The 57,671-nt window shown below is 66.6% G+C and carries 36 protein-coding genes and 1 tRNA gene (1 of these 37 running past the window's edge); 19 read left to right on the forward strand and 18 right to left on the reverse strand.

The genetic code is table 11. From position 1 onward, the window contains the following. Positions 1-313 precede the first annotated feature (313 nt). The 9 genes from ABFD52_04370 to ABFD52_04410 all read right to left on the reverse strand — a co-directional run bounded on the left by ABFD52_04370 (position 314) and on the right by ABFD52_04410 (position 11,251). A tRNA-Arg gene (locus ABFD52_04370) sits at positions 314-387 on the reverse strand. A 162-nt stretch (positions 388-549) separates the two neighbouring features. After that, positions 550-2,886: a prolyl oligopeptidase family serine peptidase gene (locus tag ABFD52_04375; GenBank protein MEN6559992.1), complete on the reverse strand. Its 2,337-nt coding sequence runs from the start codon at positions 2,884-2,886 to the stop codon at positions 550-552. 39 nt (positions 2,887-2,925) lie between these two features. Beyond that, positions 2,926-4,257 carry an aldo/keto reductase gene (locus ABFD52_04380; GenBank protein ID MEN6559993.1) on the reverse strand — a complete coding sequence of 444 codons (1,332 nt, stop codon included), beginning with the start codon at positions 4,255-4,257 and terminating at the stop codon, positions 2,926-2,928. 142 nt (positions 4,258-4,399) lie between these two features. Then, on the reverse strand, positions 4,400-4,768 hold the full coding sequence (locus ABFD52_04385; GenBank protein MEN6559994.1) for a hypothetical protein: 369 nt from the start codon (positions 4,766-4,768) through the stop codon (positions 4,400-4,402). Between the two features lie 102 nt (positions 4,769-4,870). Further along, positions 4,871-6,073, reverse strand: a complete 1,203-nt coding sequence (locus ABFD52_04390) for a dipeptidase (protein ID MEN6559995.1) — start codon at positions 6,071-6,073, stop codon at positions 4,871-4,873. A 35-nt stretch (positions 6,074-6,108) separates the two neighbouring features. Next, entirely contained in the window at positions 6,109-7,647 is a 1,539-nt protein-coding gene (locus ABFD52_04395) for a hypothetical protein (protein MEN6559996.1), read from the reverse strand. A 63-nt stretch (positions 7,648-7,710) separates the two neighbouring features. Beyond that, on the reverse strand, positions 7,711-8,670 hold the full coding sequence (locus tag ABFD52_04400; GenBank protein MEN6559997.1) for a substrate-binding domain-containing protein: 960 nt from the start codon (positions 8,668-8,670) through the stop codon (positions 7,711-7,713). Positions 8,671-8,696: 26 nt separating this feature from the next. Continuing rightward, entirely contained in the window at positions 8,697-9,704 is a 1,008-nt protein-coding gene (locus ABFD52_04405) for an ABC transporter permease (protein MEN6559998.1), read from the reverse strand. After that, positions 9,701-11,251 (reverse strand): sugar ABC transporter ATP-binding protein, encoded by a 1,551-nt coding sequence (locus tag ABFD52_04410; protein MEN6559999.1) that lies wholly within the window; start codon positions 11,249-11,251, stop codon positions 9,701-9,703. Before ABFD52_04410 ends, ABFD52_04405 begins: the two co-directional genes overlap by 4 nt. Positions 11,252-11,385: 134 nt before the next feature. Between ABFD52_04410 and ABFD52_04415 the strand changes: the two genes are divergently transcribed. From ABFD52_04415 to ABFD52_04425, 3 genes are read left to right on the forward strand one after another with little or no spacing between them, the layout of a single operon-like run. Next, positions 11,386-12,381: a LacI family DNA-binding transcriptional regulator gene (locus tag ABFD52_04415; protein MEN6560000.1), complete on the forward strand. Its 996-nt coding sequence runs from the start codon at positions 11,386-11,388 to the stop codon at positions 12,379-12,381. An 11-nt stretch (positions 12,382-12,392) separates the two neighbouring features. Further along, positions 12,393-12,989, forward strand: coding sequence for a hypothetical protein (locus tag ABFD52_04420; protein ID MEN6560001.1), 597 nt, complete (start codon positions 12,393-12,395; stop codon positions 12,987-12,989). 13 nt (positions 12,990-13,002) lie between these two features. Then, the gene (locus tag ABFD52_04425; protein ID MEN6560002.1) at positions 13,003-14,379 is read left to right on the forward strand and encodes a hypothetical protein; all 1,377 of its coding nucleotides are present in this window, start codon (positions 13,003-13,005) and stop codon (positions 14,377-14,379) included. Here the strand turns inward: ABFD52_04425 and ABFD52_04430 are convergent. Beyond that, positions 14,376-16,061, reverse strand: a complete 1,686-nt coding sequence (locus ABFD52_04430; protein MEN6560003.1) for a glycoside hydrolase family 172 protein — start codon at positions 16,059-16,061, stop codon at positions 14,376-14,378. The genes ABFD52_04425 and ABFD52_04430 overlap by 4 nt on opposite strands. Before the next feature lie 144 nt (positions 16,062-16,205). On the opposite strand from ABFD52_04430, the gene ABFD52_04435 reads away from it, so the two are divergent. The 9 genes from ABFD52_04435 to ABFD52_04475 all read left to right on the forward strand — a co-directional run bounded on the left by ABFD52_04435 (position 16,206) and on the right by ABFD52_04475 (position 33,500). After that, positions 16,206-17,555 carry a M24 family metallopeptidase gene (locus ABFD52_04435; GenBank protein ID MEN6560004.1) on the forward strand — a complete coding sequence of 450 codons (1,350 nt, stop codon included), beginning with the start codon at positions 16,206-16,208 and terminating at the stop codon, positions 17,553-17,555. Positions 17,556-17,596: 41 nt separating this feature from the next. Continuing rightward, positions 17,597-19,969: a transglutaminase family protein gene (locus tag ABFD52_04440; GenBank protein MEN6560005.1), complete on the forward strand. Its 2,373-nt coding sequence runs from the start codon at positions 17,597-17,599 to the stop codon at positions 19,967-19,969. Between the two features lie 320 nt (positions 19,970-20,289). Continuing rightward, positions 20,290-23,190: a TonB-dependent receptor gene (locus tag ABFD52_04445; GenBank protein MEN6560006.1), complete on the forward strand. Its 2,901-nt coding sequence runs from the start codon at positions 20,290-20,292 to the stop codon at positions 23,188-23,190. Between the two features lie 157 nt (positions 23,191-23,347). Next, positions 23,348-25,135, forward strand: a complete 1,788-nt coding sequence (locus ABFD52_04450) for a glycoside hydrolase family 3 N-terminal domain-containing protein (GenBank protein MEN6560007.1) — start codon at positions 23,348-23,350, stop codon at positions 25,133-25,135. A 52-nt stretch (positions 25,136-25,187) separates the two neighbouring features. Beyond that, complete coding sequence (locus ABFD52_04455; protein MEN6560008.1) at positions 25,188-26,885, forward strand: DUF2961 domain-containing protein; 1,698 nt, start codon at positions 25,188-25,190, stop codon at positions 26,883-26,885. Positions 26,886-26,901: 16 nt separating this feature from the next. Continuing rightward, on the forward strand, positions 26,902-27,996 hold the full coding sequence (locus tag ABFD52_04460; GenBank protein MEN6560009.1) for a N(4)-(beta-N-acetylglucosaminyl)-L-asparaginase: 1,095 nt from the start codon (positions 26,902-26,904) through the stop codon (positions 27,994-27,996). Between the two features lie 46 nt (positions 27,997-28,042). Beyond that, positions 28,043-29,695, forward strand: a complete 1,653-nt coding sequence (locus tag ABFD52_04465) for a glycoside hydrolase family 172 protein (GenBank protein ID MEN6560010.1) — start codon at positions 28,043-28,045, stop codon at positions 29,693-29,695. A 25-nt stretch (positions 29,696-29,720) separates the two neighbouring features. Then, a complete protein-coding gene (locus tag ABFD52_04470; protein MEN6560011.1) occupies positions 29,721-31,373 on the forward strand; it encodes a glycoside hydrolase family 172 protein in 1,653 nt (550 codons plus the stop codon). A 42-nt stretch (positions 31,374-31,415) separates the two neighbouring features. Beyond that, on the forward strand, positions 31,416-33,500 hold the full coding sequence (locus ABFD52_04475) for a GWxTD domain-containing protein (protein MEN6560012.1): 2,085 nt from the start codon (positions 31,416-31,418) through the stop codon (positions 33,498-33,500). 4 nt (positions 33,501-33,504) lie between these two features. Here ABFD52_04475 and ABFD52_04480 read toward each other — a convergent pair whose 3' ends face one another. Beyond that, the gene (locus ABFD52_04480) at positions 33,505-34,470 is read right to left on the reverse strand and encodes a M28 family peptidase (protein MEN6560013.1); all 966 of its coding nucleotides are present in this window, start codon (positions 34,468-34,470) and stop codon (positions 33,505-33,507) included. A gap of 152 nt (positions 34,471-34,622) precedes the next feature. Here ABFD52_04480 and ABFD52_04485 point away from each other — a divergent pair, with 152 nt between their 5' ends. Further along, positions 34,623-37,754: a hypothetical protein gene (locus ABFD52_04485; GenBank protein MEN6560014.1), complete on the forward strand. Its 3,132-nt coding sequence runs from the start codon at positions 34,623-34,625 to the stop codon at positions 37,752-37,754. 71 nt (positions 37,755-37,825) lie between these two features. Here the strand turns inward: ABFD52_04485 and ABFD52_04490 are convergent, their stop codons facing one another. From ABFD52_04490 to ABFD52_04510, 5 genes are all read right to left on the reverse strand, one after another. Then, positions 37,826-40,999 carry a hypothetical protein gene (locus tag ABFD52_04490; GenBank protein ID MEN6560015.1) on the reverse strand — a complete coding sequence of 1,058 codons (3,174 nt, stop codon included), beginning with the start codon at positions 40,997-40,999 and terminating at the stop codon, positions 37,826-37,828. Between the two features lie 336 nt (positions 41,000-41,335). Then, positions 41,336-43,183 (reverse strand): hypothetical protein, encoded by a 1,848-nt coding sequence (locus ABFD52_04495; GenBank protein MEN6560016.1) that lies wholly within the window; start codon positions 43,181-43,183, stop codon positions 41,336-41,338. A 36-nt stretch (positions 43,184-43,219) separates the two neighbouring features. Beyond that, positions 43,220-43,672 carry a hypothetical protein gene (locus ABFD52_04500; GenBank protein MEN6560017.1) on the reverse strand — a complete coding sequence of 151 codons (453 nt, stop codon included), beginning with the start codon at positions 43,670-43,672 and terminating at the stop codon, positions 43,220-43,222. A 129-nt stretch (positions 43,673-43,801) separates the two neighbouring features. Further along, a complete protein-coding gene (locus ABFD52_04505; GenBank protein MEN6560018.1) occupies positions 43,802-44,944 on the reverse strand; it encodes a mechanosensitive ion channel family protein in 1,143 nt (380 codons plus the stop codon). Beyond that, positions 44,941-47,025, reverse strand: a complete 2,085-nt coding sequence (locus ABFD52_04510; GenBank protein ID MEN6560019.1) for an adenosylcobalamin-dependent ribonucleoside-diphosphate reductase — start codon at positions 47,023-47,025, stop codon at positions 44,941-44,943. Before ABFD52_04510 ends, ABFD52_04505 begins: the two co-directional genes overlap by 4 nt. Before the next feature lie 238 nt (positions 47,026-47,263). Here ABFD52_04510 and ABFD52_04515 point away from each other — a divergent pair, with 238 nt between their 5' ends. Further along, positions 47,264-47,797, forward strand: coding sequence for a gamma carbonic anhydrase family protein (locus tag ABFD52_04515; protein ID MEN6560020.1), 534 nt, complete (start codon positions 47,264-47,266; stop codon positions 47,795-47,797). A 56-nt stretch (positions 47,798-47,853) separates the two neighbouring features. Further along, positions 47,854-48,516, forward strand: coding sequence for an HAD-IA family hydrolase (locus ABFD52_04520; GenBank protein ID MEN6560021.1), 663 nt, complete (start codon positions 47,854-47,856; stop codon positions 48,514-48,516). A 57-nt stretch (positions 48,517-48,573) separates the two neighbouring features. On the opposite strand, the gene ABFD52_04525 is transcribed toward ABFD52_04520, so the two are convergent. Then, on the reverse strand, positions 48,574-49,620 hold the full coding sequence (locus ABFD52_04525; protein MEN6560022.1) for a hypothetical protein: 1,047 nt from the start codon (positions 49,618-49,620) through the stop codon (positions 48,574-48,576). Between the two features lie 317 nt (positions 49,621-49,937). Between ABFD52_04525 and ABFD52_04530 the strand changes: the two genes are divergently transcribed. The 3 genes from ABFD52_04530 to ABFD52_04540 all read left to right on the forward strand — a co-directional run bounded on the left by ABFD52_04530 (position 49,938) and on the right by ABFD52_04540 (position 52,706). Then, positions 49,938-50,666, forward strand: coding sequence for a C39 family peptidase (locus ABFD52_04530; protein ID MEN6560023.1), 729 nt, complete (start codon positions 49,938-49,940; stop codon positions 50,664-50,666). A gap of 281 nt (positions 50,667-50,947) precedes the next feature. Continuing rightward, positions 50,948-51,316, forward strand: coding sequence for a PilZ domain-containing protein (locus ABFD52_04535; GenBank protein ID MEN6560024.1), 369 nt, complete (start codon positions 50,948-50,950; stop codon positions 51,314-51,316). A gap of 10 nt (positions 51,317-51,326) precedes the next feature. Further along, positions 51,327-52,706 carry a hypothetical protein gene (locus ABFD52_04540; protein MEN6560025.1) on the forward strand — a complete coding sequence of 460 codons (1,380 nt, stop codon included), beginning with the start codon at positions 51,327-51,329 and terminating at the stop codon, positions 52,704-52,706. A 252-nt stretch (positions 52,707-52,958) separates the two neighbouring features. Here ABFD52_04540 and ABFD52_04545 read toward each other — a convergent pair whose 3' ends face one another. Then, positions 52,959-54,134, reverse strand: a complete 1,176-nt coding sequence (locus ABFD52_04545) for a glycoside hydrolase family 172 protein (protein MEN6560026.1) — start codon at positions 54,132-54,134, stop codon at positions 52,959-52,961. Between the two features lie 959 nt (positions 54,135-55,093). Here ABFD52_04545 and ABFD52_04550 point away from each other — a divergent pair. Beyond that, positions 55,094-57,671 carry the start of an alpha-2-macroglobulin family protein gene (locus tag ABFD52_04550; protein ID MEN6560027.1) on the forward strand. It continues 3,548 nt past the right edge of the window, so only the first 2,578 of its 6,126 coding nucleotides appear in the window; its start codon is at positions 55,094-55,096; the stop codon falls past the right edge of the window.

A 57,671-nucleotide genomic window follows, 5' to 3' on the forward strand; every position in this document is an offset into this window, starting at 1 on the left:
CTCGTCAGGAGCGTCGAGCGGTTAAAGGAGTCGACCGACGAAAGCTCGCACGAAGCCAACCGCCTTTCCGCGAGGATAAAGAACCTTACCTGGGCCCTCGTCGTGATCGGGTTTGTTTCGGTCGCGCTGGCCCTCTATGCTCTTTTCTGCTAAGGGGGGGTGTCGGCTTTTTTTGTCGGCTTTCGTGACGGGTCTGGCCCTAAAAAGGACTTACTTCCCCTGAATCCCGCTTACTTGGTTTCCGTGCCTTCCTGTGCGTGGAAGTCGTTGACCTGTGAGAGTTTTCTCGGGGGAACAGGGAGAATAAGAAGAGCGCGCCCGGCCAGATTCGAACTGGCGACCTGCGGATTCGAAGTCCGACGCTCTATCCAGCTGAGCTACAGGCGCGCAGCAGCCTCATTCTAACACAATCTCTCGTCGGGGACGGACGGCGAAGGCCGGGGCCAAAGGCCCCTCCCCTTCTCGTGGCCCGCAAGACGGGCGCGAAGGATCCCCAGCCCAATGCGAAACGACCGCGCGGTCCCGCTCCGCACCGGCGGTCCGGTCCGTCTAGCGCGTCGTCGCGGCGGCCTCCCCGCTCTTCGCCGCCGCCGGCATGGCGTTCCAATCGGGAGGGTTCTGGCCGAGAAGGTTCCGGACGAAGAAATCGTACATCTTCCGCTCGCCGTAAGGCCCGCCCAGGCCATGCCCCGCGCCGGGGACGACCAGGAGATCGAACGTCTTGCCGGCCTTGATCAGCGCGTTGACCACCTGCATGGTCGAGGCCGGGTCGACGTTGGTGTCCATCTCGCCGACGACGAGCAGGAGCCGGCCCCGGAGCCGGTAGGCGTTGTCGACGTTCGACGACGCGGCGTACTCCGGCCCGATCGGCCAGCCCATCCACTGCTCGTTCCACCAGATCTTGTCCATGCGGTTGTCGTGGCAGCCGCAGCCCGCCACGCCGGCCTTGTAGAACTCGGGGTGGAACAGGAGCCCGCCCAGCGCGTTCTGGCCGCCCGCGGAAACGCCGTAGATGCCGACCCGGCGGATATCGTAGGACGGGTACCTGGCGGCCGCGGCCTTGTGCCAGAGGATCCGGTCCGGGAAGCCGGCGTCGGCCAGGTTCTTCCAGCAGACGTCGTGGAAGGCCTTGGAGCGGTTGCTCGTCCCCATGCCGTCGCACTGGCTGACGATGAAGCCGAGCTCGGCCAGCGCCCGCATCGAGCTGTAGGCCTGGAAGGACTTGGGCACGAATGAATCGTGCGGCCCGGCGTAGATGTACTCGACGACCGGGTACTTTTTCTTCGGGTCGAAGTGCGGCGGCCGGACGATGATGCCCCAGATGTCGGTCTGGCCGTCCCGGCCCTTGGCCGTGAAGACCTCGGGGGCCTGCCATCCGGCCTCGAGGAGGCCGCCGATGTCGCCCTTCTCGACCGTCGTCACGACGGAGCCGTCCGCGGCGCTCCGGATCTCCGTCGTCGGCGCCAGGTCGACCCGGGACGACGTGTCGACGAACCAGGCCATATCCGGCGAGTAGTCGATGGCGTGGTTGACCCCGCCCGTCGTTAGCCGGACGAGCCCCGTGCCGTCGAGGTTGATGCGGTAGGCGTCGACGAGGTAGGGGTCCTGGCCGGGGATGACGCCGCTGGCCCGAAAATAGACCTGGCGCTTGTCCTCGTCGACCTTGTCCGCCGAACGGACGGCCCACTCCCCTTTCGTGATCTGGTTCTTGACCGCGCCCGTCGCGCCGTCGTAGAGGTAGAGGTGGTTCCAGCCGTCGCGCTCCGACATCCAGACGACCTCCCGGCCGTCGGCGATGTCGCAGCGGTACTTCTTGCCGCCCCATTCGCTGTAGGTGAAGAACGTCCTGGCCTGCTCGTCGACGACGGCCCGGGCCGCGCCGGTCGCGCCGTCGACCTCGACGACCCGGAAGACCTGGTGGCCGCGCTGGTTGTACTCGAAGGTGAAGGCCCGGCTGTCCTTGCGCCAGGCGAGGTCGGAAAGCTCGTAGGGATTGGCGAACAGCGCGTCGTCGATCCCGATCACGGCCTTGGCGTCGACCAGGAAGAGGACCGGCCGTTCGACGTCCAGGGCGTCGCCGGGCTTGGCGTATTCCATCGAGTAATACTTGGGCTGAAGCTGGTCGGCCGGCGAGGATTCGACGTACTGGATGACCCGATGATAGCCGCGGAGCAGCCGCTTGGCCGCAAACCGCTTCGAATCGGGCGCCCAGGAGATCGAGGCGAAGGTGTAGTAGTTCCCTTCCGAACCGTCCCGGCTGAGGAAGATCTCCTCCTTCTTGCCTTTCTCCCGCAGGGCGACGTTGTAGTTGCGGATAAGGGCCTCCCACTTGCCGTCGGGCGAGGCCTTGGCCTCGGGCGAGGCGGCCTGCGGCGCGGGTCCGCGCTCCCATATGGTCATGTCGTAGCCGCGCGGCCCAGCCCCGGCCCCGGGTCCGCCTTCCGCTTCGAGCTTCTTTATGGCGTAGGAGGCCAGATCGCAGGACCAGCGGGCCCCGTAGGCGGCGAACTCGAGGGTCTTGCCGTCGTCGCTGAACTTGAGGTCGAAGAGCGGCAGGGCCAGGGCCGCGGCCTTCTCGCCCGAGACGGCGGAGAGCGCGGCGGCCAGCCTGGCGTGGTCGAAGGCGACGGCCTTGGTCCGGCTCGATGCGTCGACGATCCAGAACTCGTTGCCGCCGGCGACGGACTTCCGGTACCAGTAGCGGGGAGTCTTGCCGATCCACCCTCCCCGGTCGACGATGTTCAGGGCCAGGGAGGTGTATCGTGCCCGCAGCCCCGTCGCCCGGTCGTAATCGGCCTTGGTGACCTGGGCCGAGACCACGGCCGGAAGGACGAAAGCGGCGATCAGGATCGCCAGCATAAGTGACCTGGCATGACGGTCGTTCATGGGCGCCTCCTGGAATCAGTAGATCCGCGGAAATATCCTCTATCCCTCAGCCAGCGTCAGCTGGCTGTGGGCAAGGCACAGGAGCGTCCGGACAGAGACCCCGTAAGGGCAGGCCTGCTCGCAGAACCCCTGGCACGTCCGGCAAGCGTCGGCCCGGGCCGTCTCCAGGGCGGCATACTCGCCCATGGCGTACTTCTCGCTGCCCTGGGCCTCAAAATAATGGTTGAAGCGCATGATCGTGTTGACCGGGACTCCGCTCGGACAGTCGGCCTCGCAAAGCCCACAGGCATGCCGACAGTAAAGCGAGCCGAAATCGCGTTCGTAGGCGGAGAGCAAGCCCTGCTCACTCCGGCTCAGTCGAGAGCCCGAGAGCGCCAGGAGGTTCTGCACGTCGTCGAAGGTGTTGAAAGCCAGGTTGAGGGTGTTGACGCGCGGGTCGGCCAGGACGAACTTGAGGGCGGCCGCCTTGATCTCGGCCGGCGTCTTCAGCCCGTGCTTCCGGATGAAGGGCTCGGCCTGCCTGGCCTGCTCCTCCATCTGGGCCATCGCCTCCCGCATGCGCTCGTCGATCGGCTGGCCGTCCTTTTTCATCTGGTCCATGCGGCCCTTCATGTCGTAATAGCGCCCCAGGGGATTCGATTTCATGATGGTCGTGCCGATGTGCCTGTTCTCGGCGGCCGCGAGGATCTTCTCCCCCGCTTCGAGCTGGAGGAAATTATAGACGAAGAGCAGGACGTCGAAGCGGCCGTCGTCGATCGCCGCCAGCATGATGTTCTCCATCGGATCGCCCTGGCCGGGCGTCCGCGGCCCGTGACTGGCCACGCCGGCGAAAATGACCTTGCCCGTTTTCTTGAAATCGGTCATCGCCTGGTGGTAGAGCTCGTTCTTGACCCCGGCCGCGGTCGAAGGCCCGAGCATGAGGCAATCGACATAGCCGGTCTGAAGGCGATCGAGCGATTGGTCCAGCTTGGCCGCGACGGAAGCCACGTCGGTCAGGCCGTCGAACCGGATCTTGGTCGTGATGAATAGGGACTTGCGGTCCCGGCCCTTGATGGCTTCGCCGATGCTCCGCTCAGCCTGGCCGCGGCCGTAGCCGTCCCCCGTGTCGAAGTAGTTGACCCCGGCGTCAAGCGCGGCCTTGAGGACCTCGACCGGGAAGGTCTGGGAGGTCCCGATGCCGATGTCGGATACCCTGAAGCCCGTCCGGCCAAGCGTCCGATAGCTTTTGATCCTGGCGGCGGGCGGCGTTGTTCCGGGCGCCTGCGCCACCGCCTCGGCCGGCCCGGCCGACAGGGCGGCGCCGACGCCGGCCAGTCCCGCGGCCGAGGCCCTGAGGAAATGCCTGCGATCCATGCCCTTGCGTCTTCTCATGGTCTGCCTCCTGACTGATCGGTCCGATCATACCACCGGCGCCGGCCGGTGGGCAAAAAAAAGGGGGCACGGGCCTGCGGCCCATGTCCCCTTCCTCGACTTTCCTCCTGCCGCGGGGCAGGCGTCGCCCATGGGATCGACGTTATTTCTTCTTCGCCGTCCACTCGATCTCGCGGTCCATCATCTTGAAGGTGCCCTTCATCGTGGCACCTTCGACCGTGCCCTTGTATTCCATCTTCATCTCGCCCCGGGGGGTCTGGCGGACGATCGTCCACTGGATGGCGTTGCCCTCGATCGTGCCTTCGCCGACCATGGGCTCGCCTTCGGGCCGGAAGGAGGGCATCGTGACCTTGATCTTGTTGCCTTCCTGGACGATGGTGACGTCCTGGGTCATCATCTGGCCGTCACGGCCGGGCCGGCTGAATTCCCAGGTCCCGGCGACGTCGGCCGCCCAGGCGGCCAGGGTGAGGATGGCCGCGATGGCCAGCACTGCGAGTGAGGCTTTCTTCATGATCGAGACTCCTTTCTCCTCGGATTGCCTACACGGGATTAGACTGGCGGAGCGTCGATTTCTTCCCTCCGCCGGGACGGCCCTCTCGGCGCGACGCCGGGGTCAGCCCGTAACGCGCTTCCAGATCCGGAGGAAGTTCCCGCCCATTATCTTGCGGACATCCTCGTCGGAATATCCGCGCCGCTTCAGCCCGGCGGTGATATTCGGATAATCCTGGGCCCCTCGTATGCCCACCAGCGTTGGCGTCCGCGGGTACATATCGGCGCCGAGACCGACATGGTCCACCCCGGCGATCTTGACGGCGTGATCGATGTGGTCGAGGAGCACCTCGATCGAGGGCAGGCCCTCGAGAGGCCAGTCCCGGCCGGCGTCGAAGTGTTCGACGGCCACGCGCAGGTCGGGATCCTGGATGACCGGGACCTTCATCAGGGTCGGCCGGGCGATGGCCTTCAGCTCGTCCCGGGCCTTGCCGTAGGCGGTCGAGATGAATCCCGGCTCGAAGATGATGCCGATGACGCCGCCGTTCGCGGCCAGGGCCCGCAGCATCTCGTCCGTGACGTTCCGGCGGTGGGGACTGATGGCCCAGCAACCCGAATGGGAGAGGATGACCGGATCGCGGGTCACCTCGAGAGCATCGTAGAACGTCTCGTTCGAGGCATGCGACAGGTCGATGACCATGCCGAGGCGGTTCATCTCGGCGACCACGGACCGGCCGAGATCGTTCAGGCCGCCCCAGCGGGGCTTGCCCGCGCTCGAATCGGCCCAGCCGTGGCTGAGGTTGTGGGTCAGGGTCATCGACGAAACGCCCATCTCGTGGAACCGGCGCAGGAGGGCCAGATCGTCCTGGATGGCATGACCGCCCTCGATAGCCAACGGCATGGCGATCTTGCCGGCGGCGGTGATGCGCTCGATGTCGCTCCCCGTCCGGGCCAGCTCGACATCGGCCGCGTTGTCGGCGATCGCCTTGAGCATGGCCTCGAGCAGGGCGAAGCACTGGCGGGCGGCCTTGTCCGGATAGAGGTAGTTCTGGATGAAGAGAGCGACCACCTGGACGTCCACGCCGCCCTCGCGCAAGCGCGGGATGTCGACCTGGCCGGCGGGAAGGCGGGCGCCGATGTTCAATCCCTCGTAGAGAACGCGGTAGGAAAGATCGTTGTGGCAGTCCCAGACCAGGGCGCTCTGATGGAGCCGGGCCGTCCGTTTATCCCGGTCGGCCCGGCCGGCGGCGCCGGCGGGCCGCGTTGTTCCCGAGGCCGCGACCAGGACCAGGAGGGATGCCGCGAGGATCTTCGACCTCATCGTCATGTCGTCCGCCTTTCCCGGGCCGGGCCCGGCGCGATCTATCGGGCAGGCCCGAGCCTGCGTCCGGCCGCGAGGTCGGCCGGCGTGAGTTCATCGTAGCATTCGAAGGGGACTCCGAGCATCGCGGCCAGGGCCTTGAGCTTGCCGAGATGGTCGCCCAGCACCGTCATCGGATGGTTGCTGTTGAGGCGCCACTCGATCCGGCCGCAGAGCCGGATGTACCAGTGCGGCCATTGGGGGTCGCAGCGCTCGGACCGCTCCCTGGCCGCGTCCTCGCCGGGGACGTCGGTGATCCCGCGGCCGGCCGCGAGATAGAGCCGGTGATCGCGGTAGGAAAACCGGGCCCAGGTGACCGTGCCGGGGACGCGGACGACGACGGAGCTCGTCCCCCCTCCCTGCTGGAAGTACATGTAGCTCTGGCGCTCCGACCACGACCCCTCGAGGGAGTCGTGGCGGCCCTGGGCGAAGAACGGGGCCAGGGCGCCCGAGTTGACGAACCAGTACAGGCCCCGGTCCGCGTCCCAATAGCGGAAATCGTTGAAGCCGACCGGCTCTCCGCCGGCCAGGAGCTTGAGCGCCTGCATCGTGACGGCCGCCCCGTCGTCGGCCTCGGTGGCGGCCACGACCGTCTCGCCATCGGTCTCCGGCCGCATCCTGTTATTAAGCAGCCCAAGGGCCAGATCGGTCGCCGGGCAATGCTCGACCCAGTCGAGCTGGTCCTGGACGCCCAGGAACCCGAGGCCGAACCGGGCCTTGAGCTCAAGCAGGGCGAAATAGACCTTCATCTGGAACAGGACCATATCTTTCGTCAAGGACGCCTTTGGGTCAGCGCCGAACCGAATGCGCATGCCCTTGTCGACCAGGAACCGGAGAGCCTTTTCTGCCCTCTCTTCGGAGACGGCCTCGGCCATCTTCAGGAGCCGGAGGCCGTCGAATCCCTCCCGGGCCGCGCCGAACGTGCTCAGGAAATCGGCTTCCGAGATCTTGTTCCACATCTGCATGGACCGGGGGCCGACGGCTCCATAAATGGACCCGCGAAGCGCGGCAGCGGCAGCCCGGGCCGCCTGCTCGTCCCCGTCCGTCACCGGCACGTCGATCGCAGGCGGCAGGACCGGCGCATAGGACCCGGTCCCGAGGAAGGTCTCGATCGCCCCGGCGTAGGACTCGTGATCGGCGAAATCCTCGACGAATAGCCGCGAGGTCCCGATGCCGACATGGGCCGTGCCCGCCAGCGCCGCCAGCAGGCCGACGGCGCCGGGGAAGTCCCGGATCGCGCTGCCGAGCATCAGCTTGGGGACCTCGGGCGTGAGCAGCCACATGGGGCTGACCGAGAAATCGGGATAGGCCCAGCCGGTCATGAAGTTGATGAAGCGGTCGCCGCGGGCGCGCCGGATGACAGCCAGGCCTTCGGCGACGCTCGAGATGAACGCGTCGGGATTGAGCACGTTCGGCCGGCCGCCGCAGCGGCGGATGACCTTGATCAGTTCGTCCAGCTGGCGCACGGCCACGGGCCGGACCGCGGCGTTTGGGCCCGGACGGCTGTCCAGAGGCATATAGATGTCAACGGTGGGATTCATGTTCGTCCTTGTATCCTTTGTCGAGATGTCGAACGGGGATTCCTCGCCGCGGGACGGCCCCGCTCAGTTTCCCTTCAGCCATTCCCCGCCGGCGGCGATGTTCTCGGGCGTGAACACCCGCGAGGACAGCGTTATCTCCTTGGGGACGGTTTCGCCGGCGAGGATCTTCAGGGCGGTCTCGATGGCTTCGCGTCCGCCCGTCGGGTACTCGAAACTGGCCGCCAGGATCCCCTGCTTGACGTAAACCTGGCCTTCGTGGGCGAGGCCGTCGATCCCGACGAAGAGGATGTCTTTCTCCCGGCCGGCCGCCTGGGCGGCCAGGTAGGCCCCATGGGCCCCCGGGTCGTTGTGGGCATAGACGAGGTCGATCTTCGGGAACCGGGCCAGCGCCGATTCCATCTCGCCGCGCGCGTCGGGCTCGAGCCATTTCATGTCGGCCTCGAAGATGATCTCGAGATCGCTGTTCTTGATCCCCTTGCGGAACCCCGAATGCCTGTCCTGGCCGGGCGTCGAAGTCATCAGGCCCTCGAGTTCGACGATCCGGCCCGATCCGCCAAGACGCTTGACGATCCATTCGCCGGCGGCCTTCCCGATCCGGACGTTGTCGGCGCCGATGAAGCAGGTGTACTCGTCACCCAGGACGCGGCGGTCCAGCACGATCACGGGGATGCCCTTCCGGCAGGCGGCGGCGACCGGGGCCGTGAGCGGGGCGGCCTCTTTGGGAGAAACGATGATCAGATCGACGCCCGCGCTGACATATTCCTCGATCTGGGACGTCTGCCGGAGCGAGTCGTTCTGCGAATCCTTGTAGATCAGCTTGAGCTCGGGACGGGCCGCCGCCGCGTTGCGGATGTCCTGGTTCATCTGGACGCGCCAGGGCTCGCCGAGGTTGCACTGGCTGACGCCGATCGTCCACTTGGCGGCCGCGGCCGGCGACGGGCCCTTGCCCCGGCCGCAAGCCGTGAAGGCCCCGGTCAGGATGAGCAGGCCGAGCGCCGGTCCGAGGATGGTCTTTGCCTTCATGAGAGCTCCTTTGTTCGTCATGATCTTCACGATTTCCGGTGTCGCTGAAAGAGCACCGCGCCGACAATGATCAGGCCCGTCAGCATCAGCCGGGTCGCCTCGCCGACGGCGTTGATGCTCAGGATCTTTTCCAGGTAGCCGATGGTCATCGCGCCGATCAGGGTCAGGCCCATGCCGCCCTTGCCGCCGTTCATGCTGGTGCCGCCGATGACGACGATGGCAATGGCCGTGAGTTCGTAGCCCGATCCCGCCTCGGGATCCCCCTGCTGTTCCTGGATCGCGTGGCAGATGCCGGCCGCCGCGGACAGAAGACCGCACAGCCCGTAGGCCAGCAGCTTGGTCCGGGCCACAGGCACGCCGGATAGCCGGGCCGCCTCCTCGTTGCCGCCGACGGCGTAGAGATGGCGGCCCCAGCGGAGCTTGGACAGGAGGACGTAACAGGCAAGAACGCAGGCCAGGAAAATGAGGGTGACCACCGCGATGTTCTCGGCGAACAGCTTGGAGCCGATCGCCCGGAAGACGGGCGGGACCTCGCGGTACTCGAAACGGCCGTCGGCCAGCTGGACGGCCGTCGAGATCTTCCGTCCGCCCGAGAGCCACTTGGCCAGGCCCCGGGCAAAGACCATCATGGCCAGCGTGGCGATGAACGGTTGGAGCCTGAACCGGGCGATGAGGCCGCCGGACGCCAGGCCGCAGGCCGCCCCGGCCATGAGGCAGACGGGAATGGCCAGCCAGGCGGACCAGCCGAACTGCAGGGAGAAGAGCGAGAACAGGACGGCGGAAAGCCCCAGGACGCTGCCCACGGCCAGGTCGATCCCCGACGTGATGATGACCAGCGTCATGCCGCAGGCCAGGATGCCGAAGACCGAGATGTGGCGAAGCATGTCCCGATGCGTGTGCCAGCGGAAGAACGCGCCGTCCGCGTTGAAGATCGCCCCGATCAGGACGACCAGGGCCAGCGCCGCCAGGGCCCGGACCGAAGGCGAGCGGAGAAGCCGCGACGCCCGGGAATCGCGCGGGGTGCTCAAAGTCATGCGTGGTCCTCCTTGCCCATGGCCGCCTTGATGATGCGCTCCTGCGTCGCCTCGCGGCGGTCGAACTCTCCCATGAACCGGCCCCGGTGCAGGACCAGAATGCGGTCCGACAGGGCCAGCAGCTCCGGAAGCTCCGAGGTGATCAGGAGTATGCCCTTGCCCTCGGATGTCCAGGCGTTGAGAAGCCGGTAGACCTCGTTCTTGGCCCCGACGTCGATGCCGGCCGTCGGCTCGTCGAGCAGGAGCGTTTTCGGGCCGGTCTCGATCCAGCGGGCCAGCAGGACTTTCTGCTGGTTCCCGCCGGACAGGGTCGAGACCTCCTGCTCGGCCGAGGCGACCTTGATGCCCAGGGCGGCGATGTACCTGAGGGCCGAGTCCTCTTCCCGCCTGGTCTCGATCCAGCCTCGCGGCGAGAACCGCCCGAGAGAGGCCAGCGATATGTTCCGGCCCACGCTCATGGTCGGGACGAGCCCCGAGGCCTTCCGGTCGTTGGTCAGCAGCGCCAGGCCCCGGCGGATGGCGTCGCCCGGCGACCGGGGGACATAGTCCGCCCCGGCCAGCCGGATCCGGCCGCGGATTCTCTTGCCGAAAGCTCCGTAGAGCCCATGGACGAGCTCGCTCGCGCCCGAGCCGCGGAGGCCGGCCAGGCCGAGGATCTCGCCCTCGCGGAGCTCGAAGCTCAGTTGCTCGACGGCCCAGGACCGAGCGCCAGCCGGGTCGGGAACGGAGACGCCCTCGGCCCGCAGCAGGAGGCCTCCCGGCAACGCTTGCCTCGGGGGGAAAAGGCGGTCGATCGCCCGGCCGACCATGAGTTCGACCAGCCGGTCGGGACCGAGATCGGCCGCGGGGAACGTGCCGACGGACCGGCCGTCCCTCAAAACCGTGATCCGCTCCCCGATCCGGTAGATCTCCTCGAGCCGGTGGGAGATGAAGACGATGGCCCGGCCCTGGCTCTTCAGCTCGCCCACGATCTCGAACAGCCGGCCCGCCTCGGCCTTGTTGAGGGCGCTAGTCGGCTCGTCCATGACGATGACCCGGGCGTCATGGACGAGGGCCTTGGCGATCTCGACCATCTGCCGGACGGAGACGGGGAAATCCTCCAGCGGCCGGGACGAATCGAGGTCGAGCCCGAGACGGTCGAGGATCGTCCGGGCCCTGTCCCGTTCCCGGCGGAAGCGGACCCAGCCGCGCCGGACGATCTCGCGGCCGAGGAAGATGTTGTCGCGGATGCTGAGCGAAGGGACCACGGCGATGTCCTGATGGATGGCCGCGATGCCGCAGCCGGCGGCGTCGCAGGGATGCCTGAACCGTACCCGCTCCCCCGCGAGACGGATTTCGCCTTCGTAATCTGCATGCACGCCGGACAGGATCTTGACGAGGGTCGTCTTTCCCGCCCCGTTTTCTCCGGCGAGCACGTGGACTTCGCCGGCCCGAAGGGTCCAATCGACATCCTTAAGAACTGGGACTCCCGCGAAACCTTTGCTGATCCCGGTCATGCAAAGGACCGGGGCGGAAACGCCGGAGCCCGTCTGTTGTTCGCTCGTCATCAAGCTTCTCTTCCCGGCTTCTTGATTAACGACCTTGACAAGAGGCCGGTGAATCGGTTAAGTATGAGTATAGCATAGACGAAATGATTGCGCCAAACGATTGTTCGCCAACGTACAAAAAAGAGGACTAGTCCATGAGCATCAAAAGAATCCAGGAAGCAACGGGCTTTTCCTATTCGACGATATCGCGCGTGCTCAACGGCAAGGCCAAGGAATTCCGCATCTCCGATCCGACCCGGGACGCCATCATGGCCGCAGCGAAAGCGATAAACTATCGGCCGAACCTGCTGGCGCAAAGCCTGCGGATGAGGAAGACCTATACGATCGGGCTCATCGTACCGGATATCCAGAATCCCTTTTTCGGCGAGTTGGCTTGGCGGATGGAACGCAAGCTCCGCGGCCGCGGCTACAGCACCATCCTGTGCAATACCGACGAAGTCTCGGAGAACGAGGAGTTCTATCTTCAGGTCCTCGTCGACCGGCGGGTCGACGGCATCATCATCGCGCCTGTTCATACCCAGGAATGGTCACGCCTGGAGGACATCCGCCGGAGGCGGTCCGTCGTCCTCATCGACCGGACTTTTTTTGAAACGGACATACCCTGGGTCGCGAGTTCCAACGAACAGGCCGCTGACGAGATGGCTTCGGCCCTGCTCCGGCTCGGCTATACGCGCATCGCCTTCCTTGGCGGCGTGCCGGGGACCTACGTGAACACCGTGCGCTTCTGGGGATTCCGAAAGGCCTTCGAGCGGCAGGGGCTCCCCATTGATAACGACCTGGTCTTCAACGAAGGCTACTCCCCGGCAGCCGGGGAAAAGATGATGGCCGACCTCGTCGCCAAGTGCCCGGACATCGGGGCCGTATTCTGCGTCAACAACCTCGTCTTCCTGGGCGCCATGAAGATCGTCCAGACCCACGAGCTCAAGACCGGTCATCGGATCCTGATGTCCGCTTTCGACATCTCGCAGTACTGCGGCATGTTCAAGAGACCCCTCGTTTGCGCCCGCCAGGACCGGGAAAGGCTGGCCGATACGGCGGTATCCCTGCTCATCAAGGGCATCGAAGACCCTCTCGGCACGCACGATCACGTGATGCTCCCGATCGAGATCAGCCTGCACCGGATCCCCTGAAAGATCCCTCGATGGCCACAGGGGCGCGGCGGCTTTCCTTCATGGGCTGCGCCCTCCTGCTGCTTGTCTCCTCCCACGTTCCGGCCGCGCCGCCCGGGGGCGCGGCCCCGGAAGGCAGGCCGACCCCGAAACAGCCCTGGGAACGCTGCCGGGCGGCCTTCAACGCCGCGGCTATGGACCCGGCCCGCATAGCCGGGGTCGTCTACATGGGCATGGAATCGACCTTCGCCGGATATGAAGGCAAGTTCTGGGACGTCATCTCGCCCGTCCACAGCCAGAAAGCTGTGACCTGTCCGGTCCTCTACCTCGGGGCCACCAACGAGGACGGCTACCAGATGTTCAATATCGCCCGCCTCCAGGCCAAGATGAAGCGCCCCTGGACGATCGAACTCATCCCCAACTACCGCCACGCGACGTCCTCGGAGGTCCAGATCCTCGATTGGCAGCTGTGGATCGCTCACTTGTTCGAGGCCCGCCCCCTGACCCGCATCGGCGAGCTCGCCCGGACCGAGACGCCGGAGGGCTCGGAGTTCCGGGCCCGGATCGAGTCGCCGAACAAGATCGTCCTGGCCAAGGTCTGGGCTGCGGTCAAGAACCAGGGACCCTGATCAGGAGGCCGGCATGATGCCGAAAGGACTATGGTGCACTTCGGCCATCGCGCTAATCGTCGGAGCGGGCCCGGCGTCCGCGCCCGTCATTCCCCTCCCCGCCGAGACCTCCCCCCGGCAGATCTGGGAGCGCATTCGCCCGACCCTGCCGCCGCTCGAGGCGCGGATCGAGAGCGACACCGTGGTGACCTCGGATACCGACCCTCGCCTGATGTTGCGCCGCCTCGAGGTCAAGTTCTATTCCCAGGAGATCGACGGCAAGAAGTGGGGCCACCCGTGCGTCGTCTTCCTGCCGGCAGGCAAGAAAGCGCAGTCGGACGCGCGGCGGGGCGAGGTCGTCATCGTCGGTCAGAGGAGCTGGGACGACCTGGCCACCGGGCCGTGGCGGAACGCGTTCCTCGGCAACTACGGCGAGCCCATCGCGGCGCGGACGGGGCGTCCGACGATGATCTGCCCAGTGCCCGGCGAGTACGACGGCTCGGGCGGGCAGGAGATCTCGATCGGCTTCCTGGGCGACCGTCGCCGGGCGACCGGCGATCCCGCCGACCACAACTATTTCCGGCTGGCCATCCCCTACCTCCGGGCCCTCGACGTCATGGCCTGGATCCTGAAGGTCCCGCCGGCCGAGATCCGGGCCGTCATCGGCGGACACAGCAAGCGGGCGACGTCCGCATTCACCGCGGCCGCGGCCGACCCGGAGAGGATCGTCGGCGTTGTCTACATGGGCAACGAATCGACGTTCGAGAGCATGGACAAGGACCCGCTGCGGGCCGTCTCCCCGGCGTATTCCCGGGAATACGTCAAGGCCCGGGTCCTCTACATCGGGGGGACGAACGAAGACGGTTATCGCATGTACGCCATCAACCGGATCCAGGACATGATGAAGGGGATGTGGACGATCGAGATGATCCCCAACTACCGGCACGCCTCGATGTCCGAGAAGCACTTCCTCGACTGGCAGATGTGGGTGGCCCACATCTTCGACGGCCGGCCGCTCGCGCGCATCGACAGCCTGAGCTGGCGGCCCGTCGAGGCCGGATTCGTCTGGGGCGGCTATCCGGTCGAGGGCGGCACCCTCTTCCGGGCCCGGGTCTCGTCCACGAACAAGATCATCCAAGTCAAGGTCTGGTACGTTTACAACGACGACGAGCCCTTCTGGCGGGACCTCGTCTGGTATCCCGAGTTCATGGTCCGGACCGACGGCGATTTCTACGAAGGCTATGTCAGCGGCAGGCGCCCCGACGCCTGGCTGGTCGAGATCAAGGACACGGCCCAGGGGTTCCCGTCCTACTTGTCCAGCCTGCCGCAGGACATCACCGGGAAGAAGGCCGAGACGCGCGTATCGCGCGGCTCCAGGTCCCGCCAGTGGGAACCCCTGAAAAAGGATTAGTGGTGTTCTTCGGCCTTCTCCAGGACGATGGCGTCGAGGCCCAAGCGGAAGCCTTTCGATTCGGGGTTCTTGGCCTTGACGATGAACTCGAAACGGTTCGTTCCGGCCGCCAGCGGCACACCGGCAAGGGCGAATTCCCGCGGAGGCAGGATCGGCCGGGTCAGTCCCTCGGTCCTCAGGTAGGCATCGATGGGGTCGCCGGCCGGCCGGCCGTTGACCAGGCATTCAACGATCCCATAGTCCTCGGCCCGCAAGAGATGCAGGCGGACGGTGTAGGTCCCGGCCTCGGCGGCCGGGACGGCCACCGTGAAGGCGCCGTCGCCGCCGGCATCGAAGCCCAGGAAGCGATCCCCGCTCAGGTTCGGCATGAGCAGGACCGGCTCGGGCCGCGGCCCGTAATGGACCAGGGACCTCAGGACGTCCCGGCTCTCGGTGAGCGGTCCGATCTCGGCCTCGGGACGCCGGGTTTCAACAGCCAGGCTGCGGCAGCCCAGGATCCCGAGGTCCTCGGCCTCGAGCGCGCCGGGGATATGCCAGCCGCCCTTGGCCGGGTCCCAAGGCTCGGACGACAAGAGCTTCTCCAGCCGCGGCCAGGGCTCATGCAGCCCGGCCTGGTACCAGAAGGACAGGCTCGAGAAGTAATCCCGGCCGGTGTTCGGCCAGATGCTGAACCAGGGCCAGTGCTCGATCTCGAACTTGAAGGACTCCCGGAACGGGATCGGATCGGCGATGTGGAAGCGGTAGGCGCTCAGCCGGTCCCCGATCTTGCGGCCTTCATAGACGGGAACGCCGTGGTAGAGCGCCGAGAACGGCCGGAACCCCCAGGCGTCACAGAAATAATCCTCGGTGCCCGTGCCGGCGAAGGACAGGCGGCCGTCAACGGAGATCACGTCGTCCCCTTCCCCGAACCAGCCCTGGGTCCTGGCCCGCTGGCCCATGACCACGCCGACGAAATGGCCGCGGCCCTTTATCGCGGCCAGCTCGATCATCTTGCCGCGCGGCGCCGGATCGGTTTCGACGAAGCGGGCGTGGAAGTGGGGCAGGTCGGGATCCGCCTTGCCGCCGCGGCGGTAGTCGATGTAGTAATAGAGCTCGATCGGCTTGGCCCCGGCCGGACCCGGCCCGGCGATGTTGCTGGCCGTGACCCGGGCCGCCCGGTTGAACGGCATGTACCACCAGCAATTCCGGGCCCGGCCGTCACCCGAGACCTGGATCGGGAAGCTGTTGACGACGGCGTCGAGGCCCATGGCCACGCCGAAGAAGTCGCCGATGGGCGCCTCGACGCTGGGATGGCCGCTGCCCTCCCAATAGAAGCGGAGAACGATATCGCGGCCCCCGCCGCCGAACGTCATCCAGATATGGGTGATGGCGCCGGGGCCCTGGAGATCGGCCAGCACGACCTCCGCGCCGCCGGGCGGAAGCGTGATCGTGTCGCGGTTGCCGCCGAGGCGGGCATAGGAGCTCGCCCGGGCCGCGCTGTACGTCTTGGGCCGGGCCAGCAGCGACATCGGGCCGTCCGGCTCGACTGCGGCCGAAGGCAGGAACGCCGGCCCGGGCTCGACATCGAACGCCGGGCCGTCATGGAAGGGCGGCTTGACCCGGCCTTCCTGCGTGAAGGCGAAGAATGCGGCGGTCGCGATCAGAACGACAAGGACTATCCTGGCCCACGGAACGGCTTTCATCGGTCGGATCCTCCTTCCGGCGCGTGGCGCATCGGCCCCTTTTATCAGAAACCGGCCGGCATCCGCAATAGTCCGCAGCGAATTATTCCTTGCCGCCGGCATTCGGCCGGCGGTTCGGCCCATCCCACCCAAGGAGAACGATCCATGCGCTCGATCCTCCGTCGAATGCTCGTCCCGCTCCTGGCCGCCTTCCTGGCCGCGACGGCGGCGCGGGGCCAGACCAGGGACATGCCCGAGATCCTCAGCGTCCGGGCCCAGGCCGCGACCATCAATCAACTGACCGCGATGAGGCTCGAACGGCTCCTGCCCCGGATCATGGAAGAGACCGGGTTCGACATGTGGATCATCGTATCGAACGAGGACGCCCTCGACCCCGTCTTCAAGACGATGATCCCTTACAACCTCTGGTGCCCCATCACCCAGATCCTCGTCTTCTCCAAGAAGCCCGGCCGGCCGGTCGAGCGCTTCAACGTCTCGCGGACCGACATGCTCGGCATGCACGTGAACGCCTGGGATTGGCGGGCCTGGGACAACGCCAGGACAGAGAGCCAGTGGGATTGCCTGGCCCGCCTTGTCCGGGAGCGCGATCCCCGGACGATCGGCATCAACGAATCGGACGAGATCTGGGCCGCCGGCGGCCTGACCTCGTCCCTCAAGGCCCGGCTGGCCCGGGCCATCGGACCGGAGCTGGCCCGGCGCTTCCGGTCGGCCGAGCCTCTGACCGTTCTCTGGCTCGAAACCCTTCTGGATGAGGAACTGGCCGTCTATGAGCGGGTGATCGCCGTGGCCCATGCCCTGATCGCCGAAACCTTTTCCTCCAAGGCCATCACCCCGGGGGTGACGACCGTGGACGACCTCCTTTATCATTATTGCCAGCGGATCTCCGATCTCGGGCTCAAGGTCTGCGCCTGGCCGACGTTCCGCATCCGCAACCGCGATGCCGAGACGGTCAAGAAGTACGGGGCCGACGACAAGGTCATCCGGCGGGGCGATTACCTCCAGACCGACGCGGGCCTCGAGTACCTTCGTTTTGCGACCGATCACTGCGAGTGGGCCTACGTCCTCAAGCCCGGCGAGACGGACGTGCCGGCCGGCGTCCAGGCGGCCATGCTCCAGACGAACCGGCTTCAGGACGTCTTCCTCGCCGAGTTCAAGGCCGGGCGGACGGGCAACGAGATCCTGGCCAGCGCCCTGAAGGCCGCCGCGGCGGCCGGGATCCGGGGCGCCAGGATCTACTCCCATGGGATCGGCCCGTATCTGCATGAGCCGGGCCCGCTGCTCGGACTGCCTTGGGAGCAGGTCAACACGGGAGCCCGCGGCGACGTCCGCCTGGTCCCGGACAGCACGTTCACGGCCGAGCTGAGCACGGCCGCGCCCGTTCCGGAATGGGGCGGCCGGGAATTCCGCGTCGCCCTGGAGCAGGTCTTCGCCTTCACGGACAAGGGGACCTATTTCCTCGACGGACGCCAGACCCGCTTCCATCTCGTGAAATGAGAGCGGTCCCGGATACCATGATGACAAAGAAGGAGCACTCGATGAAAAAAGGAACTTGGATCGTCCTGACCGCATTGCTGTGCGTCACCGCGGCCGCTGCGGCGTCGAAACCTCCGATCGTAGGCGAGAGCGAGGCCTGCTACAGATTGGCCGCGGAAAACGGCGAGGTCCGGGGCCTCGCCTACGACGAGGTCTCGCCCAAGGCGCCGCGCCTCTTCGTGCTCGACGGCGCGGGCAAGATCTTCGTCTACAAGCCGTCCGACGGACCGAAGGCCGCGGCCGGCGAGCTGACGCTCCTCGATGTCCTGCCGCTGCCGGCCCGGGACGGGAAGCCGGAGATCGAGAGCCCCCGGGGCCTGGCCTTCACGCTGGACAACGGGAGCGAGGTCTTCTATGTCCTGAACTGGATCGGGACGGCCGGCGCCAAGAAGTCGCAGCTCTGGCGTTTCAGCCCGGGCGGGAAGCCGGTCTCCGCCGACCTGTCGCGCTATTCCTATAATATCGGCGAGCGGGAGCTCTTGTCCCTCGGATATGACAACGGGAAGATCCTGGTCGGCTTCGACGGCTCGTCGTTCAAGGACCGCAACCTGCGCGTCCAGAGAGGCGCGGTGCGCCTCTCCTGGCCCAGGGAAAGCGGCCAGCCCGTGTTCGTCAAGCATATGCCGGACGCCGGCACGGAACCGTCTTCAGGCTTCGCCTACATGGCCCTCGACGGCCTTCTGTACCTCTGGGGCACCGTCGGCAACGAGGCCATCTACTGCGCGGAGGCGGAGACCGGGCGAGGCCTCTTCCACTTCGGCCGCCCCCGCTCATCCGGGGCCGGTCTTCCGGCTTCGGGACTGGCCTTCGGAGGAGACTCGCTCTGGGTTCCCGAAGGGGCTCCGGGGCCCGACCGGGTCCACCGCGTCAACGTCACCAAGAACCTTGACGCCCCCTACGAGGGCCCCCATATCCTGCGGCATCTCATCATGTCCATCAGCACCGAGCCCGAAAAGGAGGGTGTGGCGGGCGGCAAAGTCATGCACAATTATTCCCGCCCCTACGGCTACCTTCAACTCGGTCGGCAGGACGTCGAGGCCGGCACGGAGACGTTTTCGGACACCTCGGGGGCGGCGAACGCCAAGGCCAGGATGCTGACCATGGACCCAGCCGGCGACACCTCGAGCCGGCAGTACATGGCCCAGATCGAGTATGCCGAAGCCCCGGCCCGGCGCTACACGTCCCGCTACGAAATCGACATCTGGATGGCCCCGGGCCGGAACTTCGTCTATCCTCACCGCGTCAACAAGGATGTCCGGGCTCTCAAAGGAACGGACTACCTGGCCGACGACCCCGACCTCTACGATCTCAGCGACCGGAAGACCTACGAAGAGTTCCTCGACCGGGTCCGGAAGCACATCCAGAGGAAGTACGGGGTCCCCGCCGACATGGACAACGCCTATTGGGCCGCACGCAATGTCGTCGAATACATCCAGGACACCTATTACTATCCCAGCCCGGCCAAGCGGATCTCTGCGGCGGTGGATTACGACCGGCATCATTACGACGCCAATCCCGGCAACCTCAAGATCGAGCTCTCCAACCGTCCCTACGACAAAACCCAGATCATCGCGTGTTCGGGAACGAGCGTGATGGTCGCCGGGGCCATGCGCTTCATTGGCATCCCGGCCCGCTGGCTCGGCACGGGCACGCCCCAGGGACCCGGGGCATGGGACGCGAACAGGAACGGACTCCTCGACGAAAACGAGACAGCCCCTTGCTCCAACGGCCATCGCTACGACCAGATCTGGCTCGGCAGCCACTACGGCTGGACCTGTTTCGACGCCACGCCGACCGTTCCCGACGATCTCGACTTCGATCCCGTTCCCCCGCTCCAGCCTCAGTGGCGCTACATGAACCGGGCCGCGGGCGGCCATCTCAAGGACGACCGCATCGTCTTCAACGTCGGTTCGACCCTCATCCGCGAGCTCTACCGGGACTTCGAATACGACGAGGAGCTGGCGGTGATCAACAACTGCGGCGGCGACCAGCGCTACAACCTGCAGGGACGGTTCGAGAAGCCCGAGCTTTGGAAGCTCGCCGAGCAAGATATCGAGGTGAAGAACGTCTGCTTCATCACGGACGTCTGCCTGACCGGCCCCAAGGACAATGCCGTCCTGACCTGGAAGCTCAAGGGCGCCTGGGAGAAGGACCCGGGGGCGACGGTATCGGTCTCGCTTCACGCCGTTGACGCGAAGACCGGCGCCCTCGAGCGTACGGCCCTCCTGGCCGAAAAGCTCATCCCCTCTTCCGGGAGAGCCGTCATCGACCTCTCGTCTTTCGGCGGCCGGGAGTACCGTCTCCTCGTCCGCAAGGACGGCGATCCGGCGACTGGGGGCGCCTCAGCGGCAATCAAGATCGAAGCCTTGCGCTGAAGGGCAGACGACCACCTTCAGAGGCAATCTGCGTCCTGAAAAAAAGCGCTTGACAAGGATTGAAGCCATTGCATAATATAAAACAAACGTTTGAGCTAAACGATTGAGTAGCTGAGAAGCTATATTGATTAAACCGGCCCGATCAGAACGTACCGGCACTCAAACCCTGCCCCGACTAGTATTTCATTTTCCGTCCTCCGGCTTTCTCGAAAGCGATTACGCTCCCTTCGTCGGTCTGGAAGGAGGTGCGATAACGATTACTCTCAAAATCCTGAATTCCCGTCCGCGTTCTGTCCAAAATCATTGAGAAAGGAGGCAACATGTTGCAGAGGTTCAAACGCTCTTTCCTCGTTCTTGGGCTCCTCTCCGCGGTCCTGACCGGCCTCATGCAGGCCCAGGTCACCACCGGCACCTTGCGCGGATTCGTCGCCGATGACTCGGGCCAGCCCCTGCCCGGCGTCACGATCGATATCACGAGCGACGCGCTCATGAAGTCCCGGTCGGACGTCACCGACGAAAGGGGTCAATTCCGGTTCCTTTACCTTCCTCCGGGCAAGTACGTCATCTGCGCCAAGCTCGACGGCTTCGAAACATGCTGGATCAAGGGCGTCACGGTCCAGGTCGGTCAGATCGACACGGCCAACGTCGTCCTGAAGGCCGGCGGGCTCGAGAGAACAATCGAGGTCACGGCCGAGCGGCCGAGCATCGATCTGGTGAGCAGCAGCAAGAGCTACGTCATCACGACCGATCTCCTGCAGACCGTTCCCCTGGCGGCGCGGGTGAACTACGTCGACGTCTTCAACACCCTGCCCGGCGTCGCCGGCGCATCCCTCGGCTCGCCCCTCGTCAACGCGGCCGGCGTCACCCATAACCTGGTCAATTCGACCTATTTCTGGGACCAGCACAACCAGGACGACGGCTATGAAAACAAGATCCTCGTCGACGGCATGGAGATCAACGACTCCATGAGCGGCACCTCATACGCCAATTTCAACTATGAGGCCATGGAGGAGATCGACGTCAAGACGGCCGGCGCCTCGGCCGAATACGGCAACGCCCGGTCCTCGTTCATGAACATCGTCACCAAGTCCGGCGGCAACACGCTGAAGGGATCGGTGTTCGTCCAGTTCCAGCCCCAGTCCTTCAACTGGACCAACGTCGAGGGAGGCTCCGCCAGCCAGACGAGCTATATCATCCCCAACGTCAGCCTGAGCGGCCCGATCCTGAAGGACAAGCTCTGGTTCCTGGCCACCTACAAGTACGACAATCAGGATTACGTCATCCCCAACACGATCGTCGTCTCCAAGATCGTCCAGAAGACCCGGGGCCACATGCCCTACTTCAAGCTCACGTTCCAGCCCACCACGAAGCACACGATCAGCGTGGTCTACCAGAACGACTACAAGGAGATCGAGCCCAACGGCTTCCCGAGCAGCGCCTACTCCCAGCTCGAGACCGCGAACCGGGCCCAGCAGGGCGGCCCCATGGCGTCCCTGACGTGGCGCTGGCTCCTGTCGGATTCGGCCATCCTCAATTTCGTCGCCGGCTACAATCACAAGCCTCGCGACACCTACGCGATCAACGACAACCCCCAGAACCGCTATACGGAGCGGTTCAACGGCGGATCGACCCTTCTCTACGACGGCGGCTACGGCGAGGACTATGTCTCCGTGCGCGAGAACGTCATGCTCTCGAGCAACCTGACCTACGTCGCCTCGGACCTGCTCAGAACCGGGTCCCACGAGTTCAAACTCGGCGTCGACATCCGGCCCTGGCAGCACGTCACGCGGAGCCGGATCTACAAGGTCGACGAGCTCGGCTTCTACCAGTACCGCTACGGGCTGAATTACGCCGATTACGGCCTGACCGAGCCCTATGTCTACCGCGGCTACAAGACCAAGGGAGCGCCGGGGCTGCCCCAGGACCGCTATGACAACGAGGTCGTCGTCACGAGCGAGAACGCGTTCATTCAGGACAACTGGTCGCTGACCCGGAACCTGAACTTCTCGCTCGGCCTCCGCTGGGAGCACCAGCGCGAGAACATGTATCACCGCGACGAGCTGCCGGCCTCCATGGACGCCATCTACGCGGGCATGCGGAACAACATCGAGTTCGACGACAGCGGCCTGGCCCCCCGGCTCGGCGTCACCTACAACCTGCCCAAGGTCGGCGTCTTCAAGTTCCACTACGGGCGCTACTTCGAGTACGTCGGCACCGGCGACTACAACAATTACGCCCGGACCATGGTCTTCCCCGAATACCGGATGTCCTCGGCCAATATCGGCCTGGGCGCCGAGGCCATGACCCTCTACACGGATCCCGAGCTCTCTTACCCCGCGGACTATAACAAGGACATGCAGATGGAGTTCAACGACGAATACGTCGTTTCGTTCGAGCGGGAGCTCATCTGGGATCTCGTCTTCGAGACCTCCTTCGTCTACCGGGAGACCTACACGTCCTATATGGAGGACATCAACGCCGTCTTCGAGGACGGGGCCTTCGTCGACTACCGGTTCCCCGACTGGAACACGATCTGGCAGCGGACCTGGTACGGCGGCGACGCCAGGCGCTGGAAGTTCGACTACAAGGGCCTCCAGTTCAACATCAAGCGCAACTTCAGCGGCAAGTGGGGCTTCATGGCCAACTACTCGCGGATGTGGCGCAATTACGACAAGCTGGCCTTCGATCCGACCGATCCGGATCAGTTCGCCTATGACGATCCGAGCAACCTGAACATGAAGAACTACGGCATCCGCTGGTCCTTCCACGCCTCGGCGTTCTGCCGTATGCCCTGGGATATCCTGTTCTCGACCTTCATCAACGGCTGTTCCGGGATCTTCGTGCAGGATACGACCGGCGACTATGCCTGGGACGCGACCGCCCCGAACGTTACGATCTCGAACGGCCGCCGGGTCAGCGACATCGTCTGGCAGGCGAAGAACTCCTATTACCTGGGCGGCTATTGGGGCGCCAGCGGACGCTACACGGACGACACCTGGAGCGTCAATTTCCGCCTGGCCAAGATCGTGCCCGTCGGCAAGTTCCGCCTGGAGGTCGCCTTTGACCTCTATAACGCGTTCAACTGGTGCGCCTACAGCATGTTCTATACTACGGACGTCCGCCGCGACTACACGGACACGAGCGGGGTCAACCAGTATCAAAGGATGATCACGCCGCAATCGCCGCGCGCCGCGCAGCTGACGTTCAAGGTGGGATTCTAGGACCCTCAGCCTTTTTGTTCCCGGTCTCAGCGGGCCGTCCCCCCGGCGAAAGCCGGGGGGACGGCCCGCCCCCTTAACGCGAGGGCCGGTTCGGCCCCCACGGCCCGGTTCGTGAGGCTCACGGACGACGGGCCCATTCCCCGGAAGGGAGGCATCGTTGCCGCTGAAAGCCATTTTTCGCCTGATCGCCGTCGGAGGAACGGTCGCCGGCCTGCTCGGCGCCTGCAACCGTCCCGCGCCGAGTCCCGGAACCGCCCCGAAGCCCGTCCTCGCCGCCCCGCATGACGAGGCCGCGGCCTGGGCCGAAACGACGCTGAGAACCCTGAGCCTCGAGCGCAAGGCCGGCCAGATGATCAGCGTCGAAACGCGCGGCGAGTTCGCCGCGCTCGACAGCCCGTCCTGCGGAAGGCTTGTCGGGCTCATCCGGGACCACGGCATCGGCTCTCTCGTGGTGTACGGGGGAACCCCCCAGGACACGGCGTCTCTCCTCAACCGCCTGCAGCGGGAATCCTCCCTGCCGCTCTTTGTCGCCTCGGATTTCGAAGGCGGGCCCGGTCAGCAGATCGCGGGGGCGTCCGAATTCCCGGCCAACATGGCCCTTTCGGCCGCGGGTTCAGAGGAACTGGCCTACGCGGTCGGCCGGGCGGGTGCCGCCGAAGGCCGGGCCATCGGCATCCACATCACCTTTTCGCCGGTGGTGGACATCCAAACGCGGCCGGATAATCCCGTGCTCGGCGTCCGGTCCTTCGGCGCCGACATCGACGTCCTCGGCCGCCTGGCCGGCGCCTATATCCGGGGCTACCAGGAGAACGGCATGCTGGCGACGGCCAAGCATTTCCCCGGCCGCGGCGACGTCCGGCTAATACCCGGGACCGAGTTCACGGTGAACGACAAGCCGGCGGAGGCCGTCGAGGCAGGCGATCTCGCCGCCTTCAAGAAGGCCATCGGGGCCGGGGTCACCCTGGTCATGTCCGAGCACATCGCCGTTCCCTCGGTGACCGGCGGGTCCGATCTCCCGGCCAGCGTCGAGAAGAAGCTGGCGACAGGCTGGTTGAAGGACCGACTCGGCTTCACCGGCATCCTGACGACGGACGACATGTGGTACGAGAAGGTCGTCCGGCGCTTCGGCGCGGTCGAGGCCTGCGTCCGGGCCGTCGAAGCCGGCCACGACATGATCCTCAAGCCGGCCGATCCGGTCGCGACCATCGCCGGCCTCGTCGAGGCCGTGAAGTCCGGGCGGCTCAGCGAGGCACGCCTCGACGCTTCGGTCCGGAAGATACTCTACTGGAAAGCCCGGCTGAACTTACACCGGGAACGGCTCGTCGACGAGGGCCGTGTCGCCGCGATCGTCGGCTGCCAGGCCCACCAGGCGCTCGTCGCCAAGGTCGCCGACGAGTCCCTGACCCTGGTCAGGAACAACGGCTTCTTCCCGCGGGCGGCTTCCGATCCGGGCAAGATCGTCCACGTTTCGATACAGAGGAAAGAGCTCGACCCGGCCCCGGCCGTCGTCGAGGCCAAGCTCAAGGCCGCGTTCCCCAGCCTCAAGAGCTTCGCTGTCGGTCCATTCACGTCGGACGAGCGCCGGGCCGCGGCCGTCGAGGCCGCGGGACGCGCCGATATGGTCGTCATCTCGCTCTTCAACGCCCGCACGGCCTACAAGGACAACGGCCCGCTGTCCGACAAGGACCGCGCCCTTGTCGACCGCCTCGTCCGGGCCAAGCCGAAGGCCGTGGCGGCCGTATCGTACGGGAATCCTTATCTCGCGGGCGAGCTCGCCGGCGTTGCGGCGTTCGTCGTCGGCTACGGCGAAGGCGGCTTCTACGGCAACCAGACGGTCTTCGCCGATTCGTTCATCCGGCTGCTCAAGGGTGAGCTCCGTCCCAAGGGCAAGCTGCCGGTCGCCGTCTCGGCCGATTGCCCCGCCGGAACGGGCATCGCATACTGAATCACACCCGCGGGCGGCCGCGAGGCCGCCCGCGTCATGCTCCGGAGGCATCATGGACAAGTTGAAGAAACAGGCCGAACGGAAGATCGCGGTCTGGCCGGCGGCGGCCGTCACCCTGGGGGCCGTTCTGCTGGTTTTCGCGGCGGGCCGCGCTTCCGCCCCCCGGACTCAGGCGCCGCCCTTCCACACGGGCGGAGCCCTGTTCCCCGAGCCCGGACCCGCGCCGGCTCCGCCGGACCCGGTGACGGCCGACAATCCGATGATGCTCCTTTCCCGGCCGAAGAACTTCTCCGCGGCCAGGGTGAGCTCGTTCGCCAGGAACGGCCTCAACCTGGACACCATCCCCGTTCCGCCCGACGGCCGGGAGGTGACCCTGGCGGAACTCAAGGGGCCCGGAGCCATCACCCATATCTGGATGACGTATCGCGGAGGCAGCGAGAACCTCATTATCCGGATCTATTGGGACGGCCATCCCGATCCGAGCGTTGAGGCGCCCCTCGGGGATTTCTTCGGCGTGGCCATGGGGCTGACCGCCCCCCTTTCGAGCCAGCCGATCCAATGCACATCGGACGGCCAGTCGAAGAACGCCTGGTGGTACATGCCCTTCAATTCCTCGGCCCGGGTCACCTTGACGAACCTGCGCTCGCCGGACCATTTCAAGGGCACGAGCGTTCCCCTCCGCCACCAGAACCGCTTCTATTACCATGTGGATTACCAGTCCTACGGCCGCCCGTTGAAGGACCTGCGCTATTTCCACGCCCGGTTCCTGGAGACCGACCCGGCCGAGCGGGGCAAGCCGGTGACGCTCCTCGACGTCGAGGGCGAGGGGCACTTCGTCGGCATCGTCCTGGGCAACCGGTCGCGGACCCCCGGCTGGTTCGGCGAGGGCGACGATATCTTTACCGTGGACGGCCGCCTGGCCATGGTCGGGACCGGTACCGAGGACTATTTCTGCGACGCCTGGGGCCTGCGCGTCTTCAGCGAGCCCTTTTTCGGCTGCCCCGTTTTCGAGGGCCGCGAGATCGGCGACCGGACCAGCCTGTACCGCTTCCATATCAACGACCCTATCCCCTTCCGCCGGTCGTTCAAGTTCGAGATCGAGCATTGGCCCTGGATCAGCGAATTCCCGAACACGGGCCGCGATTACTTCTCGAGCCTCGGCTTCTGGTACCAGAAGGGCTTTCACCGGCCTTGGCCGCGCCTGGGCCGCCTAATCCAGGCCGGCCCCTGGGACCCGGCCAAGGGCCGCTGGCACGTCGCCGGCGCGCTCGAAGCCGAGGATCTCGGTCTCGTCGGCTTCAATAGTGCCAAAGGGGAATCCGGCCGCCCGGAACGGCTGACCCTGATGCCCAACCAGAGCGGGGACGCCATGCTCCAGTTCGATCCCGGCGACTCCGGTGCGGTCTCGCTGGCCGTCCCGGCGGAGCGGGCCGGGACGTATGACCTCAAGGTCCATTACCTGAGGGCCCCTGACTACGGCATCGTCCGCCTGGCGGTCAACGGCCGGCCCGTCGGCGAAGCCATAGACCTCTACAGGGCCTTCGTCGAGATGTTCCCGCGGCCGGTCTGGCCGCCGCGGGAATACGTCTATGCGGGGGTGCCGCTTCGCGCCGGCACGAACATCCTGACCTTCTCGGTGGACGGGAAGAACCCTGAATCCGAAGGCCGCAAGATCGGCATCGATTGCCTGGTCCTGAAGGCAACGGACGCTCCGGCCGGCGGCCTTGATCGGCCGGAGCAGTCGAGATAAAAATGGAGGCAAAGCCGTGACCGTCAAGATGCCGCGCAGGAAGTTCTTTACGGGGCTGGCCGGATTGGGCCTCGCCCTCCCCTGGCTTCACCGCCCGGCCCGGGCCGCCGAGTTCCCGGCGGCCGCCTCCGGACCGGTCAACCGCCCGCTCATCGTCACCAGCAAGACCAACGCCTTCGTCCGGGAAGCCGTCACGACGGCCGCCTGGGAGGAGCTGACGCGCGGCGGCAGCCCGCTCGACGCCGCCATCAAGGGAACGAACGTCTCGGAGCTCGACCCCAGGGACGCCTCGGTCGGCTACGGCGGAGATCCCAACGAGGAAGGGTTCCTCCAGCTCGATGCCTCGGTCATGAACGGCCCCGACGGCAAGGCCGGGGCCGTGGCCGCCCTCGAGAACATCAAGACTCCCTCCGTGGTGGCCCGGCTGGTCATGGAACGGACGGACCACCTCATGCTCGTGGGCAAGGGCGCCCTGAAGTTCGCCAAGATGCACGGCCTCAAGGAGGAGGACCTCCTGACCGACACGGCCCGGGAGCATTGGCGGGACTGGAAAGAGAACCTCAGCGACAGGGACTATTACATGCCGCCCATGGACAAAGACAAGCCCGAGGGCGGCGGGACGATCAACGTTCTCGTCCTCGACGCCAAGGGCGACATCGCCGGCTGCACGAGCACCGTCGGCCATCGCTTCAAGATCGTCGGCCGGGTCGGCGATTCCCCCATCATCGGCGCCGGGCTCTACGTCGACAACGCCGTCGGGGCGGCCGGGGCCACGGGCCAGGGCGAGGAATCGATCAAGACCTGCGCCAGCTTCCTCGTCGTCGAGAAGATGCGGGAGGGCATGTCGCCTCAGGACGCCTGCCGCTACGTCTGCCGCCGCGTCATCGGCCGCCACAACGGCCGGCCGATGTTCAGCCTCAAGCTCGTCGCCCTCAGCAAGCGAGGCGAGTACGGCTGCTGCGCCGTCCGGGGCAAGACGGACAAGGCCACCGGGAAGACCGTGGGCTTGGGCTTCGCCGTCCACGATTCCAGGGGCCACCGCATGGAGCCCGGGGATGCGCTCCTGCCGCCTATGACGGAAGCCGAGCGCAAGACCGTTCCCTGGAGATAGGACACGGGGCCGTCCAGAAAATAGGAATGCCACAAAGGAGCCTGACATGAAAAACATCGGAACATCGATCCTCATCCTGCTCGTCATCGCCTTCGCGGCCGCCGCGCCGGCCGAGGCCCAATCCCTCAGCGCCCTGACGGCGCCGCAGGAGGGGCGGACCATGAGGGCGACGAGCGGCAACCCCGATAACAACGACGACTACCTCGTGTTCGCCCGGGGCGAGACAAAGACCCTGGCCGTCCTCGAGGGTCCCGGCAAGATCACTCACTTCTGGTTCGCTCCCCTGTCCGCGGACATCCGCTATCCCCGGGCCCTGGTCCTGCGCATCTATTGGGACGGCGCGACCGAGCCCTCGGTCGAGGTGCCGTTCGGCGACTTCTTCGGCGCCGGCAACGGCATGCGGGCCGAGGTCAATTCGCTGCCCGTCAAGGTCAGCTCCTTCGGGCGCGGCTACAACTGCTACTGGGAAATGCCGTTCAAGAAGCAGGCCCGGATCACTGTGGCCAACGAGTCCGACCGGGCCGGGGCCGAGCTCTACTTCCAGGTCGATTGGACGCAGTATGAGCAGGCCCCCCCCGTCACCATGTACTTCCACGCCCGCTACCACCAGGAATATCCCCCCGAGATGGAGAAACCCTACACGGTCTTCGCCGGCCAGGGGCGCGGCCACTACGTCGGCACGGTCCTCTCCTCCCAGAACGGCATCGGCCACTGGTTCGGCGAGGGCGACGATTATTTCTACATCGACGGCGAAAAAACCCCCTCCGTCCTGGGCACGGGCACCGAGGACTACATCAACGAGGCCTGGAACATGCGCGTCCACAGCGGCCTCTACACGGGCTGCACGATCTTCGAGCCGCGGTCTCCCGACGCCCGGGTGACGGCTTACCGCTGGCACATCCAGGATCCCATCATCTTCCGCAAGTCCCTGACGTTCACCATCGAGCGGCGCGGCTTCATCATGAACGCCAAAGGCGAGGTCGTCGCCGAATCCGGGTCGCGGCCCGACAACTGGTCGTCGGTCGCCTTCTGGTATCAGGACAGCATCGCCAGGCCCTGGTGCCCCTTCCCGCCCTACCGGGACAGGGTCAATCCCGAGATCGTGCTTCATTTGCCCGAGGTCATGGCCGCGATGAAGCATTCCGACGGGGTGGAGCTCCAGCTCCTGCCCTACAACCGCGCGACCTGGACCAAGCCCTGGTTCCGGGCCAAAAATGCGACCGTCGGCTCCTGGATCGAGATACCCTTCGAGATCAAGGACCCGGGGCGTTATTCGATGTCGCTCTTCCAGACCCTGCGCACGGACGAGGGCCTCTGGAAGGTCCTCATCGACGGACAGGAGATCCCGGCCGTCGGCGAGTCCCATATCCCCGGCGGCTATGACGTCGACCTCGTCCGCCAGCTCGCCCCGGAGGCCGTCAACACGGTCCTCGATTTCTACAATGTTTTCCGCAGGGACGAGCATGAGGACATCATCTACGGGCAGCGCCGCGAGGCGAAGATCGGCCTGTTCGAGTTCAAGCCCGGCGTCCATGCCCTGAAGCTCGTCTGCATCGGGGCCAATCCCCTGGCGGTCGACCCGCTCACGGGCAAGCCCGGCTACAACCTGGCCGCCGACGTCCTGTCGCTGCGCCAGATCCCGTTCGAGAACATGGACGCCTGGGTCGAGAAGATGCTCCGGATGGAGAAACGGAAATAGCCCGCCGAAAGATGGAGGCCGCGCCATGAGAGCGACACCGTTCCGCCTGATCGCGACGGCGGCCCTGGCCGCCGTTCTCGCCGCCGCCCTGGCCGCCCAGGACCTCAACGACCTGATGAAGCCTCAGCCGGGGCGGAGCATGCGGGCTTCGACCGGCGACCTGACCGAGAACGAGGACGCCATCCACCTCGACAAGGGCGAAAGCCGGACCATCATACTCCAGGGGCCGGGGAAGATCGAGCACATCTGGTTCATCGCCAGCTCGATGGACATCCGCTACCCGCGGGCCGTTGTTCTGCGGGTCTATTGGGACGGCTCGCCCGTCCCCTCGGTCGAGACGCCGGTCGGCGACTTCTTCGGCGTCGGCAACGGCATGCGGGCCGACATCGACTCCCTGCCGGTCAAGGCCAGCTCGTTCGGCCGCGGCTACAACTGCTACTGGCCGATGCCGTTCCGCCGGGAGGCCCGCATCGTCGTGACGAACGAGTCCGACAGGGAACCGGCCGGGATCTTCTACCAGGTCGACTGGGTCAAGTGGGACCAGGCGCCGGAGGACCTGCTGTACTTCCACGCCCGTTACCATCAGGAATACCCGCCGCAGATGGGCCAGCCCTACACGGTCTTCGTCGGCGAGGGGCGCGGCCACTACGTCGGCACCGTCCTGTCCTCCCAGAACGCCATCGGGCACTGGTACGGCGAAGGCGACGATTTCTTCTACATCGACGGCGAGAAGCAGCCGTCCATCCTGGGCACGGGGACGGAGGACTATTTCAACGACGCCTGGAACATGCGCGTCCACTCGACCCTGTTCACGGGCTGCACCGTGTTCGAGCCCCGGGGCATCGACGCCCGGATCACCGCCTATCGCTGGCACGTCGCCGACCCCATCCTCTTCAGCAAGTCCCTGCGGTTCGAGATCGAACGAAAAAGCATCATCATGAACGCCGCGGGCCAGGTCGTCGACGATTTCAAGCCGCGCCCCGACCACTGGTCTTCCGTGGCCTACTGGTACCAGGACGGGATCGCCAGGCCGTGGTGTCCCTTCCCGCCCTACCGGGAGCGGGTCAACCCCGAGATCGTCCTCCACCTGCCCAAGGTCGCGGCCACGATGACGCATTCCCCTGGCGTCGAGCTTCAGGTCCTGCCCTACAACCGGGCCACCTGGACCAAGCCCTGGTTCCGGGTCCGGAACGACGCCGTCGGGTCGTGGGTCGAGATCCCCTTCGATATCAAGGAGAAGGGGCGTTATTCGATGTCCCTGTTCCAGACCCTGCGCGAGGACCAGGGGATCTGGAAGGTCCTCGTCGACGGCCGCGAGATCTACGACGCCGGCGAGTCCCAGATCTCCGGCAACTACAGCATCGACGAGGTCGCGCTGATCCCGAAGTCGAAGATCAACAAGGTCCTCGACTTTTACAATATCTATAAGAAGAACGAGCACGAGGACTACACCTGGGGCCAGGGGCGCGAACGCAAGATCGGCCTGTTCGAGTTTGCGCCGGGCAGGCACACGCTCCGGCTCGTCTGCATCGGCGCCAACCCCTCGGCCGTCGACGCGGAGACCGGCAAGCCCGGGTACAATATGGCCGCCGACATCCTGTCCCTGCGGAAGCTCCCCTTTGAGCACACGGACGAGTGGATCGACCAGGTGCTCAAGCTGGAAAAGGGCCGTATATAGCCCTATACTCCAAGGTCGGCCTCGCAAGAAAGGACCCGATCTATGCGACGTTCAGTCCCCTTCGGCCAGGTTGCCGTCCGTCTCGCGGCCGCCGGCCTGGCCGCGACCGCCCTGCTGAGCCTGGCTCCCCTCTTCCCGCAGACGAAGCCCTCGGCCCTGCCCGAGCGCTACCGGGCCTGGCTCGATGAGGACGTCGTCTACATCGTCACGCCCAACGAGCGCAGCGTTTTCCTCGATCTTTCGACCGACCGCCAGAGAGACCTCTTCATCGAGGCTTTCTGGAAGCACCGCGATCCGTCCCCGGGCACGGACGCGAACGAGGCCCGCGACGAGCACCAAAGGCGACTGGCCTACGTCAATCGCATGTACCGGGGCGCCGGCAAGCCGGGCTGGCAGACTGACCGGGGAAAGGTCTATCTCATCCTCGGTCCGCCGCGGACCGCGCGATCGTTCCCCGGCATCTCGACCGTCTATGAATCAGAGGTCTGGTCCTACGAGGGCCTCGAGACCCCCGGCATCCCGACGGACATCAATCTGCTTTTTTTCAAGAAGAACGGCATGGGCGACCTGGTCCTCTACGACCCGGCCGGGGACGGCCCCTGGAGCCTGATGTCCAATTACGAGGGCGACACCGGACAATACCTAGATTCCTACGAAGCATTGAGCCTGATCGAGCCCGAGCTGGCCAAGGCCTCGATCTCCTTCGTCCCGGGCGAGACGGTCGTGCACATGCCATCCCTCATGTCGATGACCATCCTGCAGAACCTCGACTCCGCCGCCTACCGGGCGGTCGAGGATACGTACGCCCGGAAATTCCGCGAATACAAGGACGTCGTCGAGGTCGAATACACGGCCAACTACATCGACAGCGGCTCGATGCTCCAGGTCCTTCAGGATGCGTCCGGGACGTCCTTTGTCCACTACCTGATCGAGCCGGCGGGCGTCTCCGTGGGCAGCGCCCAGAGCCGGGTCACGACGGACCTGGTCTTCAACGGCATCCTGACTGACCGCCTGGGCCGGACCGTCTTCCAGTTCGAGAAGAAGGTCCCGCTCAGCTTCACCGCCGAGCAGTTCGAGAAACTGCGGCAGCGGCCGCTCAGTTTCTCGGGCATCTTCCCCGTCTTGCCCGGCGAATACCGGCTGGCAGTCCTGATGAAGAACGCCGTCTCCAAGGAGTTCACCTCCCTCGAGCGGACGATCAAGGTCGAGGCCGCCGGGGCGGCGCCGCGGCTCTCGCCGCTCATCCTCGCGTTCAACGCCGCCCGCCTGTCGCCGGCACCGGCCGGTCCCAAGCCCTATGTGGTGCGGGACCTTCAGCTCTATTGCCAGCCGGGCGACACGTTCCTGACAAGGGAGCGTCTTTATGCCCATACGCAGGCCCTCGGCCTGTCCCCGCAGATGCGTTCGAGCGGAAGCCTCAGGTTCACGCTGGAATCGGACGAGGGAATCGTCGCGGCCAAGGTCCAGCCGCTGGCCCGTCCGGGCGACATCGACTTCGTCGAGGTCTTCCCGCTGGAGACGGTCAAGCCGGGATACTACCGGATCGTCGCCGCGCTCCTCGACGGGAACGGGCAGGAGATCGGCCGGCAAATCAAGGACTTCCAAGTTTCGGGGGTGGGCTATCTCCCGAGGCCCTGGGTGATCAGCCAATCCGTAATGGACGGCGCGCCGGCGTCGCTCACCGACAACATCCTGGGACGTCAATGGGCCGCCGCCGGCGATCAAGCCAGGGCCGCCGTTCTTCTTGAGCGCGCCTGCAGGGCCAGCCCGGGTATCCGCTCGTTCGCTCTCGACCTGGCCCGGACGTACCTCGTCCAGAAGCGGATGAGCGACGTCCTGGCCGTCCTCGAGCCCTACGTGCCGGAGGCGGAGAAGGATTTCGATCTCGGCTGCCTCCTGGCGGACGCGCGCCGGATCCTGGGACGGCACGCCGAGGCCCTCGAACTCTATCAGGCGCTTCTTTCGTCCTTCGGCCTGAACGCCCGGGTGCTCAACGGCATTGCCGAGAGCCGGCTCAGCCTCGGCGACCGGGCCGCGGCGATCGCCGCGTGGAAGAAGTCGCTGGAGATCGATCCCTCACAGGCGACCCTCAAGGACCGCATTGCCGAGGCCGAGAAACGCCGCTAGACCGCTATTTCTCTTGATATACGACGGCCAGGACGGTCCGTCCGACCGCCGCCAGGGTGTTCTTGTCGATCTTGTCCAGGGTATCGCCGGCGGTGTGCCAGCTCTTGGGGAAGCCGCCGCGCCCGGCGTCATAATCGATGATGTCGATGGTCGGGATGCGGGCAAAGCGGTTGATGTAGACGTGGTCGTCGACGAGCGGGTCGGATTCGCTCTCGATGAAGTATTTCCCCAAGCCGAGGCCGCGGGCCGTCTCCCAGACCATCTTGACGACGGCCGGGGCGAAAGACAGCGACTCCCCTTCCATCGGGAAGACCGCCCCGCGGTCACCGACCATGTCGAGCAGGATGCCGAAGCGGGCCCGGTAGCCGTCCCGGTGCGGGTTCCTGGCCCAGTACTGCGAGCCGAGGCCCCAGCTGTCCTCGGAGGAGCGGCCGCGCCAGTTGGCGTGCTCGCCGAAGTCCTCCAGGTCGAGGAGCACGATATCGACCCCGACGGCGGGCTTCCTCAGCGCGAGACACCGGGCGACCTCGAGCAGGACCCCGGCGCCGCTGGCGCCGTCGTTGGCGCCCATGACCGGCCGGAAATGGTTGGCCGGATCGGGGTCGTGGTCCGCGAACGGCCGGGAGTCCCAGTGGGCGCAGAGCAGGACCCGGTCCCCGGCCCCCGCGTTGAACGAGGCGACGATGTTCTTCCCCTCGAGGGGCCGCCCGTCGAAGGCCCGGGCCTTGAACTCCTGGACGACGACGTCGGGCGTCCACTGCCGCAGCGTCTTGACGAACCATTCGGCGCAGGCGGCGTGCGCCGGCGTGCCGGGCACGCGCGGCCCGAGATCGACCTGGGCTTTCACGAAGCCGTAAGCCGAGGCCGCGTCGAACTCCGCTTTGGCCGCTTTGATCCCCGGCTGGCTGCCGCAGGAAAGAGCGGCGGCCACGAGACAGACGATGGTGACAGGAAATGCTCTGCTGATCATCGTGAGGACATTATACCTTTTTGCCGGGCAAGAGGGACAGCCCCCTGCCGGCCCGAAGGGGTCGAAGAGGTTTGACCCCATCTTGGTTTGACCCTCCCGCTGTTTTATCTATAATTTGGCCTATCGCTATTCTCCCCTCCAAGGAGGTCGGCATGAAGATCGGCGTTCGGACGGCCCTGCGGCTCTCCCTCGTCCTGGTCCTGATCACGGCGTTCAGCGGGGCGGTCGCCTCACCCCAGTCTCCCCAGTCGTCACAGGCGGCCCAGGCCCCCCAAGCCGCGCCTTCCGCCGGCCCGGACGCGGCGGCCCTGACCCGGCACCTGCGCTGGCGCTCGATCGGGCCGGCCAACATGGTCGGCCGCATCTCCGATTTCGAGGCCCTGGACAGCGACTTCTCCCAGGTCCTCGTCGCCACCGCCTCGGGCGGCGTCTTCAAGTCCGTCAACGCCGGGACGACCTGGGAGCCGATCTTCGACCGCTACGGCGCGGCCTCCATCGGCGACGTCGCCTTCTTTCAGAAGGACCCCGACATCATCTGGGTCGGCACGGGCGAGGAATGCGTGCGCAACAGCGTCGCCTGGGGCGACGGCGTCTACAAGTCGACCGACGGCGGCAAGACCTTCGCCCGCATGGGCCTCGAAACGACCCAGACGATCGGCCGCGTCATCACCCATCCGACGGATCCGAACATCGTCTACGTCGCCGCCTCCGGCCATCCCTGGGGCTACACCGGCGACCGCGGCCTGTTCAAGACGACCGACGGCGGCGCCACCTGGACCAAGCTCGCCGGCGGCCTGCCCAACGACGGCAAGACCGGGGCCATCGACCTGGTCATGCACCCGACCGACCCCGAGACCCTCTATGTCTCCTTCTGGCAGCGGCTCCGCCGGCCCTGGCGCTTCGACTCCGGCGGGCCGAACTCTGGCATCTTCAAGACGAACGACGGCGGCGCCACCTGGACCAGGCTCGTCCAAGGCCTGCCTTCGGGCCCGCTCGGCCGCATCGGCCTGGCCGTCTCCCGCTCGAACCCGCAGGTCCTGGAGGCCATCGTCGAGGCCCCCTTCCAGCCCCAGCCGACCATCCGCCAGGGGGGCGAATCCAAGCCCAACCCCGACTACGAGGACATGACCAAGCTCGGCAGCGGCGTCTACCGCTCCGAGGACGGCGGCGCCACCTGGAAGTTCATGAGCCGGCCGAACAACCGGCCGTTCTATTACAGCCACATCTATATCAATCCCCTCGAGGACAAGTGGGTCTACTCCCTGGCCACGGCCATGAGCTTCTCCGCCGACGGCGGCAAGACCTGGAGCCCGATCGGCGGCCTCCATCCCGACTTCCACGCGCTCTGGCTCGACCCGGCGAACAAGAACCGCTTCTACGTCGGCCAGGACGGCGGCGCCTCGCTGACCTACGACCACGGCAAGACCTGGGTCTTCTTCGACAACTTCACCGCGGCCCAGTTCTACGCCCTCAGCGCCGACATGCGCGACCCCTACTACGTCTACGGCGGCCTCCAGGACAACGGCACCTGGGGCGGCCCGTCCATGCACCGCGAGGGCCAGATCCTGACCGATTTCTGGTACAACATCGGCGGCGGGGACGGCTTCCACACCCAGAACGACCCGCAGGACTGGCGGACGGCCTACGGCGAGAGCCAGGGCGGCGAGATCCAGCGCGTCAACGTCGAGACGCGCGAGGCCAAGCGGATCAAGCCGGGCCCGGCGAACATCGTCAACTACAAGGACTTCTATCCGCCGGCCCCGCCGGAGAAGAAGGCCCCCGCGGCCAGGCCGGCGCTCAAGCCCCGGTCGAAACCGGCCGCCAGGCCGGGCATCCCGGCCCAGCCAGCGGGACAGGAGGCCGGCGGGCCGCCCTCGATGCGGCAGCCCCAGACTGCCCTGCGCTTCAACTGGTCGTCGCCCATCGTCCTCTCGCCCCATAATCCGGAGACGGTCTACATCGGCGGCCAGCACCTGTTCCGGTCCGTCGACCGGGGCGACCACTGGATGATCATCAGCCCCGACCTGACGACGAACGACAGCTCCAAGTACGCCCCCAAGAATCCGCCGGACGGGCCCGGGCCGACGGGCGGCCTGACGCCGGACGTAACCGGCGCCGAGACCTTCTGCACCATCATCACCGTCTCCGAGTCGCCGCGCGTCCCCGGCCTCATCTGGGTCGGCACCGACGACGGCAACGTCCAGCTGACCCGCAACGGCGGCAACGCCTGGACCAACGTCCGGCCGAACATCAAGGGCCTGCCCTCGGGCCTGTGGTGCAGCCGGGTCGAGGCCTCGCATTTCGACGAGGCCGTCTGCTACGCGACCTTCGACGGCCATCGCTCGGACGACTTCCACCCCTATGTCTTCAGGACGGCCGACTTCGGCGAGACCTGGACGGCCATCTCCGCCGGGATCCCGGACGGCCAGCCGGTCTACGTCATCCGCGAGGACCCGGTCAATAAGAACCTGCTCTTCCTGGGCACGGAGTTCGGCGTCTTCTTCAGCCGCGACGCCGGCGCCGCCTGGTCCAGCCTGCTCCTAAACATGCCCACCGTCGCCTTCCACGACCTCCTTGTCCATCCCCGCGACGGCGACCTAATCGCCGCGACGCACGGCCGCGGGCTGTGGATCCTCGACGATATCTCCGCCCTGCGCAAGGCCACCGACAGCGTCCTCGGCCAGGACGCGGCGCTCTTCGAGCCGGCCAAGCCGGGCACGCGCTGGCTGCGCATCCAGCGCGGCGGCTACGGCCGCGGCGATCTGTACTTCAAGGGCGAGAACCCGCCGGAGGGGGCCCTCATCGCCTATTATCTCAAGGATAAAGCCGAGGCCTCGGCGACGCTGGAGATCGCCGATCCCGCGGGCGCCCTGAAGACGACCTTTCTCCTCGAGGGCGCCGGGCCGGGCATCAACCGCCTGGCCTGGGACCTGCGCTTCGACCCGACCGCGGCCACGGTCCAGTCCCTGGTCCTCAATATCAAGCGGCAGATCGACACGGCCCTTCTCCGGGCCGGCCTCGCCGACGAGCAGAAGGCCTCCCTGAAACAGGCCCTGGCCGACCTCGACCGGTGGGGCACGAACTTCCGCAAGGTCGCCGAGATCCAGCGCCGGGTCCTGGCCGTCATCCTGCCCGGCGGCGGGATGTACGGCGGCATGGGCATGCGCGGCATGGGCGGGCCGCAGGCGGAGCCCGGCACCTACACCGTCAAGCTGACGGTCGGCGGCAAGGCCTACGCGGGCAAGGTCGCCGTCCGGCTCGACCCGATGCTCGAAGGGAAATAGAAACGGGAGGGGGCGCCCGCCGAGGGGCGCCCCCTTTTTACGATCGGGCCGGCGCTCGGCCGGCGCCTATCTCATTGCTTGAACAAGGGGTCGGGGCTGACCTTGATCGTCTTGGTGGCGACGTCCTTGCCGTCGACGTTCAGGGTCACCTTGTAGGCGCCGTTGTCGACCTGGTTCATCCGGCCGCGCATGCCGCCGGGCCGCGGGCCGGCTTGCTGGGCCGGATCGACGCGCCTGGTCAGGTTCCAGGAGGATCTCTGGAGGCCCTTCTTGGCCGTCCCGACGACCTCCTGGATGAGCGTCCCCTCGAGGTCCTTGATGACCAGCTTGACCGACTTGGGTTCGCCATTCAGATGATAGTAGAGGGTTGCCGCCACGGGCGGGTTGTCGCACTTGGCGAACTCGCCGTACTGCTCGCCGCTCTGGATGTAGCGGTTCCAGCGGATGACCTCCTTGGGGTCGAAGAGGTAGGCCTCCCGGGCCAGGTTCTCGGCCGTCATCTCCCTGAGCGGGGCGATGTCGGCCACGTAGATGCCGCGGCCGTAGGTGCCGATGGCCATCTCGCGGTCGCGCGCCTGGATGGCCATGTCGCGGACGATGACGTTCGGCGCCGACGTCGAGAACGGCGTCCAGGTCTTGCCCTTGTCGATGGAGACGTGGATGCCGAGGTCTCCGGAGATATAGAGGACGTTGGCGTTGTCCGGGTCCTCCTCGACGTCGAAGAGCGGGTTCTGGAGGCCGCCGGAGATGTCCTCCCAGGTCTTGCCCAGGTCATGGGTGACGAAGAGCCAGGTCCTGTCCTCGTTGTGGGTCCGGTAGCCGCTGAAGCCGGCGTAGCAGGTGTTCTCGTCGAAGCGGGACGGGACGACCCGCTTGACCCAGCGGTCGAACGGGATGAGGGCGCCCTTGGCCCCGGGCTTGGCCTTGCCGGTCCGCATGTCGTAGAAATTCGCGGTGATGTTGGTCCAGGTCACGCCGCCGTCGGGGGACATCTGGAGGTTGCCGTCGTCGGTGCCGGCCCAGTAGAGGCCGGGCTTCCTGGGCGATTCGGCGAAAGCGTAGATCGTCGCGTACTGGAGGTTGGTCTTCCTGGCCTCGTCGAGCCTGGCCTTGTCGGCCCTGGTCAGGTCGGGGCTGATGGTCACGAAGGTGTTCGGGTCGCCGTGGCTCAGGGAGCGGTGGACGAACTGCGAGCAGATGTAGACGATGCCGGGGTTGTGGGGCGAAAGGACGATCGGGGCGTTCCACTGGTAGCGCTGGGCCGGCATCCCCTTGGCCAGCTCGTCGGCCGTCGTCCGTTTGGCCAGCGGCGATGTCTCGCCGGTGAGGATGTTCTGGCGGCTGGAGGCGCCGAACTGGCTCTCGTAATAGACGTACTCGGGGTTCCACCAGTCGCGGACGACGTAGAAGGCGTCGCCGGTGGGAAAATAGCGCCAGTCGGCGGCGAAAACGCCCCAGGCGTTCCGGCTCTGCGACGGGCCGATCCAGGCGCCGTTGTCCTGGGTGCCGCCCATGACGTTGTAGGGCCTCTCGCTGTCGACCGCGACGTCGTAGAACTGCTGGGCGCTGACGGTCGCCTTCTGGCTCCAGTGCTTGCCGCCGTCCCAGGTCTCGCCGCAGCCGCCGTCGTTGGCGCTCAGGATGTGGCCGGAGTTCTGCGGATCGAGCCAGAGGGCGCGGTGGTCGACGTGGAGCTTGTAGGCCCCGCTGTCCCAGCCGGTGGCCTTGAAGGTCTTGCCGCCGTCGTTGGAGACGGTCACGTTGGTGTCGCAGGCGTAGAGGACCTGGTCGTTCCGGGCGTCGACGTAGAGCCGGGCGTAGTAGCCGGCCTCGGTCTGGTTGACCAGGCCGCTGCCGCCCTGGAGCTTGTACTCGGTCTTCCTGACCCAGGTCTCGCCCAGGTCCCCGGAGCGGTAGATCACGCCGGAGCGCTTGACCGGCTCCTGGTTGCGCAGGACGCCGCCGTAGAGCATCTCCAGGACGTGGCGGTTGACGACTTGCGAGCGGCCCTTGGCCTCGCTCGAATCGGCTTTCGGGGCCTCGCGCTTCTGGAGGGACTCGATCTCGGCGACGGCCGCGACGAGGGCCTTGTTCCTGGCGTAGGCCTTGCGGGCCGCGGCGTCGAACCTGGCCAGGTCGATCCCGGACTTCGCCAGGAAGTCCTTGTCGGCGATGATCTCGTTGAGCTTCTTGACGAGATCGGCCTCGTCGGAGGCGGCGATCGGCGTGAACTTGGGGGCCTGCCTGGCCAGCTCGGGATGGATCTTGAAGGCCTTGAACTTGCCGAAGCTCTGGCCCTCGGCGAACAGGCTGCCGCCTCCGAACCCGCCGCCGAAGCCGCCGGGGGCGCGGAAGTTGGCCGCGCCGTCGCGCTCGGCCAGGCCGAGGTTGACTTCCTCGTCGAGGCGGGCATAGACGATGTCCGGGTTCTTGGCGTAGATGGCCAGGCCGGCCCGGCCCATGTCGAGATCGACCGGCAGGCCCTGGACGAGCTTTCGCCAGGTCTTGCCGCCGTCGGTCGTCTTGTAGAGGTAGTTGCCCGGCTGGCGGTCGATGTAGGTCCAAGCCCGCCGGTAGGTCTTGTAGGCCTGGGCGATGACGACGTTGAAGTCGCGCGGGTCGACGGCGAAATCGCCGACGCCGCGGTCGTCGAGCGGCCAGAGCCGCTCCCAGGTCCTGCCGCCGTCGGCCGTCTTGTAGAAGCCGCGCTCGCAGTCCGTGGCGTTGTCGTAGAGCTTGCCCTCGGCGGCGACGTAGACGACGTCAGGGTCCTTGGGATCGACCTGGACCTTGTTGATGAAGAAGCTTCGGGTCAGGCCGACGTTCGTCCAGGTCTTGCCGCCGTCCGTCGATTTCCAGACGCCGTTGCCGTGCGAGCTGGCGCGGGCGTGCATCGGCTCGCCCGTGCCCAGGTAGAGGACGTTGTGGTCGGACGGGGCGACGGCGAGCGAGCCCATGCTCATGTTGCCGTACTTGTCGAAGATGGGCTCGAAATGGATGCCCGCGTCCTCGGTCTTCCAGACGCCGCCGCTGGCGGCCAGGACGTAGTAGGTCGTCGTCTGGCCGGGGGGAACGGCGAACTCGGCGATGCGGCCGGAGAAGTTGACCGGCCCGATCCAGCGCCAGGTCAGCTGGTTGAGGTCGTCGGCCGTGACCTGAGCCCGGGCCCGGACGGCGCCGGCGGAGCCCAGGACGAGGCCCAGGGCCAGGAAAGCGGCGAGGAGACGGGACAGGCGGGTAGACATCGACGGTCCTCCTGAGGGTTTCGGTGCGGGCGGATGCGGCATCGGCACGTTGTTCTTAGGACGACGGACGGCCGGGCTTTCTTCCCTGTCACGGGATCTTTCCGAATGCAAGGCGAGGGCGAAATTCATAACCCCGATCTTCGGCCGGAACCGGCCGGCGGGGGTTCCGGCGTTTGCCGGCGATCATCCGGGCCAACCACGATCCCGAGCCGCTTATCCCGACCGGCAAGCAGATTGAGAAAAGGCGGCAAAAAACCGGGGCCTAAAGCTGTTCCCGGCCCGCCGGATTCATGATATGCCCATTTTTATCATAGAGTTGCGTTAGCCAAGGCACGCTTAGACGGGAGGCCGGAGGCGCTTGTGGAACCACGGCTGAAGGGCCTTCATTTTAGCCTGCTGGGAGGCGGGGGCGCGGCGGCGGGCGGTGGCCCGTTCGGCGCTCCCCTCGGGGGCGCCCCAGCGGATCTCGATGCTGTCGTTGGGATTGTAGGCCGTCTCCAGGGCCGCCTGTCGGCGGAAGATCTCCCCGATCGTCAGAACGCGGCCGGAGCCGTCCGATCCCTTGTAGGCGATGGACAGCTCGCCGGCCCGCTTCCTCAAGAGGGCCTCGAGCTCACCCCGGACCTCGTCCGGCGACTTCCGGCCGCCCACGTCGAAAGAGGCCGGGTCGCGGGCGACCTTGTCCGGGAACTCGAGGATGGTGTCGATGGCGATGAGCAGGCGCATGTCGCGGTTGGGCGTCGAGAAGTTCTCCCAGGGCCCGAGCGACAGGAAAACCGACGCGCCCGAGGGCATGGGGATGACCGTTCCTGGATGGGCGGTCATGTAGGCCTCGCCGTTGGCCACCGAGCCGACCCGGACGATTAGCTGCTCGTGGAGGGCCTGGAAAAGGTCTTCGAGGGCCGCCCTGGCGTCGAGCGGGTCGGGATTGATGAGCTTTTCCATGATGGCGTAGAAATCCCGGCCCGGCATCCCCCGCTGCTGTAGCGAGAAGTCCCCGTAGTCGGGCCTCCCGACGATCTCCTTGTTCGTCAGGAAGCGCTGGCGGCCGGACTCGACGACGATCGGCCGGAAGGCCTTGAAGCCCGGCTGGCCGACGACGTCGCTGGTGGCGAAGAGGAAGTTCCCCTTCCAGAACCTCTTGACGCCGATCGTGCCGTCGGGCTGGGCGTCCGTCCCGAGGAGCAGGCCTGGTGACTTGCGGGTCTCTGGGACCCAGCGGACCAGCGTGTAGGTATGGCCGTAGGGGTCGGCGAAGACCGTGCCCGGCTTGAGGGCCCGGCGCGTCAGGGGCAGCGGATAATAGTCGGTGCCGTCGGCGTCGAGGGCGGTCCGGCCGTTTCCGGCGTGGACGACGTTCTTTATGAGGTTGAAGAAGGATTGCATTGCGGCAGCGGAGCGGCCCCGGTCCTGGCCCGGGGACCGCCCGGTCACGGCGTCGATGAACCGTTCGGCCCGGGGAGGCGACTCGAGCGTGCCCCAGCTCGTCTGGTGGAAGCCGAAGGGCAGGCCGAGCTTCCAGGCGAAATAGGCCCTCAGGAAGAAAGGGTTGTCGGCGCAGTCGGGCGTCAATTCCAGGGGGCGCGGGCCGGAAGGATCGTCCTCGCCCAGGCCCAGGTGGTCGTGGAGGATATTCCGGCCGCGATCGCGGGTGACCTCATGGAGGGCCTTCCAGGTCGAGCGCTCGTCGGCCTCCGCGTAGAGGGCCTCGATCCAGGCGGCATAGAGGCTTTCCGAGGCCCAGGACCAGCCCTTGGACACGTCGAGGGCCCGCGAGGGATCGACGACGGCTTCCTCCCGGCCCTCGGCCAGGACGACCGAGAACGGGCCTTTGGGGGCGCCGGCGAATTCCGCGGCGGCCCAGAACGGAGGCCCTCCTCCCTTCTTGACCGCGAGCGGCCTGGTCTCGCCGGAAGGGCCGCGGAGGACGAGCCGGACCTTGGCGGCGTCGGCCTCAAAGGCCGCCAGGACGCGCAAAGGCCGGCCCGGGCGCGGCTGGGCGGGCGAGACGAGGACGGCCCGCCGGCCGCCGAGCGCCGCGGGCGACGCCGCGCCGAGCGGGCAAAGCGGGACGAAGAGAACGGACAGGGCGACGACGGCCGCGAGATCGGCGGCAAGGGCGGAGGCCGCGGTCCGCGGCATCCGCCCGCGGACGTCGCGGCCATCGGGACGATCGGCGGTCATCGGAGCCGTGGGCGCCCGTCTCGGCCGGATCAGGCCTTAGAAGTAATACCGGAAGCCGACGGCCCCGGCCATCTGGAGCTCGGTCGCGGGAACGAGATCGAGCATGGGAACGACCTCGAGGAAGATCTCGACCGGCGTTTTAGCGAATTCGTAGGCGAGGCCGACCGGGATGCGCAGGCTGACGGTCGTGTCGTCGGCGAACTTGACCCGGGCGCCTAGCCCGTAGAAGAGCGACATCCGGCCCGTCTCGACCCGGAAGAGATTGAAATTGTGAAGGAGGACGTCGCTGTGGACCTGGAAGTACCCGCCGTTGACGAACGACCAGGCGGCCGCGGCGTCCCAGGCCACGGTCTGCTTGCTCCAGAGCTTGAAGCTCAGGCCCGTCGGTTCTCCGACGATGATCCCGACCCCGATGTTATGATTGCTGTCGGCGAACGTCAGGCCGGCCAGGCAGCCGAAAAGAACAAGAATGATCGCAGCTCTCTTCATGGTGATATGGCTCCTTGTGATATCCAGGTCGTTGAAAACATTATCACCAATCCCCTCCCCGGTCAAACCCCAAAAGGGGGACATTCAGGCCCGGATCCCTCTCCGGAGGCTCCGCTCCCTGCCGGTCCCTCAGCCCGCGGCTTTGCCGATCGTCAGCGGGCACGGCGGCTGGGCCAGGCCGATCCCCTCCTTGAGGTAGCGGTCGTGGAGCCGCTTGTAGAACTCGTGCCGGAGCCGGTACATCTCCTCGTATTCCTTGATCCGCAGGATGACCGAGAAGCGGACCCCCAGGTCGGTGAAGGCGTTGTAGCGGATGGCCGGCTCGAAGCCGGGGATGGCCCAGGCGGGATCGGCCAGGACCTCGCGGGCGACCTCGAGCGTCACCCGCTCGACCAGGGCCAGGTCGCTGTCGAAGGCCACCGCCACGGGCAGGAACAGGCCCATCTCGGTCTTCGGCAGGTGGGTGTTGGTGTAGATGGCCGCGGCCAGCTTGCTGTTGGGCACGATGACCATGCTGTCCTCCGGGGAAAGGATGGTCGTGTTGCGCCAGGTGACGTCGCAGACCCGGCCTTCCTGGCCGGTGTCGAGCCGGATGTAGTCGCCCGGCTGGATCTTCCGGGCCATGAGGATGTTCATCCCGGCGAAGAGGTTGGCCAGCGTGTCCTGGAAGGCCAGGGCCACGGCCAGCCCGCTGACGCCCATGGCCGTGAGCAGCGGGGCGATGGAGACGCCGAGATAATCGAGGACGATGAGGAAGGCCAGGAGGTAGACGACGAACGAGGCGAAGTTCTTGAAGATCGAGGTCGGCACGTGGACCTTGCGGTCGATGTAGACGTAGATGGCCCGGCGCGACATCCGGGTGAAGAAGATGGCCGCCGACAGGATGCCCAGGACGCCGGCCGCGCGGCGGGCCAGCATCAGCGGGTAGGGGCTCAACGGGACGATCTTGAGGACGATGCCCAGGCCGATGAGGAGGAACCACAGGACGACGAGCCCCCGCATCGACTCGACCAGGACGTCGTCCCAGAGGTTGGCGGTCCTCCTGGCCATGGCGTGGAGCGTCGAGCCGACGATCCGCTGGACGAGGAAGCCCAGCAGGAGCGCGGCGGCCAGGACGGCCAGCGTGATGAAGAGGTGCGACAGTTCGAGGGGCGGCGTCGCGACGGCGGGCGCGGCGGCCGGCTGGGCGGCTTGCCCCGCGGCTTGCGGGACGGCCTGCGGAGCCCGGATCACGGCCTTGGCGACGGCGCTGAGGAGGATCAGGGGGTTCATGCGCATTTGCTCCAGCCGCAATTGATGCAGACGGGGCACTTCTCGTCGGGGAGGAGCGCGCCGCAGATCTTGCAGCGAACGGTGTAGAAGTCCTTGGCGTTGTGCTTGACCTCGCCGAAGTGCTTTTCCAGGACCTTGGCGATGGCGTCGGGGATGGACTGGATGAGGCCGCCCTCGGTGAAGACGGGCTCGGAGCCGCCGATGCCCTTGAGCTGCGCGATGACCTCCTCCGGCTCGACGCCGCTGCGCAGGGCGGTCGAGATGAGGCGGCCGAGGGCCTCGGCGTCGGCCATCGTCGAATAGCCGCTCTTGCCGATCGAGGCGAAGACCTCGAAGGGCTTCTGGTTATGGAAGGAGATGGTGACGTAGAGGTTGCCGAAGCCGGTCTTGATCTTGTCGGTGACCGAGGGCAGCGAGTCGGGGCGGCCCTGGGGGTGGAGGACGTCCGTGCCGTCCTTGTAGAGGACCTGGCTCTCGCGGCAGCCGTCGCGGTAGATGGTGATGCCCTTGGCCCCCAGGTCCCAGGCCAGGCGGTAGGCTTTCTCGACGTCCTCGACCGCGGCCTCGTGGGGGAAGTTGACGGTCTTGGAGACGGAGTTGTCGACGTGCTTCTGGAAGGCCGCCTGGGTCTTGATGTGCCATTCGGGGGCGATCTCGTGGGCGGCCCGGAAGTAATCGGGCAGCGGCTTGCCGGGGTTCTTCTCCTGCCAGGCGGCGTAGAGCGGGTGGACGTCCCTGAGCTCGGCGTCGATGATCCGGGAGACGACCTCGAAGGCGAAGACGGGCTCGATCGACGAGGAGCAGCCGGCGATGCGCGAGATCGTCCCGGTCGGGGCGATGGTGAAGACCGTGGCGTTGCGCATCTTCGCGCCCCTGTAGGCCGACTGGGCGATGGCCGGGAAGGAGCCGCGCTCGACGGCCAGGTCGCGGGAGGCGTTCGAGGCCTCGGCCCGGAGGAAGGCGGCGACCTTGTCGGCCAGGGCCAGGGCCCTGGGCGAATCGTAGCGGACCTTCATGAGCAGGAGCAGGTCGGCCCAGCCCATGACCCCGAGGCCGATGCGGCGCGTCGACCGGGTCATCTTCTCGATCTGCGGCAGCGGGTAGCGGTTGACGTCGATGACGTCGTCGAGGAAGCGGACGCCGAGGCGGATGACCGAGGCGAAACGGGCCCAGTCGAAGCGGTCCTTCGCCCGGGCGTCGTAGAAGTTGGCCAGGTTGATCGAGCCGAGGTTGCAGGACTCGTAATCGTGGAGGGGCTGCTCGCCGCAGGGGTTGGTGGCCCGGATGGGGCCGAGCCCGGCGGTCGGGTTGGCGGCGTTGACGCGGTCGATGAAGATCAGGCCGGGGTCGCCGACGGCCCAGGCGGACTCGACGATGAGCTGGAAGATCTTGCGGGCGTCCCTGCGGCCGACGGCCGCGCCGAGATGCGGATCGACGAGGTCGTACTCGGCGCCGGCCTCGAGCGCGGCCATGAAGGCGTCGGTGACGGCGACGGAGATGTTGAAGTTCGAGACGGACGCGCCGTCGAGCTTCATCTGGACGAAAGCCTCGATGTCGGGGTGGTCGACGCGGAGGATGCCCATGTTGGCGCCGCGGCGGGTGCCGCCCTGCTTGACCGCCTCGGTCGCGGCGTCGATGACCTTGAGGAAGGAGATGGGGCCGGAGGCGACGCCCTGGGTCCGGCGGACGAAGCTGCCCTTGGGCCGGAGGCGGCTGAAGTCGAAGCCGGTGCCGCCGCCCTCCTTGTGGACGAGGGCCGCGTTCTTGACCGTCTCGAAGATGGCGTCGAGCGAGTCCTCTATGGGCAGGACGAAGCAGGCCGAGAGGCACATGCCGCGGCCGGCGCCGGTCAGGGTGGGGCTATTGGGCAGGAAATCGCGGTCGGCCATGATCCGGAAGAAGGCCTCGGCGCAGGCCGCGCGGCCCGCCTTGGTCTTCTCGGCGCCGGCGACGTAGGAGGCGACGCGGCGGAAGAGGTCCTCGGGGGACTTGTCGACGAGCTCGCCCTGGTCGTCTTTCAGGAAGTAGCGGGCCTTGAGGATCTTGAGGGCGTTCTCGGTGAAGCCGCCGGTCAAGGGCATGCGGGTCTCCAATCATTCACCCCAGATATAGTGGCGTCGCAAGGATAATACCAGAAAAATGGGGGACACGATACCTATTTCCTATTTTCCCGCCCGTTGAAAAAGCGGGATATGATACCATTATTCCCCCGGCGCGAACTCGACAATGAAGCGCAACACTTGACGCAAGAAACGGATATCATGTCCCCCATCTTCGATTTTCTGCTAAAATAGACGCCTTTCCGGGAAGGAGACATCAATGGGCGAATTCGGCACGGCGGACAAGCTCGGTAGGCCCGAGATCGCCGCGGGCGCATGGCTGGCCCCGGGGGCGGTCCTGGTCGGCCGGATCGTGCTGGGCCGCGGCGCCAGCGTCTGGTACGGCTGCGTCCTGCGCTCGGACATGGAAGGCGCTGAGATCGAGATCGGCGAGGACTCGAACATCCAGGACGGCACGGTCGTCCACGTCGATGTCAACCTGTCCTGCCGGGTCGGGGCCCGGGTCACTGTCGGCCACGGCGCCATCCTCCACGCCTGCACCGTCGAGGACGACGCCATGATCGCCATGGGGGCCACGGTCCTGTCCGGGGCCAAGGTCGGACGCGGTTCGATCGTCGCCGCCGGCGCCGTCGTCCCGGAAGGGATGGAGATCCCGCCCGGCGTCGTCGCCGCCGGCGTGCCGGCCAAGGTCCGCCGCGAGACTACGGATGAGGACCGCGCCCGCCTCGACCGCGCCTGGCGCATTTATCGAGCCCTGGCTGACTCGGCATCGGGCCAAGGACCGGAAAAATAGGAAATAGGTATTGTGTCCCGCATTTTTGGCAGGCGGGAAAACAGGGAACGGGTATCATGTCCCCCATTAAAGCGGTAATATTCGACCTGGACGGGACGCTGCTCGACACGATCGAGGACATCACCGAGGCGTCCAATCGCGTCTACGAGCCCCGCGGGCTGGGCACTTTCGGCATCGACGAGATGAAAACCCTTGTCGGCGAAGGCGCCGAGGAGCTTGTCCGCCGGGTCTTCGCCCAGCGCGGCAAGCCCTGCCCCTCCGAGGCCGCCCTGGCCGCGATCCTGAAAGACTATCGGCGCGAGTACGACGCCTGCTGGAGCGCCCACAGCCGGCCATACGCGGGCATCCCGGAGGCCCTGGCCGAACTGGCCCGCCGCGGCGTCAGGACGGCCGTGCTCTCGAATAAATCCCAGATCTTCACGGCCGCGATGGTCGAGAAGCTGCTGGCCCCTCACCGCTTCGACGTCGTCCGCGGCTCCCGGCCCGGCGTGCCCCTCAAGCCCGATCCGGCGGCGGCCCTGGCCACGGCGGTCGAGCTCGGCCTCGCCCCCGCGGCCTGCGCCTTCGTCGGCGACACCAACATCGACATGATGACGGCCCGCGCCGCCGGAATGCTGGCGGCCGGCGCCCTGTGGGGCTTCCGCACCGCCGAGGAGCTCCGCGCCAATGGCGCCGACATCCTGCTCAAGGACCCGCCGGAGCTGCTCGCTCTCCTCTAGCTTACGGCCCGTCCGGCCGGCCCATCCGGCCCCGGGCTGCCGCCTGACGGCCGTCCCCTACCTCTCGTATTCCTCCCGGCCGACTTGGCGCGTCAGCAGGTGCCGGACCGTATACCCCTGGAACCTCTGCCCCGCCGTCCCGGCCGCCGCGGCCAGCCTCGTTTCCGTGACGACATGCTCGTCCATCGTCACCTTCCTGACCCAGCGCCCGGCCAGATCGATATAGATGTCGCCGACGTATTGGGATCCGCCCTCGGTGACCATATCCCGGCCGTCCGGCTGGGGCATGATCATCTTCAAGGTGCTCTCCCCCGAATCGTAGCCAACGACGGCGCAGGCCGCGCCATCGACCAGCCCGATCCCCTTGAAGGTCAGCCGGACGTCGCCGTTCCGGAAAGCCGAGCCTTCCCTGATCGCGCTCCCCAGGTTGACCGGCGGCTCGGTGAAGGCCGACGCGTGCCGGACGGTCTGACCGATCGCAGTCAGGTCCTGGATGCCTTTTCCGACCTCCACCGGCCTGGCGAACTCGTCGTTGAAAGCATGGAAATCAATGAAACTGTTGTAGATGGGATAATTCCCGATCCCCGGGATCTTCCTGCCCGTGTTCGTGACGAGGGCCTCGAACTTATCGTGCGGGATGCCCAGCACCTGGCCCTTCTCGTCCCGGCCGCTCGCGTTGCTCTTGAACACGTAGCTCCAGCCGGCGAGCGAGGGGATCGTTTCCGGCTCCCCCTCCCCGGCCCGGACGATGAACTGGCGCACGGTGTATTCGTCCCCGCCCTTGCCCGAGAGCGCCGCCGGAACGACTTTCATCTTGACCGTGTAAGTCTCGATCCCGGTCCGCCGGCCGTCGAACCCGAAATGGACGAACTCGGTCCGTTGGACGTAATAGCGGACCTCCGGCGCGACCGGCCCGGCCAGGTCGAACGGCCCGGCCAGCCCGGCCAGGCTCTTAGGCAGGCCGGTCGCAACGGCCGGCCCGGCCGGCGCGCCGGCCGACGCCGTACCGCTCCCGGCGGCGGCGGCGCCGCCGCTCGCGCCGGTCAACGCCGCCAGCGTCAGGACCGCGGCGAACAAGCTGATGAGCCGAGTTCTCTCGATCATATCCACTCCTCCGTTCGTCGGGCGATCTCCGCCCCGTTATTACGCCCTATTATAAGGTTTTTCCGATCCCGGGTTATCCTCTTCTCCGGCCCCGGCGCAAGATGCCTGCTCCGCTCCCCGATCTCCGGGTGCCGGCAACCTGACTCCTGGGCGCGTCCGGGCAAAATCGCGGCTGGGCGAACGGAGCCGCTCCGCGGGCCGTTTTCCGCGCCGCATTCCCGGCGCCGCATTCCCGGCGCCGCCCGCCGGCGGCCCTTGACCGCGCCCGCGTCATCGCCCATGATAGGAAAGCCCGGATCCCGTAACGGAGGAAAACCATGACCGCCAGCCGCGCCTCCCGCGTGATCATCGTGGTCATCGTCGCGCTTGCCGCTCTCTTCGCCGGATTCCTCGCCGGCAGGGCCACAGCTCCCGCCCGGCCGTCCGGCGCCGCGTCCGGCGCCGCGGCGGCCATGGCCGCTTCCCCGGCCGCTCTTATCCCGGCCACTCTGCCCTTCGCTGCCGTCCCCGACGTCCGCCAGAGCACCGGCTATACCTGCGGCGCGGCCGCGCTCCAGGCCGTCCTCGCCTATTGGGGCATCGATGAGCGCGAGGACCGGCTGGCCGCCCGCCTGCGGACCACGCCCGAAGCCGGCACTCACCCCGACGCCATCATCCGCGGCGCCCGCGAGCTCGGCCTGACCGCCGACCTCCGCGAGGGTCTGGAGATGGCCGACCTCGAACGCGCCCTGGCCGACGGCAGGTCGGTCATCGTCGACCTCCAAGCTTGGCGCGACAGCCCGGATGCGCCCTGGACCGAGACCTGGGACGACGGCCATTACATGGTCCTGCTGGGCATGGACGCCGCGAACCTCTATTTCGAGGACCCCTCTCTCCTCGGCGCCCGCGGCGTCATCCCCCGGGCCGAATTCGTCGACCGCTGGCACGATTACGAGGGCGAGCCGCCCCTCGACCCGTCAGACCGGAGGTACGTGCACATGGCCATCTTCTTGAAGGGCCGATACCCGGCTCCGGCGCGTCCGGCCGCTTTCGAGCCTGTCCGCTGACAGGAATATCCCTGCCCGATCGGCTTTTTCGGGGGAAAAACGTCCCTTTTATTGATTGAAGCGCCTGCCTGATCCGTCCCATCATTTTTATTCTCTATAGCTTGCGTTAGCCAAGGCGCCTTTGAAAGGGGGCCCTCTCTTCTGGGGTCAGGGGAGGGGACGGATATTCCCCCCCCCAATCACCCCCAGCGGCGATGGACGGCTTCCCAGCCCGCCTTAAAATCGGTCCGTAGTCACGATCGCCGGGCCTTGTCCGGCACGGGGACCGAACAGAGAACGCCATGCGAGAGAACAGGAAAGACAAGCGGATCGCCGAGGAGAACCGGGTGACGATCGAGCTCGCCGGTCCCTCCCCCGCCGACGAGCCGCGCCTCGTCAACGCGCTGACCAAGGACATCTCCCTCGGCGGCGCCCGGATCGTCACCGACCGGTTCTTCGAGGTCGGCTCCTCGCTCCGCATGACGCTCTACCTGTCCAAGTCCAAACAGATCGTCAAGGCCCGGGCCGACGTGCGCTGGAACCGGATGATCGAGGACGGCCTCTACGAGATGGGGGTCGAATTCGAGCACGGCATCCCGACCGGCGTCCTGGTCCTCATCAATCATCTTTACGGCAAGGGGCAGGCGATTCCCTCGTCCGTCCAGTTCTAAAGGAGGTCCCATGAACCCCAACGCGGATGTCCGGCTCGACCCGGCGGCCATTCTGGACGATATCGAAAAGCGCGTCAGCGAGATCTTCTCGGCCCAGAAAAGCGAGGTCGAGCAGTCCCTCATCGCGCGGATCAACCGTGAGAAGGAAGAGGCCCAGCGGCGGATCGAAGCCGTCAACCGGGACTTCACCGAGGTGCGCCAGGTGCTCGAAGCGCACAAGGCGACCATGGCCGAGCTCCAGTCGACCGAGGAACACCTCCGGGGCGAGATCCGCGGCCATTTCGACCGCGCCGTCAATTACCAGAAGATGATGGAGAACGCGGCCATCCTGGCCGGCGGCGAGCTGGAGAGGATCGGCGGGCTCAACGACGAGATCGAGAAGATCCGGGTCAGGGCGGAGTCGGAATATGCCTGCCTCAAGCAGCGGCTGGGCGGATACGCCGGCATCATCGCCCAGCTCCCGCCTCCAGCTCCCAAGGCCGGGGACGAAGTAAATTGGGTCGAGGAGATCGGCAAGCTGCGCAAGGTCCGCGACCTGCTCGCGACCCTGCGCCAGGCCGGGCTCTCGGATCCCGGGAACGCCGAGCCGCCGGCCCCCGCTGACGAGGCCGCCGCGGTTGACGGGACGGGCGCGGCGCCGAGCGTCCCGGAGACCGAGACGGCCGAGGGCCTGGCCGCCTCGCTCGGCCTCATCGATCAGTCGGACGACGGCTTCCATGACGACACCGAATTCCTCGAAGGCCATCCCGCCTACGAGTACACGATGCCGTCGCCTGCCGGCCCGCGCTCCGCCGAGCCCGCGGCCGAGGCCGCCGCGGTCCCGGACCGGGGCCCGTCCGAGCCGGTCGAGGAAGAGCCCGGAGCCGCCGCCGCGCCGGCCGCGGACGACGATGCCGCCGTGCTCGAGGGCCTGGCCCGCTACCGCCGGACCGAGCCGGTCACGAACGGCACCGAACTCGCCTTCTACTCCTCCGAGGCCGGCGCCGTGCTCGACGCCGCGTCGTTCATGGAGGCCGTGGACAAGGTCCTGGACGGCGCCCAGAAGCTCCACGAGCAGCTGAGCCAGACGACGTCGGTCAAGGACCTCTTCCTGCTGAAGCAGGAGATCCTCAATCAGCAGGAAGTCCTGCGCAAGGTGTTCTTCCGCGTCGTCCGCTTCTGCGACAAGGAGAACGGCCGCCTGCCCGCGTCGCTCGACGAGATCATCGGCTCGCGCAGCCTGAGGGACATCATCGAGCGCCTGACCATGGCCAACTGGAGCGATCCCTCGGACTTCAAGCCCTTCCTGACCGAGCTCAAGGGCATGAAGCGTGCCTTCGCCATCCGGACGTCGGCCACGCCCGATTACCTCCGCTCCGTCCTTGACGAGGTCGAAGGCCGCCTTGGCTAACGCATCAAGCTGCAAAAGAAAAAGTTAGGCCCAGATTAGTTGCCGGCTTCCAGTTTGGACCGTTCTTTTTTTTACCGGTTTTTCGCGATTTGTGGGCATCGATGGACGTCCGAGGCCCCCTCAGGACCTGGACGCGCCACACCGTTCACAAACACGTTTTCGCCGGCAAAAAGAACGGCCCTAAGCTGTAGAGCGTATCCTGAATATCTGCTTATTTGTTTGTTTTCTTTCTGTTGTGTTAGCCAAGGCAACCTAGATGATTTCCAGGACGTCCTTAGACGGGAGCTTGGGAAACCTGGCGTGCGGCTCGGCCTGATACCAGAACGCCACCGACGCGATGTCGTCCTGGAGCGGCAGGTAGCGGCCGCCCGACATCCAGCCCAGAGCCTGGATGGTCACCTTGAGATCCTTCTCGAAGCGGATCGGGTCCATGATGTGCCAGCGGTAGAGCCCGAACCTCTGCTGGACCTGGTAGTGCCCGTCGCCGCGGATGACCTGCGGCAGGCCCGTGTAGGGCGTCGTGAACTCGCGGTACTGGATCGACCCGTCCGGGGCCTTGGCGTCGAAGTCGTAGGAGCCGCAGAAGTAGTCCTCGGTCCCGGTGCCGGCGATGGTCGGGAACTTCGAGTCCCCGTCCATGTAGAACTTGATCTCGCCCTCGCCCCACCAGCCGTTGTTGTGGACGCCCCAGGCGAGATACGTGCCGACGTAGTGCCCCCAGCCCTTGACGCCGTCGACGATCGTGTAGACGTCCTTGTACGGCACCGGGTTGACGCGGCGGAACTGGGCATGGAAATAGGCCGCGTCGTCCGGCACCTCGGTCAGCGCGTAGTTGACCTGGTAGTAGATGGTGAACTTGTCGTCGGCGATGTTCTCTAGCGTGATCTTGAAGCCCTTGCGGAAGGGCATCTCCCAGTAGCAGTTGAAGGCGCTGCCCGGGTTGACGCAGACCGGGAGCGACGAGATCTGGGCGTACTGGCCCCAGCCGCAGGCGAAGAAGTCTCCGAGCGGGCATTCGACCGAGGGCTCGGTCTCGCCGTCCCAATAGAAGCGCAGGATGGCGAAGCGCCAGTTGCCGGCGGGCGTGCACCAGATCTGCTGGATGGCCCCCTGGCCTTGGACGTCGGCCATGACAAAGGTCTCCTTGGGCTTGAGGGTCACGTAGGGCGAGACCTTCCAGCCCTGGCCGAGGTCGCGGGCGGCGTTCTTGGCCGGCCCGTCGGTCGACATGGCGGCCTTGCCCTTCTCGCCGGTGAAGTTCTCCGGGCTGATCGAGCGGGTCTGGGCCTTGGACAGGCGCGAGAGACTGCTCAGGCTCATGCCGAGCCCGTTGAAGCCCTTGCCCTTGTCCTGCTGGGCGGCGGCCGGGATGATCACGGCCAGGGCCAGCAGCGCCGCCCCGATCATCGAAACGGGAATCTTTTTCATGTTTCCTCCTGGAACGCTCGCGCTCATTCTATTCAATGAAAATGCGGGACACAATACCTATTTCCTATTTTCCCGCCTGCAAGAAATGGGTTCTTCTCCAGATTCCGGGAAGCTCCTCTCTCCGGCTTTGCTCGGGATATGCTTCTTGCTCCCCGGCCCCCCCCGGCATTGGGAAGCGGATTCTTGGGAGCGACCGGGCAGGATCTCGGCTGAGCGCTCTCGAAGCCGCGATCCTGCTAAATATCAACAAAGGCACTTTCTGAAGATCTTTCTCAGAAGCATGGCTCCGAGTCGCTCCGCCATGCTCCTGATGGTCGCTCCGAGGACTCCGCTCCCTGCCGTACATCCCTCGCCGCCTCGAGAAATTGCCCGGAAATGGGAGAAGAACCAAGGAATGCGGGACATGATCCCGTTTAGAGAATTCAAGGGGATACGATCCCTTTTCAAGAGAAAAGGGGCAGGCCGAAACAAGGGGAAAATCGGAAATAGGTATTGTGTCCCGCATTTCGGTATGCATTTCGGTGGATTATTCCGGCGGGCAGGATGTATCATCTGTAAAGGCGGGCGGCCGCCGGGAGGAACGCATGACTAGTCGCATCTCCGATACGAACAGCCACCAGGGATCCGGCGATAGGCCCCCTCTGACGACCGAACGGACGCGCTGGCCGCGTAGGTTCGGACCGTCCGCCCCGGCCGTCATCGTCCTGGCGGCCGTCCTCGGCGGCGGGCTCTGCGCCGTTCTGGCCGACCGCCCTTGCCCCCTGTCCGCCGCGCGGCCCCTGCCCGGCTATCCCACTTCCTGGCCCGCGGCCTCGTCGAGCGCGCTTTCGCCCTCATCATCATCTTCCTCTTCCGCTTTTTCCGCGCCCTCTGCCCTATCTTCTTCCCCGGCTCTCTCGACCCCCTCGTCTCCCGCCGCGCCGGCCGCGATCCGGACCGGCGAAACGGAGAATGACCCAATGACGACATCAGATCCCGGCCAGGCCCGCGGCCAGTCCGCCCGCGCGGCCGTCGAGAAGCTCATCGAGGAGCAGAAGTTCGAGGCGGCCGCGGCCGAGTGCGCCCGTCTCCGCGAGGAGGCGCGCCGCGCCGGCGACGCCTCGCTCTGGACCTGGTCGCTCATCCGCGAAGGCCAGCTCCGCACCTCCCTCCACGGCTACGAGACCGCCGTCCGCTTCCTCAAGGAGCAGGCCTGGCCCGATTCCCCCGTCGAGCGCGACCTGCTCGAGCTCTTCTACGCCCACTCGCTCGTCACCTACTGCCAGGCTTACTCCTGGGAGATCGACCAGCGCGAGACCGTCGAATCCAAGGGCCCGGTCGATCTCAAGGCCTGGACCCGCGACCGCATCTTCGGCGAGGCCTGGGCCGCGCTCCTCCGCGCCTGGAAGGACCGGGACCGCCTGGCCGCCCGCCGCGCCGCCGAATTCCCCGACTTCTGGAGCCCGGGCGACTACCCGGCCGGCGTGCGCGACACCCTGCGCGACGCCGTCGTCTACCTCATGGCCCGGCTGGCCGCCGACACGACCTTCTGGACGCCGCGCCAGTCGAACGAAACCTGGCTCATCGACCTGGCCGGCCTCCTGGCCAAGGCCGGGCGCGTTTCCCCGGCCGACGCGGCCGGCATCCTCGCCTCCCCCGCGGCCCATCCCATCGAGAAGGTCGCCGCCCTCCTCGGCGAGCACGAGTCCTGGAGCCGCCGCAACGACCGCCCGGCGGCCGCCCTCGAAGCCCGCTTCGTCCTCGTCGAAGCGCTCCACGAGGCCTTCAGCGACGAGGACGGCCGGGCCCTCGTTCGCGGGCACCTGGCCGATCACCTCGCCGCCAACGGCAAGGACCCGGACTCCTGGTGGGCGACGGGCCAGGCTATGCTCGCCGAATACACGCGCGCCGAGGGATCCCGCGACGCCCTGGTCCGGGCCCGCAAGATCGCGCTCGAAGGCGCCGAACGCTTCCCCGGCTCGCCCGGCGGCCGGCGCTCGCTCCACATCGTCAAGTCGATCGAGGCGCCCGAGTATTCGGTCGAGGCGATGCGTCTCGACGCGCCGGGCCGGCGCTCGATCCGCGTCACGCACCGCAACCTCGACCGCGTTTACCTCCGCGCCTACGCCCTCGACGCCGAGGCGCTCATCAGGGCCTCGAAGGACTACGACATCTTCCCGCAGGACCGCGACGCCGAGAGGATCGTGAGCGAGCGGACGCCGGCCGCTTCGTGGACGGCCGACCTGGCCAGGACCGCGGACTATCGCGACCACGCCACCTATGCCAGCCTCCCGGCTTCGCTCGCCCCCGGGCTCTATCTCGTCGCCGCCTCGGCCCGCGAGGATTTCCGGGAGGCCGGCAATCGCCGGATCGGCCTTAGCGTTGTCGTCGGCGACCTCGTCCTGATCAAGCGCGAGGGCGCCGGTCCGCTCACGGCCGAGGCTTCGGCCAAGGCCGCGGGCCCGGGCGAAGAGGTCGTGGCCCTGTCCGGCGCCACGGGCCGGCCGCTCGCCGGCGTCACGGTCGATCTCTACGCCTTCGACTGGCGCAAGGGCCACACCCGGATCGACACGAAGACGACCGGCGCGGACGGCCGGGCCCTGTTCTCCTCAGCCGGCCGCAGCGGCTCCTATTTCCTGCTGGCCAGGAAGGGCCGCGACATCGCCTTCGACGCCGACTACATCTATCTCGAGGGCCGGGAAGAGTTCCGCGACGCTTTCAACGCCCTCATCTACACCGACCGCTCGATCTACCGGCCGGGCCAGAAACTCTTCTGGAAGGTCCTGGCCTACAAGGGACGGACGGACCTCGGCCGCATCGCCCCGAACTCAGGCGCGCTCGTCTCGGTCTGGCTCGAGGACATCAACGGCCAGCGCGTCGCCGAGGCCTCGGCCCCGACCAACGCCTTCGGCACGGCCAGCGGCGAGTTCGCCATCCCGGCGGCGGGCCGGCCGCTCGGCGCCTGGCGCCTGCGCTCCTCCCCGTCCGGCTACGCGCCGGTGCGCGTCGAAGAGTACAAGCGGCCGACCTTCGAGGTCTCGATCAAGGACCCGGCCGAGCCGCTCCGGCTCAACCGCGCCGCCGCGCTCAAGGCCGAGGCCCGCTACTACTTCGGGCTGCCGGTTGCGGCCGGCGAGGCGGTCTGGCAGGTCAAGCGCGAGCCGGTCTACCCGCGCTGGTGGTGGTGGGGCGAGACGGGCGGCGGCCGCAGCCAGACCGTGGCCGGCGGACGGGCCGCGATCAACGCGGACGGCACGATCGAAGTCGCCTTCACGCCGCGCGCCGGCGAGAAGAAGGGCGCCGCCGCGGCGGGCCTTTCCTACCGCTACACCCTCTCGATCGACGTCACGGACGAGGGCGGCGAGACGCGCTCGGCCGCGCGGTCGTTCCGGCTCGGCTTCGTCAACGTCGAGGCCCGGGTGGACGAGGAGAGCGCGTTCCTTCGCGCCGGCGAGAAAGGCGCGTTCCCGGTCCTGCGGACCGACCTGGACGGCGCGCCCAAGGCGGGGCGCGGCACGTGGCGGGTCGTCCGGCTCGCCGGCCCCGGACAGACGCTGG

The organism is Acidobacteriota bacterium (assembly GCA_039683095.1).
Classification (GTDB): domain Bacteria; phylum Acidobacteriota; class Aminicenantia; order Aminicenantales; family Saccharicenantaceae; genus RBG-16-66-30.

What these genes read in the sequence shown, in the direction of transcription:
- ABFD52_04375 (MEN6559992.1), bottom strand. Translation starts at nt 2,886, where the DNA reads ATGAACGACCGTCATGCCAGGTCACTTATGCTGGCGATCCTGATCGCC.
- ABFD52_04380 (MEN6559993.1), bottom strand. Translation starts at nt 4,257, where the DNA reads ATGAGAAGACGCAAGGGCATGGATCGCAGGCATTTCCTCAGGGCCTCG.
- ABFD52_04385 (MEN6559994.1), bottom strand. Translation starts at nt 4,768, where the DNA reads ATGAAGAAAGCCTCACTCGCAGTGCTGGCCATCGCGGCCATCCTCACC.
- ABFD52_04390 (MEN6559995.1), bottom strand. Translation starts at nt 6,073, where the DNA reads ATGACGATGAGGTCGAAGATCCTCGCGGCATCCCTCCTGGTCCTGGTC.
- ABFD52_04395 (MEN6559996.1), bottom strand. Translation starts at nt 7,647, where the DNA reads ATGAATCCCACCGTTGACATCTATATGCCTCTGGACAGCCGTCCGGGC.
- ABFD52_04400 (MEN6559997.1), bottom strand. Translation starts at nt 8,670, where the DNA reads ATGAAGGCAAAGACCATCCTCGGACCGGCGCTCGGCCTGCTCATCCTG.
- ABFD52_04405 (MEN6559998.1), bottom strand. Translation starts at nt 9,704, where the DNA reads ATGACTTTGAGCACCCCGCGCGATTCCCGGGCGTCGCGGCTTCTCCGC.
- ABFD52_04410 (MEN6559999.1), bottom strand. Translation starts at nt 11,251, where the DNA reads ATGACGAGCGAACAACAGACGGGCTCCGGCGTTTCCGCCCCGGTCCTT.
- ABFD52_04415 (MEN6560000.1), top strand. Translation starts at nt 11,386, where the DNA reads ATGAGCATCAAAAGAATCCAGGAAGCAACGGGCTTTTCCTATTCGACG.
- ABFD52_04420 (MEN6560001.1), top strand. Translation starts at nt 12,393, where the DNA reads ATGGCCACAGGGGCGCGGCGGCTTTCCTTCATGGGCTGCGCCCTCCTG.
- ABFD52_04425 (MEN6560002.1), top strand. Translation starts at nt 13,003, where the DNA reads ATGATGCCGAAAGGACTATGGTGCACTTCGGCCATCGCGCTAATCGTC.
- ABFD52_04430 (MEN6560003.1), bottom strand. Translation starts at nt 16,061, where the DNA reads ATGAAAGCCGTTCCGTGGGCCAGGATAGTCCTTGTCGTTCTGATCGCG.
- ABFD52_04435 (MEN6560004.1), top strand. Translation starts at nt 16,206, where the DNA reads ATGCGCTCGATCCTCCGTCGAATGCTCGTCCCGCTCCTGGCCGCCTTC.
- ABFD52_04440 (MEN6560005.1), top strand. Translation starts at nt 17,597, where the DNA reads ATGAAAAAAGGAACTTGGATCGTCCTGACCGCATTGCTGTGCGTCACC.
- ABFD52_04445 (MEN6560006.1), top strand. Translation starts at nt 20,290, where the DNA reads ATGTTGCAGAGGTTCAAACGCTCTTTCCTCGTTCTTGGGCTCCTCTCC.
- ABFD52_04455 (MEN6560008.1), top strand. Translation starts at nt 25,188, where the DNA reads ATGGACAAGTTGAAGAAACAGGCCGAACGGAAGATCGCGGTCTGGCCG.
- ABFD52_04465 (MEN6560010.1), top strand. Translation starts at nt 28,043, where the DNA reads ATGAAAAACATCGGAACATCGATCCTCATCCTGCTCGTCATCGCCTTC.
- ABFD52_04470 (MEN6560011.1), top strand. Translation starts at nt 29,721, where the DNA reads ATGAGAGCGACACCGTTCCGCCTGATCGCGACGGCGGCCCTGGCCGCC.
- ABFD52_04475 (MEN6560012.1), top strand. Translation starts at nt 31,416, where the DNA reads ATGCGACGTTCAGTCCCCTTCGGCCAGGTTGCCGTCCGTCTCGCGGCC.
- ABFD52_04480 (MEN6560013.1), bottom strand. Translation starts at nt 34,470, where the DNA reads ATGATCAGCAGAGCATTTCCTGTCACCATCGTCTGTCTCGTGGCCGCC.
- ABFD52_04485 (MEN6560014.1), top strand. Translation starts at nt 34,623, where the DNA reads ATGAAGATCGGCGTTCGGACGGCCCTGCGGCTCTCCCTCGTCCTGGTC.
- ABFD52_04490 (MEN6560015.1), bottom strand. Translation starts at nt 40,999, where the DNA reads ATGTCTACCCGCCTGTCCCGTCTCCTCGCCGCTTTCCTGGCCCTGGGC.
- ABFD52_04495 (MEN6560016.1), bottom strand. Translation starts at nt 43,183, where the DNA reads ATGACCGCCGATCGTCCCGATGGCCGCGACGTCCGCGGGCGGATGCCG.
- ABFD52_04500 (MEN6560017.1), bottom strand. Translation starts at nt 43,672, where the DNA reads ATGAAGAGAGCTGCGATCATTCTTGTTCTTTTCGGCTGCCTGGCCGGC.
- ABFD52_04505 (MEN6560018.1), bottom strand. Translation starts at nt 44,944, where the DNA reads ATGAACCCCCTGATCCTCCTCAGCGCCGTCGCCAAGGCCGTGATCCGG.
- ABFD52_04510 (MEN6560019.1), bottom strand. Translation starts at nt 47,025, where the DNA reads ATGCCCTTGACCGGCGGCTTCACCGAGAACGCCCTCAAGATCCTCAAG.
- ABFD52_04515 (MEN6560020.1), top strand. Translation starts at nt 47,264, where the DNA reads ATGGGCGAATTCGGCACGGCGGACAAGCTCGGTAGGCCCGAGATCGCC.
- ABFD52_04520 (MEN6560021.1), top strand. Translation starts at nt 47,854, where the DNA reads ATGTCCCCCATTAAAGCGGTAATATTCGACCTGGACGGGACGCTGCTC.
- ABFD52_04525 (MEN6560022.1), bottom strand. Translation starts at nt 49,620, where the DNA reads ATGATCGAGAGAACTCGGCTCATCAGCTTGTTCGCCGCGGTCCTGACG.
- ABFD52_04530 (MEN6560023.1), top strand. Translation starts at nt 49,938, where the DNA reads ATGACCGCCAGCCGCGCCTCCCGCGTGATCATCGTGGTCATCGTCGCG.
- ABFD52_04535 (MEN6560024.1), top strand. Translation starts at nt 50,948, where the DNA reads ATGCGAGAGAACAGGAAAGACAAGCGGATCGCCGAGGAGAACCGGGTG.
- ABFD52_04540 (MEN6560025.1), top strand. Translation starts at nt 51,327, where the DNA reads ATGAACCCCAACGCGGATGTCCGGCTCGACCCGGCGGCCATTCTGGAC.
- ABFD52_04545 (MEN6560026.1), bottom strand. Translation starts at nt 54,134, where the DNA reads ATGAAAAAGATTCCCGTTTCGATGATCGGGGCGGCGCTGCTGGCCCTG.